This is a genomic window from Subsaximicrobium wynnwilliamsii (assembly GCF_007997225.1).
Lineage (GTDB): Bacteria > Bacteroidota > Bacteroidia > Flavobacteriales > Flavobacteriaceae > Psychroserpens > Psychroserpens wynnwilliamsii.
Window position 1 is genome coordinate 57,672 of the sequence record NZ_VORM01000016.1, and the last position, 54,668, is coordinate 112,339.

At 39.7% G+C, this 54,668-nt stretch carries 47 protein-coding genes and 1 tRNA gene (1 of these 48 only partly in view); 16 read left to right on the forward strand and 32 right to left on the reverse strand.

Annotated features, from left to right (window positions below):
- The 9 genes from ruvB to ESY88_RS13585 all read right to left on the reverse strand — a co-directional run.
- A protein-coding gene (gene ruvB / locus ESY88_RS13545) for a Holliday junction branch migration DNA helicase RuvB (protein WP_147087291.1) crosses the window boundary here: on the reverse strand, window positions 1-667 show its 5' portion. The gene continues 356 nt to the left of window position 1, outside the view; 667 of the gene's 1,023 nt are visible here — the first part of the coding sequence; the start codon lies at window positions 665-667; its stop codon lies beyond the left edge, outside the window.
- A gap of 326 nt (window positions 668-993) precedes the next feature.
- The gene (locus tag ESY88_RS13550) at window positions 994-2,787 is read right to left on the reverse strand and encodes a cytochrome c oxidase subunit I (RefSeq protein WP_147087290.1); all 1,794 of its coding nucleotides are present in this window, start codon (window positions 2,785-2,787) and stop codon (window positions 994-996) included.
- 29 nt (window positions 2,788-2,816) lie between these two features.
- The gene (locus ESY88_RS13555; RefSeq protein ID WP_147087289.1) at window positions 2,817-3,887 is read right to left on the reverse strand and encodes a cytochrome c oxidase subunit II; all 1,071 of its coding nucleotides are present in this window, start codon (window positions 3,885-3,887) and stop codon (window positions 2,817-2,819) included.
- Between the two features lie 27 nt (window positions 3,888-3,914).
- Window positions 3,915-5,315, reverse strand: a complete 1,401-nt coding sequence (locus tag ESY88_RS13560) for a quinol:cytochrome C oxidoreductase (RefSeq protein ID WP_147087288.1) — start codon at window positions 5,313-5,315, stop codon at window positions 3,915-3,917.
- Between the two features lie 22 nt (window positions 5,316-5,337).
- Window positions 5,338-5,970, reverse strand: coding sequence for a c-type cytochrome (locus ESY88_RS13565; protein ID WP_147087287.1), 633 nt, complete (start codon window positions 5,968-5,970; stop codon window positions 5,338-5,340).
- 9 nt (window positions 5,971-5,979) lie between these two features.
- Window positions 5,980-6,510, reverse strand: coding sequence for a DUF3341 domain-containing protein (locus tag ESY88_RS13570; RefSeq protein ID WP_147087286.1), 531 nt, complete (start codon window positions 6,508-6,510; stop codon window positions 5,980-5,982).
- A gap of 8 nt (window positions 6,511-6,518) precedes the next feature.
- A complete protein-coding gene (gene nrfD / locus ESY88_RS13575) occupies window positions 6,519-8,249 on the reverse strand; it encodes an NrfD/PsrC family molybdoenzyme membrane anchor subunit (protein ID WP_147087285.1) in 1,731 nt (576 codons plus the stop codon).
- Between the two features lie 29 nt (window positions 8,250-8,278).
- Entirely contained in the window at window positions 8,279-11,473 is a 3,195-nt protein-coding gene (locus tag ESY88_RS13580; RefSeq protein WP_147087284.1) for a TAT-variant-translocated molybdopterin oxidoreductase, read from the reverse strand.
- Between the two features lie 116 nt (window positions 11,474-11,589).
- Window positions 11,590-12,897, reverse strand: a complete 1,308-nt coding sequence (locus ESY88_RS13585; protein ID WP_147087283.1) for a c-type cytochrome — start codon at window positions 12,895-12,897, stop codon at window positions 11,590-11,592.
- 243 nt (window positions 12,898-13,140) lie between these two features.
- On the opposite strand from ESY88_RS13585, the gene ESY88_RS13590 reads away from it, so the two are divergent.
- Both ESY88_RS13590 and ESY88_RS21100 read left to right on the forward strand, forming a co-directional pair.
- Complete coding sequence (locus tag ESY88_RS13590) at window positions 13,141-13,521, forward strand: SPOR domain-containing protein (RefSeq protein WP_147087282.1); 381 nt, start codon at window positions 13,141-13,143, stop codon at window positions 13,519-13,521.
- Complete coding sequence (locus ESY88_RS21100) at window positions 13,499-13,639, forward strand: hypothetical protein (protein WP_189702606.1); 141 nt, start codon at window positions 13,499-13,501, stop codon at window positions 13,637-13,639. The genes ESY88_RS13590 and ESY88_RS21100 overlap by 23 nt, the downstream gene beginning before the upstream one ends.
- 117 nt (window positions 13,640-13,756) lie before the next feature.
- Here ESY88_RS21100 and infB read toward each other — a convergent pair whose 3' ends face one another.
- The 3 genes from infB to rimP all read right to left on the reverse strand — a co-directional run bounded on the left by infB (window position 13,757) and on the right by rimP (window position 18,384).
- On the reverse strand, window positions 13,757-16,612 hold the full coding sequence (gene infB, locus ESY88_RS13595; protein ID WP_147129044.1) for a translation initiation factor IF-2: 2,856 nt from the start codon (window positions 16,610-16,612) through the stop codon (window positions 13,757-13,759).
- A 62-nt stretch (window positions 16,613-16,674) separates the two neighbouring features.
- A complete protein-coding gene (gene nusA / locus ESY88_RS13600; protein WP_147087280.1) occupies window positions 16,675-17,907 on the reverse strand; it encodes a transcription termination factor NusA in 1,233 nt (410 codons plus the stop codon).
- A gap of 12 nt (window positions 17,908-17,919) precedes the next feature.
- Window positions 17,920-18,384, reverse strand: coding sequence for a ribosome assembly cofactor RimP (rimP, locus tag ESY88_RS13605; RefSeq protein ID WP_147087279.1), 465 nt, complete (start codon window positions 18,382-18,384; stop codon window positions 17,920-17,922).
- 150 nt (window positions 18,385-18,534) lie between these two features.
- Here rimP and ESY88_RS13610 point away from each other — a divergent pair, with 150 nt between their 5' ends.
- Window positions 18,535-19,359, forward strand: a complete 825-nt coding sequence (locus ESY88_RS13610; protein WP_147087278.1) for a universal stress protein — start codon at window positions 18,535-18,537, stop codon at window positions 19,357-19,359.
- 89 nt (window positions 19,360-19,448) lie between these two features.
- Here the strand turns inward: ESY88_RS13610 and ESY88_RS13615 are convergent.
- Window positions 19,449-19,521 (reverse strand) — tRNA-Gln (locus tag ESY88_RS13615).
- Between the two features lie 172 nt (window positions 19,522-19,693).
- Between ESY88_RS13615 and ESY88_RS13620 the strand changes: the two genes are divergently transcribed.
- Entirely contained in the window at window positions 19,694-23,023 is a 3,330-nt protein-coding gene (locus ESY88_RS13620; protein ID WP_147087277.1) for a glycosyltransferase family 117 protein, read from the forward strand.
- Between the two features lie 4 nt (window positions 23,024-23,027).
- A complete protein-coding gene (locus ESY88_RS13625) occupies window positions 23,028-23,813 on the forward strand; it encodes a polysaccharide deacetylase family protein (protein WP_147087276.1) in 786 nt (261 codons plus the stop codon).
- A 157-nt stretch (window positions 23,814-23,970) separates the two neighbouring features.
- On the opposite strand, the gene ESY88_RS13630 is transcribed toward ESY88_RS13625, so the two are convergent.
- The 3 genes from ESY88_RS13630 to ESY88_RS13640 form a co-directional block, all read right to left on the reverse strand.
- Window positions 23,971-24,267 carry a thioredoxin family protein gene (locus ESY88_RS13630; protein WP_147087275.1) on the reverse strand — a complete coding sequence of 99 codons (297 nt, stop codon included), beginning with the start codon at window positions 24,265-24,267 and terminating at the stop codon, window positions 23,971-23,973.
- A 150-nt stretch (window positions 24,268-24,417) separates the two neighbouring features.
- Window positions 24,418-25,647, reverse strand: a complete 1,230-nt coding sequence (locus ESY88_RS13635) for a metallophosphoesterase (protein WP_147087274.1) — start codon at window positions 25,645-25,647, stop codon at window positions 24,418-24,420.
- Between the two features lie 215 nt (window positions 25,648-25,862).
- On the reverse strand, window positions 25,863-27,275 hold the full coding sequence (locus ESY88_RS13640; RefSeq protein ID WP_147087273.1) for an aldehyde dehydrogenase family protein: 1,413 nt from the start codon (window positions 27,273-27,275) through the stop codon (window positions 25,863-25,865).
- 185 nt (window positions 27,276-27,460) lie between these two features.
- Here ESY88_RS13640 and ESY88_RS13645 point away from each other — a divergent pair, with 185 nt between their 5' ends.
- The gene (locus tag ESY88_RS13645; protein WP_147087272.1) at window positions 27,461-27,733 is read left to right on the forward strand and encodes a hypothetical protein; all 273 of its coding nucleotides are present in this window, start codon (window positions 27,461-27,463) and stop codon (window positions 27,731-27,733) included.
- A 576-nt stretch (window positions 27,734-28,309) separates the two neighbouring features.
- Here ESY88_RS13645 and cphA read toward each other — a convergent pair.
- The gene (gene cphA, locus ESY88_RS13650; protein WP_147087271.1) at window positions 28,310-30,943 is read right to left on the reverse strand and encodes a cyanophycin synthetase; all 2,634 of its coding nucleotides are present in this window, start codon (window positions 30,941-30,943) and stop codon (window positions 28,310-28,312) included.
- A gap of 110 nt (window positions 30,944-31,053) precedes the next feature.
- Here cphA and ESY88_RS13655 point away from each other — a divergent pair, with 110 nt between their 5' ends.
- On the forward strand, window positions 31,054-31,926 hold the full coding sequence (locus tag ESY88_RS13655; RefSeq protein ID WP_147087270.1) for a cyanophycinase: 873 nt from the start codon (window positions 31,054-31,056) through the stop codon (window positions 31,924-31,926).
- Between the two features lie 145 nt (window positions 31,927-32,071).
- Here the strand turns inward: ESY88_RS13655 and ESY88_RS13660 are convergent, their stop codons facing one another.
- The 4 genes from ESY88_RS13660 to ESY88_RS21105 form a co-directional block, all read right to left on the reverse strand.
- Window positions 32,072-33,004: an isoaspartyl peptidase/L-asparaginase family protein gene (locus tag ESY88_RS13660; protein ID WP_147087269.1), complete on the reverse strand. Its 933-nt coding sequence runs from the start codon at window positions 33,002-33,004 to the stop codon at window positions 32,072-32,074.
- Window positions 33,005-33,020: 16 nt separating this feature from the next.
- Window positions 33,021-33,449: a HepT-like ribonuclease domain-containing protein gene (locus ESY88_RS13665; RefSeq protein ID WP_223270829.1), complete on the reverse strand. Its 429-nt coding sequence runs from the start codon at window positions 33,447-33,449 to the stop codon at window positions 33,021-33,023.
- Entirely contained in the window at window positions 33,442-33,732 is a 291-nt protein-coding gene (locus ESY88_RS13670) for a nucleotidyltransferase family protein (RefSeq protein WP_147087268.1), read from the reverse strand. Before ESY88_RS13670 ends, ESY88_RS13665 begins: the two co-directional genes overlap by 8 nt.
- Window positions 33,733-33,821: 89 nt before the next feature.
- Window positions 33,822-33,962, reverse strand: coding sequence for a hypothetical protein (locus tag ESY88_RS21105; RefSeq protein ID WP_189702607.1), 141 nt, complete (start codon window positions 33,960-33,962; stop codon window positions 33,822-33,824).
- Between the two features lie 444 nt (window positions 33,963-34,406).
- On the opposite strand from ESY88_RS21105, the gene polA reads away from it, so the two are divergent.
- The 6 genes from polA (at window position 34,407) to ESY88_RS13700 (ending at window position 41,859) form a co-directional block, all read left to right on the forward strand.
- Complete coding sequence (gene polA / locus ESY88_RS13675) at window positions 34,407-37,244, forward strand: DNA polymerase I (RefSeq protein ID WP_147087267.1); 2,838 nt, start codon at window positions 34,407-34,409, stop codon at window positions 37,242-37,244.
- A 557-nt stretch (window positions 37,245-37,801) separates the two neighbouring features.
- Window positions 37,802-38,353 (forward strand): protein adenylyltransferase Fic, encoded by a 552-nt coding sequence (gene fic, locus ESY88_RS13680; RefSeq protein ID WP_147087266.1) that lies wholly within the window; start codon window positions 37,802-37,804, stop codon window positions 38,351-38,353.
- Between the two features lie 337 nt (window positions 38,354-38,690).
- Entirely contained in the window at window positions 38,691-39,020 is a 330-nt protein-coding gene (locus tag ESY88_RS13685) for a type II toxin-antitoxin system RelE/ParE family toxin (protein ID WP_147087265.1), read from the forward strand.
- A complete protein-coding gene (locus ESY88_RS13690) occupies window positions 39,017-39,325 on the forward strand; it encodes a helix-turn-helix domain-containing protein (RefSeq protein ID WP_147087264.1) in 309 nt (102 codons plus the stop codon). Before ESY88_RS13685 ends, ESY88_RS13690 begins: the two co-directional genes overlap by 4 nt.
- 628 nt (window positions 39,326-39,953) lie before the next feature.
- Entirely contained in the window at window positions 39,954-40,865 is a 912-nt protein-coding gene (locus ESY88_RS13695; protein ID WP_147087263.1) for an NAD(P)-dependent oxidoreductase, read from the forward strand.
- 229 nt (window positions 40,866-41,094) lie between these two features.
- Complete coding sequence (locus ESY88_RS13700) at window positions 41,095-41,859, forward strand: Eco47II family restriction endonuclease (protein ID WP_147087262.1); 765 nt, start codon at window positions 41,095-41,097, stop codon at window positions 41,857-41,859.
- On the opposite strand, the gene dcm is transcribed toward ESY88_RS13700, so the two are convergent.
- Window positions 41,832-43,076 carry a DNA (cytosine-5-)-methyltransferase gene (dcm, locus tag ESY88_RS13705; protein ID WP_147087261.1) on the reverse strand — a complete coding sequence of 415 codons (1,245 nt, stop codon included), beginning with the start codon at window positions 43,074-43,076 and terminating at the stop codon, window positions 41,832-41,834. The genes ESY88_RS13700 and dcm overlap by 28 nt on opposite strands.
- Window positions 43,077-43,573: 497 nt before the next feature.
- Between dcm and ESY88_RS13710 the strand changes: the two genes are divergently transcribed.
- On the forward strand, window positions 43,574-45,019 hold the full coding sequence (locus ESY88_RS13710) for an MltF family protein (RefSeq protein WP_147087260.1): 1,446 nt from the start codon (window positions 43,574-43,576) through the stop codon (window positions 45,017-45,019).
- Window positions 45,020-45,508: 489 nt separating this feature from the next.
- On the opposite strand, the gene ESY88_RS13715 is transcribed toward ESY88_RS13710, so the two are convergent.
- Complete coding sequence (locus tag ESY88_RS13715; protein WP_147087259.1) at window positions 45,509-46,486, reverse strand: polyprenyl synthetase family protein; 978 nt, start codon at window positions 46,484-46,486, stop codon at window positions 45,509-45,511.
- Between the two features lie 141 nt (window positions 46,487-46,627).
- Here ESY88_RS13715 and ESY88_RS13720 point away from each other — a divergent pair, with 141 nt between their 5' ends.
- Together ESY88_RS13720 and ESY88_RS13725 are read left to right on the forward strand one after the other, a co-directional pair.
- Window positions 46,628-47,767 (forward strand): T9SS type A sorting domain-containing protein, encoded by a 1,140-nt coding sequence (locus tag ESY88_RS13720; protein WP_147087258.1) that lies wholly within the window; start codon window positions 46,628-46,630, stop codon window positions 47,765-47,767.
- A 309-nt stretch (window positions 47,768-48,076) separates the two neighbouring features.
- Window positions 48,077-48,298, forward strand: a complete 222-nt coding sequence (locus tag ESY88_RS13725; protein WP_147087257.1) for a hypothetical protein — start codon at window positions 48,077-48,079, stop codon at window positions 48,296-48,298.
- Between the two features lie 101 nt (window positions 48,299-48,399).
- Here the strand turns inward: ESY88_RS13725 and ESY88_RS13730 are convergent, their stop codons facing one another.
- From ESY88_RS13730 to ESY88_RS13770, 9 genes are all read right to left on the reverse strand, one after another.
- Complete coding sequence (locus ESY88_RS13730; RefSeq protein ID WP_147087256.1) at window positions 48,400-48,864, reverse strand: hypothetical protein; 465 nt, start codon at window positions 48,862-48,864, stop codon at window positions 48,400-48,402.
- A gap of 165 nt (window positions 48,865-49,029) precedes the next feature.
- A complete protein-coding gene (locus ESY88_RS13735) occupies window positions 49,030-49,533 on the reverse strand; it encodes a DUF3575 domain-containing protein (RefSeq protein ID WP_147087255.1) in 504 nt (167 codons plus the stop codon).
- A gap of 294 nt (window positions 49,534-49,827) precedes the next feature.
- Window positions 49,828-50,235, reverse strand: coding sequence for a hypothetical protein (locus ESY88_RS13740; RefSeq protein WP_147087254.1), 408 nt, complete (start codon window positions 50,233-50,235; stop codon window positions 49,828-49,830).
- 352 nt (window positions 50,236-50,587) lie between these two features.
- Window positions 50,588-51,283 carry a CPBP family intramembrane glutamic endopeptidase gene (locus tag ESY88_RS13745; protein WP_147087253.1) on the reverse strand — a complete coding sequence of 232 codons (696 nt, stop codon included), beginning with the start codon at window positions 51,281-51,283 and terminating at the stop codon, window positions 50,588-50,590.
- Window positions 51,284-51,368: 85 nt separating this feature from the next.
- On the reverse strand, window positions 51,369-51,941 hold the full coding sequence (locus ESY88_RS13750) for a Crp/Fnr family transcriptional regulator (RefSeq protein WP_147087252.1): 573 nt from the start codon (window positions 51,939-51,941) through the stop codon (window positions 51,369-51,371).
- 155 nt (window positions 51,942-52,096) lie between these two features.
- Window positions 52,097-52,429, reverse strand: a complete 333-nt coding sequence (locus ESY88_RS13755; protein ID WP_003446047.1) for a helix-turn-helix domain-containing protein — start codon at window positions 52,427-52,429, stop codon at window positions 52,097-52,099.
- 10 nt (window positions 52,430-52,439) lie between these two features.
- Complete coding sequence (locus ESY88_RS13760) at window positions 52,440-52,772, reverse strand: type II toxin-antitoxin system RelE/ParE family toxin (RefSeq protein ID WP_147087251.1); 333 nt, start codon at window positions 52,770-52,772, stop codon at window positions 52,440-52,442.
- A gap of 221 nt (window positions 52,773-52,993) precedes the next feature.
- Entirely contained in the window at window positions 52,994-53,857 is an 864-nt protein-coding gene (locus ESY88_RS13765) for an acyl-CoA thioester hydrolase/BAAT C-terminal domain-containing protein (protein ID WP_147087250.1), read from the reverse strand.
- Window positions 53,858-53,927: 70 nt separating this feature from the next.
- Window positions 53,928-54,509 (reverse strand): Crp/Fnr family transcriptional regulator, encoded by a 582-nt coding sequence (locus tag ESY88_RS13770; RefSeq protein WP_147087249.1) that lies wholly within the window; start codon window positions 54,507-54,509, stop codon window positions 53,928-53,930.
- Window positions 54,510-54,668 lie beyond the last annotated feature (159 nt).

Genomic DNA, 54,668 nt, shown 5'->3' on the forward strand with positions numbered 1-54,668 from the left:
CAATTCTTGGCGTTCCACGACTTCTTCCGGCGATTTCCACAGCAGCTTCCATAGAAATGGGCACATTCAAAATAGATGCGCTTCGTTCTACAATCGTGGTCAACAATTCGGTATTGTAATATTGGAGTCGGCTTTGGATACCGAAACGTGCTCGCATGGGCGCGGTCAATAAACCAGAACGCGTGGTTGCACCTACCAATGTGAAGGGATTGAGATTGATTTGCACCGTTCTGGCATTGGGTCCAGATTCAATCATGATATCGATCTTATAATCTTCCATGGCAGAATAGAGGTATTCTTCCACAATAGGGCTCAACCGATGGATCTCATCAATAAACAACACATCACGTTCATCCAAATTGGTCAATAGGCCAGCAAGGTCGCCCGGTTTATCCAAAACAGGGCCAGAAGTGACTTTGATGCCCACATTCAATTCACTGGCCAAGATATGTGCCAAGGTGGTTTTACCAAGGCCTGGAGGCCCATGAAACAAGGTGTGGTCTAAAGCTTCGTTACGACCATTGGCCGCTTGCACAAAAATTTGCAAGTTTTCCAATATTTGGGCTTGACCTGTAAAATCGTCAAAGGACAAGGGTCGTAACTTTTTCTCTACTTCCAGCTCTTCTGGTGTGAAATTTTCGTCTGTGGGGTCTAGGTTTTCGTTCATCTTTAGTTCCCGCGAACGCGGGAATCTGTTTATTTTTAGTTCAAATCCATATTCGAATCTGGGTATTTCAATACTAATCTTGTGAAATTTGTTTGTTGGCTATTTTAATCACCAATGGCTTTCCATTGCTAACGCAATGCCTTCCGAAGAAAAAACCGAAACAATAACCAGTCGATTATGTCTTTCAAATATACAAAGAGTTAGTCAAGCATGTTTAATAAAAAAAGACCTTTTCAAAGCAAAGCTTTATCAAAAGGTCTTTTAGAATAGTATGATTTCTCGAAAACGATCCAGAAACTTCGGAACCGTTTCGTTTTACCGGGCTGTTAATGTTGCAGCTCTTCCTCGCCCTCTTTGAGCGGCACATTTTGCGGCACAAAATCTTCATCGTGACCAGGCTTAGAGTAATCGTAAGACCATCTGTATACGTGAGGTATTGCGCCAGGCCAGTTCCCATGAATATGCTCCACTGGGGTTGTCCACTCTAGCGTATTTGATCTCCAAGGATTTTGAACCGCCTTCTCACCAATAAACATACTGGCGAAGAAATTGTAAAGATATACCAATTGGAATGCCCCGCCAACCAACGCAAATACTGTAATCACAACGTTAGTGTTTTGCAAATCATCAAACAGTGGAAAGTTGGTATTGGTGTAATAACGTCTAGGCAAACCTGCCATACCTATGAAGTGCATTGGAAAAAACACCCCATACGCGCAAATAGCTGTTACCCAAAAGTGCAAATACCCCATGTTTTTATTAAGCATGCGTCCCCACATTTTTGGAAACCAATGATATATTCCCGCAAACATACCATATAGGGCAGAAATACCCATTACCAAGTGAAAGTGAGCAATTACGAAATACGTATCATGCACGTTGATATCCAGAGCACTATCTCCTAAAATGATTCCTGTAAGCCCACCCGTAATAAAGGTCGAAACAAAACCAATGGCGAATAGCATGGCTGGATTCAATTGCAGATTCCCTCTCCAGAGCGTCGTGATCCAGTTGAAGGCTTTTACTGCGGAAGGGATTGCAATCAACAATGTCGTAAAGGTAAATACCGAACCTAAGAATGGATTCATCCCTGAAACGAACATGTGGTGACCCCAAACAATGGTTGATAAAAACGCAATTGCCAATATAGACATGACCATGGCACGATACCCAAAAATTGGCTTACGGGCATTGGTAGATATTATTTCTGAAACCAATCCCATCGCTGGCAGGATCACAATATATACTTCGGGATGACCGAGGAACCAAAACAAGTGCTCAAACAATACTGGAGAACCACCTTGATAATGCAACACCTCCCCCTGAAGGAATATATCTGACAAGAAAAACGAGGTGCCAAAACTTCTATCCATGATTAACAGCAATGCTGCAGAAAGTAATACAGGAAAAGACACCACTCCAATAATTGCGGTTACAAAGAACGCCCAGATGGTCAAAGGCAGTCTCGTCATAGACATGCCTTTAGTACGCAAATTAATGACAGTTACAATATAATTTAATGACCCCATCAATGAGGAGGCGATAAAGATTCCCATAGAAACCAACCATAAAGTCATTCCTAAACCAGAACCACCTTGAGCCATTGGCAGTGCACTTAATGGTGGATAAATCGTCCAACCGGCAGCTGCAGGTCCTGCTTCTACAAAAAGCGACCCTATCATGATAACACTACTAAGAAAAAATAACCAATAGGAAACCATGTTTAGAAATCCAGAGGCCATATCACGAGCACCAATTTGCAAAGGGATTAATAGGTTACTAAACGTACCACTTAAACCGGCAGTCAATACAAAAAAGACCATAAGCGTACCATGAATGGTCGCCAGAGCCAAATAAATATCGGCATCCATAACACCATCTGGTGCCCATTTGCCCAAGAGTGCCTCAAAAAGCACATTAGGCTCCTCTGGCCATGCTAATTGCATACGCATCATCATGGACATCAAAACACCAATGACACCCATAATAGTCCCTGTGATAAGGTACTGTTTGGCAATCATTTTGTGATCTTGACTAAATATGTATTTAGTTATAAAAGTCTCCTTATGATGATGATGTGCTTGATCGTCGTGAGCTTCAATATCTGCGTGTGCTGACATAATCTATTTTCTTGTTTTAAAATCTTTTTTTAATCTTGTTTAATCAGTGAATCTTTGAACAATTTCTGCTCATTTATCCAAGCATCATATTCTTCTTGTGTTTCCACAATGATTTTCATTTGCATGTTATAGTGCGATTTACCGCAAATCTTATTACATAACAACAGATAGTCAAATTGATAGAATAACTCTTGCCCTCTCGCTTCAACCGCTTCACTATTTTCCTGTCTCAATGCATTGATATTGTTGACCTTTTCAACGATTGCTGGCCGTTGACGCATGTCTTCAGTAGTCACGGTAGGTGTAAAGCCAAATTGCGTAATCATACCAGGAACACAGTTCATTTGTGCTCTAAAGTGCGGCATGTATGCAGAGTGCAATACATCTTGGGATCTCATTTTAAAAAGAACTGGTTTACCCACAGGTAAGTGTAGCACGGTAGTGATGATATCATCTTGTGCATTTGGATCGGATTCATCCAAACCAAGAATATTCGCCTTATCTATGTCAATCAATCTTACATCGGCTAAGCCCAATACATTGTCATTGCCTGCGTATCTCGCTTTCCAGTTGAATTGCTGCGCATAAAGCTCCACGATCAAAGGATCATCGCTCTGGTCAATATTCATAATGCTCGTCCATGTAAATAATCCATAGATGATCAAACCTGACAATACAATTACGGGAATGAAAGTCCAAATAGCTTCCAAGGTATTATTATCGGCATAATAAAGCGCCGTACGTCCTTTTTCTCCTCTGTATTTGAAGGTGAAGTAGTATAATAAAAACTGGGTAACGGTTTGCACGATAAAGATGATTACCATCGAGATGATCATCAAGTTGTCAATTTCACTGCCATGTTCTGAAGCGGCGTTAGACATCAATGGCAAATCACCAATGTACCAAAAGCACAATATGGTTGTGATATAAATGAAAGCCAAAAAGCCCAGCATTAGATACCCGTTTATTTTGTTGTCGTTATCAGTTGCGACTTGGGTGGAATCTGCAGACCCTATCTGGGCCAAGTCAAATATCTTGACCATTTGCCAAATTGCAACTGCAACGAAAAGTACTATTATAATTGTTAAAAAAGCTGTCATTGTCGTTAGTCTTCTTTATGTATTTTATTAATAATGAAAATGTTCACTTTCTTTGATGAATGGATTGCGCTTAGCCATTAATGGCGCTTTAGTCAAAGCGGTAAATACCACTAAGAGAAACACACCTCCCAAAAGTAACATTGAACTTATTTCTGGGATACCAATATACCATTGGTCCCCAACTGTTGCCGGCATGATCATGTTGAACACATCGATATAATGACCTACTAAAATCACAATACCTGCCATCATGATAAACCAAGGCAATCGCTTAAAATCGCTGTTCATCAAAATCAATAACGGGAATACGAAATTAAGCACCACCATACCTAGGAATAAGAACTGATAATCTTCAAATCGCGTCACAAAATAAGTGACCTCCTCAGGTATGTTGGAGTACCATATCAACATGAATTGAGAGAACCATAAGTACGCCCAAAAGATACTGAAACCAAACATAAACTTGGCCAAATCGTGCAAATGGCTATCATTAACCAAAGGTAAATGCCCTATTGATTTGAGATAGATCGTTACCATGGCTATAACTGTTATCGCGGAAACCATCATTCCGGCCAAAACGTACCATCCAAAAAGAGTACTAAACCAGTGTGGGTCTACACTCATGATCCAATCCCAAGACACAATGGATTCTGTATATAAAAAGAATACTAAAAATCCTGCAGAAATACGGAAGGTCTTTTTAAAGTTTTTGTTATCATTTGCTTCATCTTGGGCAATTGAGAATTTCCTAGCAAAATGTCTATATAAAAACCATCCTGTCAAGAAGATCAAGCCTCTTATTGCAAACCAGCCTATATTTAGATAACTCGATTTATTTCGAATCAGTAAATCCTCTTTGACCACCTCGGGATCCATCCATATAAAAATATTGTAATGTCCAATTGTGCCTGATAAAATAGCAATGGCCAGCACAATCAATCCACCCGGAAGCATGTAAGCGGTAATACCTTCCATAACTCTTAGCAATAATGGAGACCAACCAGCCTGTGCGGCATATTGTATTGCATAAAAGGCAAGCGCTCCCAATGCTATTGTGAAAAAGAATAAAGCCGCAACGTAAATTGCAGACCAAGGGCGGTTTGCTATTAGATGCTGTACATGCTCAGCATGCTCGTCATTAACATGTGCATCAGTACCAACGTGTTCAATATTTGCGCTAGCAGGATCCTCTAGTGCGCCAATAGCATTAGCCTCATGTGCATTGTCGGAATGGTCTTCAACACCAGCGACTACATGAGCCTTGGTATCTACAGCATCTTCACCATGGCCAGCGTGCTCTGCAGCTAGCATTTCCTTTACATCATCCAAAGATTTATGAGATGTCATAAAACCGTAAACAACGCCAATAAGACCTAAAATCATTAGGACGAAAGCAACTGTTCTTAATTTACCTGAAATTGTATACATATCTATTTAATCTTTATCTATCTTATTTGGCTACGGAGTCTGTCGCTTTTTCAGTTTCAGCATTTACAGCTGAATCCTCTTTTGTATCCTTAGAACTTCCCTCTAGTTCAGCTTTCAACTGCATGACATAATCGGTCACTAACCAGCGTTCTTTTTCATCAATTTGATTTTTGTAGGACCCCATGGCATTTTTCCCGTAATAAATCACGTGATATACGCTACCTTCTGTAATGGCTCGGCCTACATCGTCAAAGCTTGGCACCCCAAGAATTTTTTCACGTTCCACTAAAATACCTTTCCCATTACCCTTTTTACCGTGGCAAATGCCACAGTAAATATCATAAAGTTGTCCGCCTTCGGACCCCTCCAATTCTTTAGGATCTAAAGGGTTTTCAAGGTTGGCCTTCGCTTCTAGATATCCATCATAATCACCAGCTATTCCTAATGGCAAGTGACCACCTCTGGGGATAGTTCCTTCTGCAGGCTCTTGAGCTTCCATGTTGTTATCAAAGACATCAGCTTCCTGATAGGCCTCATAACCAACCGACTCATACATATTGGGCATGTATTGATAATTACGAGAGCTTTTGCTGTTACAAGCAACCACACTCACAAAAATCATTACTACCGTTATTAGTTTAATTAAGCTCTTCATTTGTATCGTTTAATGCGCTTTATTAATTAAATTGATTTCCACAGCTCCGGTTTCTCTTAACAAATCAGTCAATTCCTTTTCATTGTTGTTTACCGAAATTTCCATTAAAAAATGGTCATCGGTTGTTCTAGGGTCTGGATTTTCTGCCTTTTTGAATGGCCACAATCTACTGCGTAAATAGAAGGTAATTACCATTAAGTGCGCCGCAAAAAACACGGTTAACTCAAACATGATAGGCACAAAAGCCGGCATGTTTTCAATAAAGCTAAAACTGGGTTTACCACCAATGTCTTGTGGCCAATCTTCAATCATGATGTAATTCATCATCCAAATCGATACCGCTAAACCTACACATCCATAGAGGAAGGAGGTAATTGCGATTCTAGTTGGCGCCAATCCCATGGCTTTATCCAAACCATGAACAGGAAAGGGGGTAAAGATCTCTTCGATATGGTGATGCGCTGAGCTCACCTTTTTAACGGCGGCCATTAAGACGTCATCATCTGTATAAATAGCGTGAATTACTTTTGAAGCTTCCATTTACTATTCTAGTTTATTAATTTTTTAGCTTGTCCGGACCAATCATCACGCTCTGCTTTTCCAGGGAAAGCACCTGTGATTTCATCCAACAAGTCATATTCTCGTTTTGTCATTTTACTCACTTGAGCATAGCTATAAATGCCAATGCTGTTAAGTGTTTCTTCCATCTTTGGATCTATGCCATTGATCACTGTGAGATCATCTGCCGTCTGGATTTCTGCATCAAATACACCAACGCCGATTAAGAGATTCTTTAATTGTTCCTTTTTATCTTGGCTTGGGACTGCATCGTGATGATCGTCACTTAACCTTAAGACTGATGTTCTTGAATCTGCTCCAGTGCCTACCAAGCTCTCTCCATTCTCTCTTAAACGCTTGTAACGCTCGCCAGAAGATTTCAAGATTGTTTTCACTTCGGCTTGTGCTATCACGGGGAATGTTCTTGCATACAACAAAAATAACACAAAAAAGAATCCTATAGTCCCTATGAATATTCCAATATCCACAAAAGTTGGGGAGAACATTGTCCATGAGGACGGTAAATAATCTCTGTGCAATGAGGTCACAATAATTACAAAACGTTCAAACCACATTCCCACATTCACCACGATGGATATAAAGAAAGAAAACATAATACTTGTTCTCAATTTCTTGAACCACATAAACTGTGGCGATAACACATTACAAGACATCATTAATAAATAAGCCCACCAGTAAGGCCCAGTTGCTCTATTCAAAAAGGCATACTGCTCATATTCCACACCAGAATACCAAGCTATAAATAATTCGGTAATGTAAGCCACACCAACAATAGAACCCGTTAACATGATGACGATGTTCATCAATTCAATATGCTGTACAGTAATATAATCTTCAAGGCTAGATACTTTTCTCATGATGATCAAAAGCGTGTTTACCATTGCAAAACCTGAGAAAATCGCACCTGCAACGAAGTAAGGTGGAAAAATAGTGGTATGCCAACCTGGAATTACAGAGGTTGCAAAGTCAAAAGATACAATAGTATGCACCGAAAGAACCAAAGGCGTTGCCAAACCTGCCAGCACCAAGGATACTTCCTCAAAACGTTGCCAGTCTTTTGCACGACCAGACCATCCAAAACTCAATAAAGAGTATATTTTTTTCTGAAAAGGTTTTACCGCACGATCGCGAATCATCGCAAAATCGGGGAGCAAACCTGTCCACCAGAATACTAGAGATACCGATAAATACGTTGAGATCGCAAACACATCCCAAAGCAAGGGTGAGTTGAAGTTGACCCAAAGTGAACCAAATTGATTAGGAATTGGTAACACCCAATATGCCAACCAAGGACGACCCATGTGAATTATAGGAAACAAACCAGCTTGAATAACAGAGAAAATAGTCATTGCCTCTGCCGAGCGGTTAATTGCCATTCTCCATTTTTGACGGAAAAGCAAAAGTACTGCAGAAATCAAAGTTCCTGCATGACCAATACCTACCCACCAAACGAAATTGGTAATGTCCCAAGCCCAACCTACGGTCTTGTTCAATCCCCATACTCCGATACCTGTGGATACCGTATAGATAATACACCCAATTCCCCAAAGGAACGCGACCAATGCAATTGAAAACACAATCCACCAAGATTTGTTTGCCTTGCCTTCAACAGGCCTAGCCACATCTATCGATACATCGTGATATGATTTTTCTCCTGTAACTAAGGGTCTTCTAATAGGTGCTTCGTAATGAGACGCCATAATCTATTATAATTGTTTCTTATTAATGTTTATGCTTCTGTTGTATTTCTTACTTTCACATGGTACTGCACATTCGGCTTGGTACCTACATGCTCCAATAAGTGATACATACGATCATCTTCTTTTAGTTTTGCAACTACACTTTCCTCATCGTTGATGTCTCCAAACTTAATCGCACCACTGCTACAAGCTGCAGAACAAGCTGTGTGGAACTCACCGTCTTCAATAACGCGACCATCGCGCTTAGCATCTAAAATGGTCTTCTGTGTCATTTGAATGCACATGGAGCATTTCTCCATCACACCACGAGAACGAACGGTAACATCTGGATTCAATACCATACGCCCTAAATCATCATTCATGTGGTAATCAAACTCGTCATTCTTATTATATAAAAACCAGTTGAAACGTCTAACCTTATAAGGGCAGTTGTTACCACAGTAACGCGTCCCCACACAACGGTTGTAAACCATTTGATTTTGACCTTGGCGACCATGTACAGTTGCTGCCACAGGACACACCGTTTCACAAGGTGCATGATTACAATGTTGACACATCACTGGTTGAAATGCCACTTGCGGGTTATCTGCCGCATGTTCCATTTCATCGTATGCATCGATGATTGATAAACCTTTGGTATCTTCCTTCTTGGTGACATCTTCAGTAAAGGTATCTTCCGAAGAATAATATCTGTCAATACGCAACCAGTGCATATCCCGGCTTCTTCTTATTTCCTCCTTGCCTACTACAGGCACGTTGTTTTCAGCATGGCAAGCGATCACACATGCGCCACAACCTGTACAGGCATTTAAATCTATCGCCAAATTGAAATGATGCCCCATAGAACGATCAAACTCATCCCAAAGATCCACTTTTGGCGAAGTCACTGGTGTTTCCTCGTGATTTAAGGACACCATAGCCATAGGATTCCAATACTGTCTCTCCCTTGTATTAAAGATTTCTAGTGTGGTATCCTTAATGATATCTCCTCGCCCCATCAATGTATTCTGCAACTGTACACAAGCAAACTCATGTATTCCTGCTTCTTTTTTGATGCTTACGTTTTGAGTTGTATTAAAGTCTTGGTATAAGGGGTAAGCGTTTACACCAGTTTTCATTTCATCTTTTAAGCCTGCTGTTCTACCATATCCAAACGAAAGACCAAGCGATCCCTTTGCTTGCCCTGGTTGAATGATCACAGGTATGTTTTTCACAGTAATCCCATTAACGGTAAGCTCTGCATAGTTTCCGTTGAGACCTCCAGTGGCATCGTTTGAGTGTTCAAAACCCAGCTTCTCAGCATCTGCTCTAGAAACCGTCACATAGTTATCCCAAGAAGTTCTGGTAATTGGATCTGGAAACTCTTGTAACCATGGGTTATTGGCTTGTTGACCGTCTCCCATACCTACTTTAGTGTATAAAGACAACTCCATACCCTCAGCTTTTGCAGAAGACACTAGGTCTCTTGCTGCACTGCCAATGGTTCCTATTGACATACCGTTTGCAGTTTCATTCGTGGCTTGATCCTCATCGCTAATTCCAACACCAACCACGGTGCTGTCGTTTTCATCTTTAAGATCAGTACCACTGATTTCGTTGGTTTGAGTGGATGCACTTCCCGGACTTGCACCCATAAATCCAGGCACATAGACACCGTCTTGAAGCGCCTTATTAAAAGAGTTGCCACCTAAAATACCACCATCCCAATTGGTCTTGATGTATTCACGGAAGCTCATATCACTTCCATTCCATAACAATAACGCTTGTTGAAATTGTCGCGTATCAAACAACGGTCTAATGGTTGGTTGCATTAAACTGAAGTGTCCTTTTTTAAGCTCAACATCTCCCCAAGATTCTAAGTAATGAGGTGCTGCTGCGATATATTGTGCTGCCAAGGCAGACTCATCTGCTTTCTGAGAGAAAGCGATGGATAATTCTGTTTTTTTAAGTCCTTCAGCAAAGTCTAGTGCATTTGGAAGCGTGTATAAAGGGTTTACACCACTCATAATGATCCCGCCAACTTTACCAGCCAGCATATCGGTCACCAATTGGCTTACTGCTTTATTACTTCCCTGTCTTGTCAAGATCGGGGTCGAAGGATCAAAAGCCTTACTACTTAAAGCACTGTTGATTGCCAAGGCCAAAGTTTGAGCATTTACATCGTTGATCCCAGTGGCCAAAACACCATTGCTTCCCGCCTTTTTCAAAGCTGAAGCCGCCTTTTGAACCGCTTGATCGATATTTTCAGGCAAATCTGTAGCCGCTGAGCCACCTGTAATTAAACTGTATAATCGCGCCAGTACTTGCTTTTGCTGACTAGGTGTGACAGGCACACGTTTATCTGCGTTTGCACCAGTGAGAGACATATTGGATTCAAATTGGATATGACGAGACATTCTGCCATTTTTAGGCACGCGACCTTTCGCATAACCTGCATCAAAGCCACCACCTTGCCAATCACCAAGAAAATCGGCCCCAACTGAAACTATGGTCATAGCCTTTTCAAAATCGTAAGTTGCCAATCCTCTGGTACCATATTTTGCTTCAAAAGCATCCAGTGCGGCAGATTCTGAAACAGCATCGTAAACGACGTGACGCACATTGCCATATTTGGATTGAAATTCAGCAATCAACTTTGAAGTTGACGGACTCGCAAAAGTCTGTGTCAACAAAACGATGTCCTTACCAGAATTCTTAATGCTTGATAAAGCTACGTTGGTTTCTGCATCAAAAGTCTCCCAAGTTATAGGAGCGCCATCTTTCATCGCAGACTTTACGCGCATGTTATCGTACAAGTCCAAAACAGAAGCATTAACTCTTGCATTTGCACTGCCTTGGGTTTTAGCCAAGGTATTATTTTCAATTTTAATAGGTCGACCTTCACGGGTCTTGATCAAAATACTGGCAAAATCAAAACCGTTTGCGATAGTGGTTGCATAATAATTGGCAACCCCAGGAATGATTTCCTCAGGCTGAACCACATAGGGAATGGATTTAACCACAGGGCCTTCACATGCCGCAAGTGATGCAGCTGCGGTACTAAAACCCACGTACTTTAGAAAGTCACGACGCGTAGTTGAAGAAGACTCCAATGATTTTTTGTTACCCAAAAATTCTTCGGTAGGAATCTCACTTACAAACTCATTCTGTTTAAGCGTCTCAACAATAGAGCTGTTTTCGTTTAGCTCTTCAACACTTTTCCAGTATTTCTTGTTTGATGACATATGATATAATTGAATTACTTCTTGTTAAAATTTTCATTTAGACCAGCGCAATGCCAATCTGCTTATTGTTTTGCAACACCGTTTCCCATTTTGATGGGAATCACTAAAACCAGATATTAGTAGTGACACTTGCCGCATTCTAAACCTCCCATTTGTGCAACAGTTAGCTTATCAACACCATATTTCTTAGACAATTCTTCGTGTATTTTCGTGTAGTACTCATTGCCTTCGGTCTTAACCTCAGTCTCTCTGTGGCAATTGATACACCAGCCCATAGTTAACGGCGAATATTGGTACATGATCTCCATTTCTTGCACCGGCCCATGACATTCCTGACATTGGATACCTCCTACCGCAACATGCTGCGAGTGGTTAAAATATGCAAAATCTGGCAAGTTATGGATACGAATCCATTTTACCGGCTGTGTTTCCCCAGTATAACTTTGATCCTCCTCATCCCAACCTACAGCTTTGTAAAGTTTTTGGATTTCTGCATTATAGTCGACACCATACTCCTCAATACCCATTTGTTGAGTTTCCTCAGCAACTTGATAGATGGATTTATGACAGTTCATACACACGTTTAAAGAAGGGATCCCAGAGTGCTTGCTCACACGTGCAGAGGAATGGCAATACTTACAATCTATTGCATTTTCACCGGCATGAATTCTATGCGAGTAATGAATTGGCTGTATAGGTTCATATCCTTGGTCAATGCCTATTTGCATGAAAAATCCATACACAAAGTACGCACTAGTTAACAAAAGTATAATAACCGAAACCAAAACTAAAAATTGATTTTGAACGAAAGCTTTCCAGATTGGGAAGCCCTTTTTCTTTTCAGCAGCCTCAACCGTTAAACCTTTAGCATCTGCAAAACGGTTTAAAGTTTTCCTTACCAAGACCAAAGAAATAGCCAATAGCGCAAATAATAATGCCAAGGCACCAAGAATTAACCTGTTTGAAGTTCCGCCACCTTCAGTAGTGCCAGTTGTAGCAACCTCCCCATCAACGTCTGCAGTCTTTTCTTCCTTCGGCTGTGCGGTATATGCTAAAATATCATCAATATCCGAATCAGAAAACTGCGGGTAAGCAGTCATCGCAACACCGTTATACTCCTCATAAATCTGGTTAGCATAATCGTCGCCAGATTTTATAAGACCACTACTGTTACGAATCCATTTGTAGAGCCAATCTCTCCCCAAACCCTGTTCCTCTTGCAACCTGGACGCAACGTTTCTTAACGCTGGCCCCGTCATTTTTCTATCCAATTGATGACAAGCAGCGCAATTGGTATTGTACAATGATTTTCCTTTTTCAGGATCACCATCTTGGGCGTACAATGATGTGGAGAACGTAAGTAAAATAATTAACCCTAAGTTGAGGAACTTGGAAGCTAATTTTCGGTAAATTACTTGTATCATATTGTTTGTAGGATTATCTTCTAAACTTTGGTACGGTTTTTTTCATTTATCATGGCTAAAAACCTTCTGAAAACTCTGGCAAAAATAACACTTAAAGTCGATTTTGAAAATGTTAGAGAAGCGTTAATTGCTAATTTATAAGGATTCTAAATAATAAAAAACCCCGCTTTCAGTTTAATAGTAGTGCTTAAAAACACCGCTCTAAAAAAAAATGATTTTCTTTGTAAAAAATAAAAATACAGCATGATTTATAACAAATTTAAAATAAGCCTTTTGGCGCTAACTTTTTTCGCTTTTCTGGGTAACGCATTGGCTCAACAAGGAAATGTAACGGTTGATCAACATAGTGATATCACCAAATTGCTGGAATATAAAAAGGATGTTAAAACCGTAAACCTTTATAAGATCCAGTTGGATTTTGGGTCTAGAGCCGAAGCCGAGTCCTTAAAAATCGAATTTCAAAATGAATTTAGTGAATGGCCTGCTGAAATGGTTTATGAAACACCAAATTACAAGGTATGGGTGGGCAATTTCAGCACCAGATTAGAAGCGGATATCGCGCTCCAGAAAATCAAGAAATCCTTTACTAAAGCCATGGTTTTTGAGCCGAAGAAAGAGAAGTGAGTTGGAGGCACGAAGGCTGAAGACTGAAGACTGGAGACCGCAGACCGAAGACCGAAGACCGAAGACCGAAGACCGGAGACCGGAGACCGAAGACCGAAGACCGAAGACTAAAGACTGAATACTGAAGACTAAAGACTAAAGACTAAAGACCGGAGACTATAAATCAAAAAAAGCGATTCCCACTAAAGGAATCGCTTTTTTTATGCACTTTATACTCGTTGCTTTTCAAGCCGTTTTATTTCAACTTCTTCTTGACTTCCACTTCTTGGAAAGCTTCGATGGTATCATCAATCTCGATATCATTGTAGTTTTTCAACTGGATACCACAATCGTATCCTTTTGCGACTTCCTTGGCATCATCCTTAAATCGTTTTAAGGACGTTAGCAACCCTGTATGGATTACCACACCATCCCTAATCAATCGGATACCTGAGTTTCTATAGATTTTACCGCTCAATACCATACAACCAGCAATGGTTCCTACTTTGGAGATCTTAAAGGTCTCTCTAATTTCTGCAGTACCAGTGATTTCCTCTTTGACTTCTGGGGACAACATGCCTTCCATCGCATCCTTAAGGTCGTTGATGGCATCGTAGATGATGGAATACATTCTTATATCGATTGCTTCCTTATCTGCAATTTGACGTGCATTACCCATTGGTCTAACATTAAACCCTATAATAATTGCGTCAGACGCTGTTGCCAGCAAGACATCACTTTCAGTAATGGCTCCTACCCCTTTATGGATGATGTTAACCTGTATTTCTTCCGTAGATAATTTCTGGAACGAATCGGTCAATGCTTCTACAGAACCATCCACATCCCCTTTAAGGATGATATTCAATTCCTGGAAATCACCTAGTGCGATACGACGTCCAATTTCATCTAAAGTAATATGACGTTGGGTTCTTACCGTTTGCTCACGTTGCAATTGCATACGTTTCGCGGCTATTTGCTTGGCTTCACGCTCATCGGCAAAGACGTTGAACTTATCACCTGCCTGTGGTGCACCGTCGAGCCCTAAAATGGACACTGGTGTTGAAGGGCCTGCAGTTTTGACCTCTTTTCCACGTTCATCCTGCATGGCTCTTACTTTACCACTGTTTTTACCAGCTAAAACGTAATCACCTACTTTAAGGGTTCCTGCCTGCACCAAAATGGTAGACACGTAACCTCGTCCTTTATCTAAATAAGCTTCAACAACAGTTCCTGAAGCCATTTTATCTGGATTTGCCTTCAGCTCTAAAATTTCAGCTTCCAACACTACTTTTTCCAACAATTCTTTAATACCAGTTCCATTCTTGGCTGAAATATCATGAGACTGGATCTTACCGCCCCAATCTTCAACCAAAAGGTTCATTTGTGCCAAACCTTCTTTTACTTTTTCAGGGTTTGCACCTGGCTTGTCAATCTTATTGATTGCAAAAATTATAGGCACACTCGCCGCTTGCGCGTGGGCGATGGCCTCTTTCGTCTGTGGCATGATGGAATCATCTGCCGCAATTACAATTATTGCCAAATCGTTAACTTGAGCTCCACGAGCACGCATCGCTGTAAATGCTTCGTGACCTGGTGTATCTAGAAATGCCATTTTTTGACCATTATCCAAAGTGACACCATAAGCACCTATGTGCTGTGTGATCCCACCCGACTCACCTGCGATCACATTTTCCTTACGAATATAATCCAGTAGAGAGGTTTTACCGTGATCTACGTGACCCATGACCGTAACAATAGGCGCACGTGGTTTCAAATCTTCAGGATTGTCTAAAATAACCTTCACTGAATCTTCCAAATCTGAAGTGACAAAGTCCACTTCATAACCAAATTCATCTGCTACAACCGACAAGGTCTCTGCATCCAAACGTTGGTTCATTGTGACCATCATCCCAAGAGACATACAGGCCGAGATAATTTCGGTTACCGAAACGTCCATCATCGTCGCCACTTCGCTAGCTGTTACAAATTCTGTAACTTTAAGTATTTTGCTTTCTGCCGCGTCTGCAATGTCCTTCTCAGTCTGTTCTCTATGTTGATCTCTTTTTTCTCTTCTATATTTGGCACCTTTACCTTTAGAGGATTTTCCTTGAAGTTTCTCTAAGGTTTCGCGTACTTGTTTTTGTACATCTGCCTCACTTGGATCTTCTTTTACGCCAGTGCTGCGTTTGATAGGGTTTCTTCCTTTATAACCACCTCTTGGAGCAGCTTTTGCTGGACGACTATCCGTCCCAGCTGGCCCTTTACTGATGCGACGACGTTTTTTCTTATCGGCATCGCCAACTTTCTTATCGTCTTTTTTCTTCTTAGGTTTTTTGAATTGGGACAGATCAATTTTCTCTCCTGCAATCTTAGGACCGCTTAGCTTTTTGTAATTGGTAATGAGCGTATCGTCTGAAGCGCTTTCGGTTGAACCCGCTTCTGGCTCTTTCTTAACTTCAAATTTTGGTGTGACCTTTTCTGTATCAGGTTTTTCAGCAATGGCTTTTTCAGGTGCTTTCTCAGTATCTGAAACTTCTTCCTTAGCCGATTCCTTTTTATCTTCGGCAACTGGGGCCTCGCTAACTTGTTTCTCTTCTTTTGGTTTTTCTTTTGGCTTTTCAGGAGCAATTTCAGCCTCTTTGACAGGGGCTTCGGCTGTTTCTTCGGCTACCTTTTTAGCTGGCTCTTTTGCCGGCTCTTTAGCTGGCTCTTTTTCTGTTTCTTTTGGAGGCGCTATTTCTTCCTTCTTGACTTTAAGGGTATCGCCATCCAAATTGATCTTGCCAACTTGTTTTGGTCCGCTCAATTCAGCTTTTGCCCTAACGACTTCTTTTTGTTTGGCCTCCCGCTCTGCTTTCTCCTCAATTTCTCGCTCACGTTGCACGCGCAACTCTTCTTTTTCCTTAAGCTTAGCCTCACTCACTTCTTGGGATTCTGCCCTTTTGTTGGCATCCGTTTGAAATTCGTTGGAAAGAACCGCGTAAACTTCCTCTGAGATTTTCGTATTCGGTTTCTTTTCTATCTCAACACCCTTGGATTCCAAAAAATCCACCGCGCGATCAATAGAAATGTTGAGTTCCCGTAATACTTTATTTAATCTTGTTTGAGCCATAAATTGCCTTAATATACTTATTTTCCTTTATTCCAATTAACACTATCCTGAAAAAAACGTGCTTATTCCTCAAATTCCTCTTTAAGGATACGCATCACGTCCTTAATAGTTTCTTCCTCAAGGTCTGTACGCTTAACAAGATCTTCAATCTCTTGCTCCAAGACACTTTTTGCTGTATCTAGGCCAGCCTTTTTAAATTCTTCAATGACCCAATCCTCTATTTCATCTGAGAATTCTTTCAATTCAACATCTTCCTCTGCACCTTCTCTAAACACATCAATTTCATAACCTGTTAGTTTGCCAGCCAATCTAATATTATGACCGCCTCTACCAATGGCCTTAGAAACTTCCTCTGGTTTTAACACCACCTCAGCACGTTTGGTTTCTTCATTTATTTTGACCGAGGTTACCCTTGCCGGGCTCAATGCTCTGGTAATAAATAGTTGCAGGTTGTTGGTATAGTTGATCACGTCAATATTCTCATTACCCAACTCACGAACAATCCCGTGAATTCTAGAACCTTTCATACCCACACAGGCACCTACAGGATCAATTCTATCATCATAAGAATCAACTGCCACTTTTGCTTTCTCTCCAGGAATTCTCACCACGTGCTTGATGGTAATTAGGCCATCAAAGACTTCTGGGATTTCCTGCTCAAATAATTTTTCCAAGAACACTGGCGAAGTTCTAGACATAATAATTGAAGGCTTATTGCCTTTAAGTTCTACGCTCTCGATAATACCGCGCACATTTTCACCTTTTCTGAAAAAATCTGAAGGGATTTGTCGATCCTTCGGAAGAATGATTTCATTGCCTTCGTCATCGAGTAAAATAATCGCTCTGTGGCGAATGTGATGTACTTCGGCTGAATATATCTCGCCTTCAAGTTCTTTGAAATGCTTGTATATATTAGTATTATCGTGCTCATGGATTTTAGAGATCAAATTTTGCCTCAAAGCTAAGATCGAGCGTCGGCCTAAATCGATAAGCTTTACTTCTTCCGCTACATCTTCACCAACCTCAAAATCAGGTTCGATCTTTTGTGCTTCGCTCAAGGATATTTCTTGGTTAGGCTCTTCCACTTCATCATCTGCCACTACGATTCTATTTCTCCAAATTTCTAAATCGCCCTTATCTGGGTTAATAATGATGTCAAAGTTATCGTCATCTCCATACTTCTTTTTCAAAGCATTTCTCAACACATCTTCCAAAATCGCCATTAGCGTGACACGATCTATTAATTTATCGTCTTTAAATTCTGAAAACGAATCAATTAACGCAATATTTTCCATAATTATTATGAATTAAAATTTTATTACAACTTGAGCTTTAGAGATGGTACCATAGACCACTTCTGCTCGTTTATTAACAGTGACCTTTCCTTTCCCTACCGGTTTGGGCTCTCTAGATTTCCACGACAAAATGATGTGATCGTCTGTAGCCTCATCTAAAGTACCTTCAATGGTTTCTCCGTCTTTGGTTTGAACACTCAATGTTCTACCTATATTCTTCTTGTATTGTCTTTGATTGCTTAACGGCGCAGTTGCACCTGCTGATAAGACTTCTAAGGAAAAATCGGTTTCCTCCCTATCCAAATTATTTTCAATTGCCCTACTAATAAACATGCAATCCTCAACTAAAACGCCATTATCGCCATCAATAATGACCTTAATGGTATTATCACTAAGCACATCAAAATCAATGAGGAACAAATCTGGTCTTTGCTCCAATCCTTCTTCTAGTAAGCGTTTTACGGTATCTTTGAACATTCTCTGTATAAAAAGAGCGGACTTTCCGTCCGCTCATTATTCTTTTCTTCAAACAACGCTGCAAATATACAACATTTTTATTGACTTTAGCAAACGTCCGTATTTCGATTTTTATTATTAACTTTAAGACTATCAATCAACACAGTAACCATGAAAAAGATCCTTGTCCCAACAGACTTCTCCAAAGAGGCAGAAAACGCCCTGAAAGTTGCCTCTCATATAGCCAGAAAAAATAATAGCGAAATCTATTTACTGCATTTACTCGAAATACCGCTTACCAATGTTGACGCGATTAACGCCAACGCAGATGTGCCAGAGGTCATGTTTTTTATGAAAATGGCCCATAGAAAGTTCAAGGAAATCTTAGCGAGTGAATTTCTTGAGGGATTAACCGTAAATGAAGTTGTAAAGCCAGACGTGAGTTTTAGCAGCATTGCAGAGATCGCCAAAGAACAAGACATAGATCTAATCGTTATGGGCTCACACGGCTCCAGTGGCTTTGAAGAAGTGTTTATAGGCTCAAATGCCGAGAAAGTGGTTCGCAGTTCACATGTACCTGTGTTAGTCATTAAAAATGAGCATGAGGATTTTAGCGTTGAAGATATCGTGTTTGCTTCAGATTTTAAAAAGGACAATAAAGAAACATACCGCCAAGCCACTGAGTTCGCCATGAGTTTTGGAGCACAAATTCATTTGCTCATGGTCAATACGCCCGGTAATTTCACAACTACCACAAAAGCCAAAGAACGTATCGATGAATTTATCAAGGACTATAGCTTTAGAAATTATACCATAACCGTGTACAATGATGATTCTGTGGAAAAAGGCATCCTCAATTTCGCGAAAGATATCGATGCCGACTTAATAGGCATTAGCACCCATGGCCGACAAGGGATTGCACACTTTTTCAATGGAAGCATTAGCGAGGATTTGGTAAACCACGCCAAAAGACCCGTGATAACGTTTAAAATTTGAAGCTAAAAGTAGAAGTCGGGAGCACGGAGTTTGAACTTTGAACCTTCAGAAATAAAAAAAGTCCTCCTAAATTTAGGAAGACTTTTTTGTTGGCCCACTAGGTCTCGAACCTAGACTCTTTGGTACCAAAAACCAACGTGTTACCAGTTACACCATAGGCCAAAATAACACTTTTAAAAACTTTCGTCTTTCTTAAGCGCGTGCAAATTTAGTACAAACTTTTATCTGTACAAATAATTTTAGCAAAAAAATCAAAATTCGTAAGCTTAACTTAAAAATCGTAGCGTTTTATATATTTATTAGTAAATTCGCCCGCATTTAATAGACTTTTTTTATGACACATTCCAATTTCAAGAAATGGAATACCATTACCGGCTGGTTTGCTTTTGCTGTGGCTCTTCTCACTTTTGCTTTAACCATAGAACCAACGGTTAGTTTTTGGGATGCTGGAGAATATATCTTGACCTCTGCCAAATTGCAGGTTGGTCATCCCCCCGGAGCACCGCTTTTTCAAATGTTAGGTGCGTTTTTCTCGCTCTTTACTTTTGGAAACAATAGTTATATTGGGATGATGCTCAATATGATGAGTGCTGTGGCCAGCGCATTCACGATTCTTTTTATGTTTTGGAGCATTTCTATATTATTGCGAAAAATGACCAAACATGTTGGAGAGGCTTTAACAACCAGTACCTCCATCGCTATAATAGGCAGTGCTTTGGTAGGCAGTTTGGCCTTTACTTTTACAGATTCTTTTTGGTTCAATGCCGTTGAGACTGAAGTCTATGCCATGGCCACTTTAATCATGGCAATACTTTTTTATCTGGGGTTGCGCTGGGAACAAGATATGTTTAAGCCTAGAGGTCACCGATGGCTCATCTTAATTGCATTTGTGATTGGCTTATCCTTTGGAGTACATTTTATGGGGCTTTTGACCATTCCCGCGCTCGGACTCCTATACTTCTTTAAAAATTATGAAAAAGTCACGGCTAAGAATTTCATCATAGCCAACGTGGTAGCAGCTGCCATCTTGCTTTTCATATTTAAATTATTATTGCCAAATGCACTTCTTCTGTTTAGTGCTTCCGAGATATTCTTCGTAAACAGCGTTGGGCTTCCGTTCAATTCTGGCTCTATCATCGCTGGTCTTGCAATAATAACGGCTTTTTATTTCGGCTTAAAATATACCCGAGACAAAGGCTACAAGTATGCCAACACCCTAACACTCTGCCTTATTTTTATCTTTATAGGTTTTTCCTCATGGATCATGCTACCCATACGTGCCAATGCAGATACCGTAATCAATGAGAATAATCCATCAAGTGCCAGAGAGCTTCTAGCGTATTACAATTTGGAGCAATATCCTGAGACGCATTTGTTCTACGGCCCTTTGTTCACTGATCAATATGCTGGTTTAGATAAAAACAATCCTTATAAAGATGCCAAACCAAAATACGAAAAGGATGAGGAACAAGGCAAATACGTGATCGTGAACGATTATAAAAACGCCGAGCAAAATTATAATTCTGAGCACGCACAGATCTTACCAAGAATGTGGAGTGGCGAACATGCCGAAAATTACATGATGTTTACTGGTTTACTGGATTTTAAAATCAAGCCAGAGTATCAAATGGACAATCGTGTGCGACAATTGGTAAACGACTTTAAAAGAGATGTTGCCCAAGGAAAATTAGATTATGCAGATTACCACAGTTTTTTAAAACAATTTGGTCGCGATTTCTTGGTGATTGAGAAACCATCTCTTGGCGATAATCTCTATTACATGTTGGATTATCAATTGGGCTACATGTACTGGCGCTATTTTATGTGGAATTTTACCGGTCGTCAAGATGATATTCAAGGTAAATACGACGATTTGCATGGCAATTGGATTAGCGGCATTGATTTTATAGACAATTGGCATTTGGGCATGTCACAGGACAACCTGCCCAGTGATGTGAAAAACAATAAGGCGAGAAACACGTATTACTTCTTACCTTTAATTCTGGGAGTTATAGGCTTTCTATTCTTAATGAGTCGCGATCCCAAACTCTTTTGGGTTATGCTGGTGTTCTTTTTATTCACAGGGCTAGCCATTCAATTTTACACCAATGTACGGCCGTTTGAGCCAAGGGAACGGGACTATTCGGTAGTGGGCTCTTTTTATGTATTTGCCATGTGGATTGGTTTTGGCGTATTCGCTATTTTTAATTTTCTGCGGAAGTATGCCAACTCCAAATTTCTTGCACCTGCCATAACCATCATCTGCCTAGCCCTTGTGCCCGGCATTTTAGCCGCCAATAATTGGGACGATCATGACCGGTCAGACCGCTATACCGCGCAGGCCATGGCTCGCATGTATTTAGAATCCTGCGCACCAAACGCGATTTTGTTCAGTATTGGCGACAATGACACTTTCCCATTGTGGTACCTTCAGGAAATTGAAGGGGTAAGAACCGATGTTCGCGTGGTCAACACCAGCCTTTTCCAAACCGATTGGTACATTGACCAAATGAAGCGCAAAGCCTACGAGAGCGACCCTATCCCATCACAACTTACACATGCACAATACCAATATGGTACACGTGATTACATCATAAGCCAAGAGATCACGAAAGATACTTTTTTGATAAAGGACTTTATTGACTTTATCTCCAACGATGATCCCAAATACAAATTGAAATATGCGCTTGAAGCCAGGGGCGAAGATACCTCGGTATATCCCGATCATCTCTTGAAATCCAATTACATGCCAACCACGAGTGTGCGCATTCCTGTTGACAAACAAAATGTGTTGGACAACAATATCGTGAAGGAAGCTGATGCCGATAAGATTGTGCCTTATATCGACATAAAAATCACAGGTAGTGCCCTATATAAAAATCGCCTGTTGATGTTGGATATTATCGCCAATAACGATTGGAAACGTCCGATTTATTTTACCGGTGGTGCTTTTGGAGAAGATGATTATATCTGGATGAAGGATTATTTGCAGCTCGATGGCCTAGTTTACAAGCTCGTCCCAATAAGAACTCCTGTCAACCGCGCCAATCCCTTTGATATGGGACGCGTGGACACCGATTTGATGTACAAGCAAGTCATGGCTTGGGATTGGGGCAATAGCGGTAGCGATAACATTTACCACGACGTTGAAACCCGTAAAAATGGCATCACCTATAGAGGCAACCTCGCCAGATTGATGGAAGCGCTCATCAATGAGGATCGACTGGAAAAGGCAGAAGATATTGCAGATTTGGCCATGGAAAATTTACCGGTGGATAAGTTCGGTTTTTACACCTTGCTCGAGCCTTACATTAGCGGTTATTACGAAGTAGGCAATAAAGAAAAAGCCCGTAAACTATATAGAGAGGTCTCTAAAAAATATCAAGAGAGTTTGACCTATTGGAGCGGATTGAGCATCAAGAATCAAACGCGCTATTTGGATGAAATCGTTACCGATATTGAACGCTACCGTAGTTTGGTTGATCTCTTGGTACTCTATCAAGATGAATCTTTTGCGATGGAAGAAACTGAAAAATTCAACAATTATCTCAAACTTTTCAAACACTTTACCGAGGGCGATAAGGAAGACGTAGAGCCCGTAATTGACGAGCGTGATTTGCAGAAGGATTCCACAAACGCCGATACGCTTTTTAAAATCGAATGACGCCTTGAAGTTAATTCCCGTTAAAACACCTTGGCTCTTCAGGAAAATATTTCCAAATTATGTTTGGAATGTTAAGACTGATGAAAAGATCATCTACCTTACTTTTGATGATGGCCCAACGCCCGAAGTGACCGATTTCGTCTTGGACACCTTAAATGCGCATCAAGCCAAAGCCACGTTTTTCTGTATTGGCAATAATGTTGAAAAACATCCCAAGCTCTTCCAGCGTATTTTGGCGGAAGGCCACCGCGTTGGAAACCACACCCAAAATCACACCAAAGGTTGGGAAACCACTACGGCAGCTTATTTGCAAGATGTCGCAGCAGCGGAAGGGATTATCCAAGATTCAAAATTTAAAGTTCAAGGTTTAGGGTTCGAAGTTCAGGATTCAGGATTCAATACCGAAATTTCGAGGCAAAACTCGAAAGCCAAGAACACATCAAAAGTCTCCTTAGAGGATTTGGGGGACAATCAACAATCGTCAATTGACAATCTTCAATCATCAATCCCAAAGCTTTTCCGCCCACCCTACGGACTTATAAAGCCTGCACAAAGCAAACAACTCATGCAACTGGCTTATAAAATCGTCATGTGGGATGTGATCTCATTTGATTGGGAGCAAGAACTTTCCGAAGAAAAATGTCTTCAGAATGTCATTTCCAATACAGAATCTGGGAGTATCATCGTTTTTCACGATAGTATTAAGGCATCAAAAAATATGATGTATGCGCTGCCAAGGATGTTGGCATATTTTAGCGAAAAAGGGTTTCGATTTGAAAGCTTGAAATAAGAATCAATACCGTGCCTAACGGCTGGCTGGCGCTGCGCTTCTAGCACAGTGAACAAAGACTTGAATGTTGCCGCCTCACAAAAATTTTACTTTTAGTCTTTCGGCTATTCTCTATATCCTATTCTCTTTTTTCTATCTTCTAAATAAACGCCCTCAACTAAAGGTATTCCTGCACAATGGCAATAAGCGTGTTGGCGTCTTGCTCACCGCTATGTCGCCATTTCATTTCGCCATTTTTGTAGATAATGAGTGTTGGCAAGCCTTTAACACGAAGTGCTTCTGCCAATTCCTTGTTTTTATCAACGTCAATCTTGATTACTTTGGCTTTATCGCCGAGCGCAGCAGCAACATCGCGCATTACGGGATGCATGGCCGTGGATTGCTCATTCCACTCGGTAAAAAAATCTAAAAGTACAGGAATATCAACATCTATAAGTTCCCCAAATTTTGACATACGTTTAAAATTTTTAAATCAACTCTCGCGCTTAAAACCAAAATCTATTTTTGCCAATGCTTCAAATAATGGGCTTTAGCGGGTTCAGGTTGATCTATTTATAAATTAAAAATAAGCATTTTCCGCATCAAAACGGACATTTCCTTTACATTAGGCTTCTTTTGTGCCTTTTTTTAGGGTGATCACGCTCACTTCTGGCCAGATGCCTACGCGTCCTGGATAGCCTAAATAGCCAAAACCTCGGTTCACGTTGATGTATTGTCCCAACTCTTTATAAATACCTGCCCATTGTTTGTAACGCCATTTTATAGGACTCCATTTGATCCAACCGGGAATCTCAATCCCAAATTGCATCCCGTGGGTATGGCCACTCAAAGTAAGGTGGAAATGATAATCATCTGGCAAAACTTCTTCCTCCCAATGGCTGGGATCATGCGTCATTAAAATTTTAAAATCATTGGATGCCACATTCTCCTTGGTCTTTTGGAGATCGCCTGCTTTTTTGAATCCGCCCTTGCCCCAATTCTCAACACCCATAATGGCGATGCGTTGCCCATCTCTTTCTATAAACCGACTTTCATTGAGTAATATATCAAAGCCCAAATCTTTTTGGAGCTGCACCAAATCGGCAATATTTTGGGCTTTGGCTGCTGGCGAAGGCCAATCGATATAATCGCCATAATCATGATTGCCCAAAACAGAATAGACGCCATCTGGAGCCTTGAGTTGACTAAACATATCCACCCAGGGCAACATTTCAGTCGTTTTATTGTTGACCATATCGCCGGTAAATAAAATGACATCACTTTTTTGCGCTTTGATCAAATCGACGCCATACTGTATTTTTTTATGGTTGTCAAAGCTCCCCGAATGGATGTCACTAATTTGCGTGATGCGATACCCATCAAAAGCTTCGGGCAAATCCTCAAAGTGAAGTGTGTAATCCAAAACCCGAAAGCGGTATTTCCCTTTATACATGCCGTAGAGCAGCCCCGCAAAGGGAATAGCCGCAAGCCCCAATGCGAGCCCGCTAATAAATTTCCGCCTGGATGGTAAGTGAAAGCCTTCCTCACTGGTCACTCGTTTTTCAAAAATGCCGATGGCAGCCCTAATAATATCTTCTCCCAATAGAAAAGGCACTAAAATAAGATTGAGAGCCATAAATGCCAATAAAAAGCCGAAGGCATAGGACTTGGCAGGATTCAAAACGCGACCTTCAGATCCTATAGAAAACTGATAGATAAAATTACCAACAACAACTAATGAAATGCCTAGGAACAGATAGTGAATCCAAGTAACTTTGGTTAGGGTTTTAATGGCCTGAAATCCATAAATCGAAAGCAGTATATAAATCGAAACGAAAAGAATCCAGCGTAACATAGGGGGAATTTATCCAAAGATAATCGATTTTAAAAAAGCATAAAACATTTCAAAACGCATTTAACGCTACCTTAAGATTTAGTACTTTTTCCCAACTGCCTAAATCACAGCAATTAAAGAATGAACTTTAAAAACCCAAAGGTTCAAGGTGGCTTCTTATAAAGGATAAATCGAGTTATCCCTAATGGTATTAAACCGAAAACCACTTCCTTCCCTCAAAACCATTTAATGGTTAAATCCACCAACTTCTGTTTGAAATTCGTGTAAGGTGGTAGCAACAAATCCACTGCGCCTAATGTGTGTTGCTTTAAAACCGCCCGTTGATTGATAAACTCCAAAAAGCCAAAATAGCCATGAGATTTGCCAATACCACTGTTATTGCTACCGCCAAAAGGCAAGTTATGATTTAAATATTGCAGCAGGTTATGATTGATGCAAGTGCCGCCTGCTCTGGTATTGTTGATAATATAATTGGTGTTTTGCTTGTTTTTACTGAAGATGTAAAGCGCCAAAGGTTTTTCTTTTTGGTTGATATAATGTACCGCCTCCTTAATATTGACATAGGTCTTGACGGGCAAAATAGGTCCGAAAATCTCATTTTGCATGAGCTTGCTGTCATCGCCTGGATTTAAAACCAACGTTGGCGCGATAAAATTGTCTTTTTCATCGGAAGCTCCGCCACGGAAGATTTCGGTCTGGTTCGCTTGGGCATCGTCTATATAAGATTGTAAGCGCTTGAAATGTTTTTGATTCACGATTCTACTGAAGGATTCCGATTTTGAAATATCCTCCCCATACCATTCTTTGATTTGCTTTTTAAAGCTCGTAACAAATGCATCCTTTACCGATGCGTTGACAAACACATAATCTGGCGCAATACAAGTTTGACCCGCGTTGACAAATTTTCCGAAGCAAATTCTCTGAACCGCTTTATCAATGTTGGAACTATCGTCCACAATCACTGGCGACTTCCCTCCCAACTCCAAAGTAACCGACGAGAGGTTTTTGCTGGCCGCTTCCATCACAATTTTCCCTACTTGTGGCGAACCTGTAAAAAAGATGTGATTGAACGGAAGTTTCAGCAATTGGGTGGATACTTCAACTTCGCCCTCCACCAATGCCACTTCATGTTCATCAAAGACCCTATTCACAATTTTCGCCATAATTGCCGAAGCATTTGGAGTCATCTCACTGGGCTTAATAATCACGGTGTTGCCCGCTGCAATGGCAGAGACCAGAGGCCCAAAGGTAAGGTTGATGGGGAAATTCCATGGGGAAATGATCAAGCAGACGCCCTTTGGCTCATTCTTGATCCAGGACGAACTGCCCAACAAGGCCATAGGTGTCTCGACCTTTTGCTTTTTGAGCCAAGATTTAAGATGCTTGCTCACAAACTTGATCTCATCCACTATGGGATAGATTTCAGTTAAATCCACTTCCAAACTTGGTTTCTTGAAATCCTTATACAAGGCATCTCTTATCTCTTGTTTATACGTGTGCTCAACTGCCTTCCGCAGCGCTTTCAACTTTGTAATGCGCTGCTTATAAGTGGCATTGCCAATCAAGAATTGGTGCTGCTCTTGGGATTTAAAAAGCTCGATGAACGGGTTATCTGAAAAATCTGTCATTTCAACTGTTAGGTTTTTATTGGTCTACGCGCCATTTATGTGTAGTTCGTCGATGTTTTTTACGAAGCCTTTCGGGTCAGCCAAAATTTCATCGGTTTAACTAATATATTCATTTTAAGCTAGAATGATGTGTTTCTTTGGACTGAGTTTAAAATTAGAATTTAAACGAAATCGATTAAACTATCATGAAAAAAGCTATCTTAATATTCGCCTTAATAACTTTCCCTCTTTTCGCAATTGGTCAAAACGAAACCGTATCCAATGTAGATATAAACTCCGTAGAAACCATGCTCGAAAAAACGATCGATCTTAAGGAGACCAAAAAAGAAGCGACATCGGATTCTGCATTAAAAAATCAAGTGATTTATATCAACCGCAAAAAAAGTGCTGATATCATAAGCATCAAAGCGTATAGAAAGAGCTTACAAATAAAAGTAAAGACCGTAAAACTTTGCTAAACTGAAATTATAGCCTAATAAGAAATCCGAAAACAAATTGTTTTCGGATTTTTTTTATGCTGCATGATTCTGAATGAACTACCCCGATGCAAGCATACGAGGTATCAAATTCCAAAAAAACAAATCCCAAATTCTAAAAAAAAGGTAAAACGATGCAAGCATCTGGGAATTAAACCCTTTGAGATTAAATATGGAATTTTAGGAACGAATAACGTTTATGAGGTTCAGTTTAATACTTGTAAAACCTTGTTCGATTGCTATTTTGAAATGTATCAAAGGACCGATGTTGGTGTTTTCCACCAACATCTTTTCATCTGTTGCAAAGCCATTTTGATTCGACCCGTCTTCCTTCCCCTGTTTGGATCGGAGTTTCAAGGTTTACCTTGAACTCACTCGAACGGGATTGTAGGTAAAAATATGAACAATGGCAGCGATCATTCACTCAAAACTTCAGTTTCCATAAAAAAACCTGCCAGGTTTTAACACCTTGCAGGTTGGATGCTCATGAACTTAAGGGTTAATATTATCTTGTTGAGCTTTTAAATCTCCCTATTTCAATAATTCGCTTTGTCCTTTTTAATTAAACTTCAATTCCCCTCGAGATTCGAGCTCCTTGAATTCCTTGACCAAGTCCAAGGCATCTGGGATCACGTCGCTGCAAAGAATGATCAATGAGCCTTTGACCGCATTTTTTACAGCGTAGGTAATCGCTTCCTTTTCGGAAGGTATGATGGTTGTTTTCTTATTGGGATCTTTCATTTTTATACCATCGTGAAGCATTTTGATGAGCTCCTCTTCTGTTTTTCCGCGTAAGCGCTTGTCTTGGCGAATGATGATCTCATCAAACATTTCCGCAGCAATACTGCCCATCTCGTTATTATCTTCAACACGTCTATCGCCAATGCCTGCTATGATGCCCACTTTGACCGTGGCCTCCAATTCTTTGGTGAATTCGTGCAAGGCACGCATGCCCGATGGGTTGTGCGCATAGTCCAGCAAGATCGAGAAATCCTTAAACTTGAACATGTTCAAGCGTCCTGGAGTTTGTGAGGCGGAAGGGATAAAGGTTTCCAACCCTGCTTTCATATCTTCTATACTGATGCCTTGCACGTGTGCCGCCAAGATGGCTGCAAGTACATTTTGAATCATGAACTTGGCTTTTCCGCCGTAAGTCAATGGAATGTTTTCTGCATTCATGATACGCATTTTCCACTCACCCCTACAAATGGTCACAAAACCGTGCTCATAGATTGCGGTAACCCCGTTTAAGCGTTGCATGGCTTTAATTCTGGGATTATTCTCATCCATGGAAAATAAAGCGACGTGACAGTTGACGCTTCTTCGCATATCGTAAACCAAATCGTCATCGGCATTTAAAATCGCATAGCCACCTGGTCTTACGGTTTCTGGCACGACGCCTTTCACTCTTGCCAATTGGTCGATGGTGTGAATGCCCTTCAATCCCAAATGGTCGGCAGAGACATTGGTCACAATGGCCACATCACAGTGCTTGAAACCCAGGCCTGCGCGAAGCAGTCCGCCACGGGCACACTCCAAGACCGCAAAATTCACGGTGGGATCCTTAAGCACAAATTCCGCACTGGTAGGCCCAGTACAATCGCCACTCATCAATAATCGGTTTTGTATGTAAACGCCATCGCTGGTGGTATAACCCACGCGATACCCATTCATTTTCGCTATATGTGCCACCAAACGCGAGGTTGTTGTTTTCCCATTGGTGCCCGTAATGGCAATGATGGGAATGCAACCGGTATCGCCATGTTTTGGGAATAGCTTGTCAATCACAGGCGCTGCCACATTACGAGGTAAGCCTGTGGTTGGTGCCAAATGCATCCGGAAACCTGGCCCTGCATTGACTTCCAGCACTGCTCCTCCCGTATCGGAGAGTGGTTGTGAAATATCACTTGTCATGATATCGATGCCGCAAATGTCAAGATCAATAATTTTTGAAATACGCTCTGCCATCGATACATTTGCCGGATGAATGATATCGGTGATGTCTTCCGCAGTGCCGCCTGTACTTAGATTGGCGGTGTCTTTCAAAACAAGACGTTCGCCCTTGGGCACAACCGACTCTAAATCATAGCCTGCATCTTTGATAATGGTCAATGTCAAGTCGTTTACGGTAATTTTTGTGAGCACATTTTCATGGCCATAACCACGTCTAGGGTCTTTGTTGACCTCATCTATTAATTCCTGTACGGTAGAATTTCCATTACCGATCACATGGGCAGGCGTGCGTTTGGCACCGGCAACCAATTTATGGTTGATGACCAGCAAGCGATAATCGGCACCGGTAATGAATTTCTCCACAATCACTGCCCTTGAGATCGCTCTGGCAGCATGAAACGCCACCAAAGCGTCTTCATAATTTTTTACATCTACGGAAATACCTCGCCCATGATTGCCATCAATGGGCTTGATCACTAGCGGGAAACCCACGTATTTACAGGCATCCTCTAAACTACTTTCTTTACGGATGATATCGCCTTTGGGCACTTCCACCTCAGCATGCTCCAAAAGGTATTTGGTATCTTCCTTATCACAAGCCAATTCCACACCAATACTACTGGTTTCACTGGTAACGGTTGCTTGAATACGCTTTTGATTCGCACCATAGCCCAATTGGCAAAGTGAATATTTATTCAATCGAATCCAGGGAATGCCGCGCGCTTCGGCTTCTGCCACGATGGAACCTGTACTCGGCCCCAAACGGTCGGCTTCTCTCAACTCCCTCATTTTCTGAAGGTCTGGTTCCAGATCATAATCTTCAGCAGCAATCAAAGCTTCGCATATTGCTACGGAAGCATATGCAGCGTGGCGACCAACGGATTCTTCCATATAGGCAAAAACCACGTTATAAACCCCTTCTTCCCCGTAACCTCTAGTCCTTCCGAAACCCACATCCATCCCGGCAAGGGTCTGGATTTCTAAAGCGATATGCTCGATAACGTGTCCCATCCATGTGCCATCCTTAACGCGTTCAAAAAAGCCGCCAGGCGAACCTACCGAGCAGCGGTGTGAATACATGGTTGGGAACATGGTGGTAAGACGCTCATAAAAACCATCGATTTTATCGGATGGTTTCTGCTCCATATCTTCAAGATCCAATACCATCACTATTAATTTATGTCGTCTAACAGACCAATAATTTGGCCCTCGCATGGCATTGATTTCCCGTATATTCATGTGTTTGTCTTTTGTGGATTAATCGTGATTAGTGCTAAATATATAATTTTTTCGACGAAATAAGTTTATTTTTGCAGATCGATTTTTTACAAATAGTTTAAATACAATCCATGCTTAGCGCAACCCATAAACCTAATAAAGGAACATTGATACCCATTGGCGGCAACGAAGATAAAGGTCTTGCTGAAGACGACTCTCATGTTTTAGATTACGTCAAGGAAGGCATCCTGGCCCACGTGGTTAGGGAAAGTGGTGGGCCAGACGCCAAAATCTTAGTGGTACCGGCGGCATCGAGCATTCCTGTGGAGGTGGGCGAGAATTATTTAAGCGCTTTTGGCACTTTGGGCTGTAAAAATGTTACGGTTATGCAAACCAAAAATAAGTTGGAAACCGATACACCCGAGCATCTCGAGTTACTGAAACAGGCCGATTGTGTCATGTTCTCTGGTGGCGATCAAACGAAAATCAGTAAAAAGATCAAGGATACCAAATTCCATGAGTTGCTCTTGGAAAAATACCATAACGAACAGTTTGTCATTGCTGGCACCAGTGCTGGCGCGATGGCGATGGCCAATGAAATGATCGCTGGTGGTAGCGCCAAGGAAGCTTTTATCAAAGGCGCGGTGCGTATGTATAAAGGACTGGCACTGATTCCTGAACTCATCATTGACACACATTTTATCCAGCGCGGTCGCTTCGGTAGAATCACGGAAGCCGTGGCTCAATTTCCGCAGTTGGTGGGATTGGGTTTAGCGGAAGACACCGGTCTCATCATCAAAAACAACCGTTTTGAAGTTATTGGCTCCGGAATGGTCATTGTTTTTGACGGAAGACGTCTCATTCATAACAATCACGCCATTTTAGACCCAGGCACACCATTGTCTATAACCGGTTTGCGAACGCACATCCTTTCCAATGGCGACCGTTTTAATATCAAGAACAAAAAAGTGGAGGTGTTGCCTATGGAGGCCTCGTTTATCTAAACAATTTCGGGTTTCGGGTTCAGTATTCAAGGTTATTGGAAAGAAATTCCAAAAATAAAATTCCAAACGTAACCTTCAAGGTTTAAGATTTCGAGTTCAAGTTCATCTTCAAGTTCAAGTTCAAATTCATCTTCAGTTTCTCAGCTTACTTATAAATCGCAACCATCTCTACTCCTTTGGAAGTCTTACTAGCACGGTACATACCTTCGGTATTGAAGGGCATTGCGATGTTGCCTTGGGCATCAATGGCTATGAGTCCGCCATCGCCACCCAGTTCTAGAATGCGTTTGTGAATGACTTCTTCGGAAGCTTCTTGAATACTTAAATTCTTATGTTCCATCAAACAAGCCACATCATAAGCGACAACGCCACGAATAAAAAATTCGCCGCTTCCGGTACAACTGATGGCGCAGGTTTTGTTATTGGCGTAATTACCTACACCAATCATTGGGCTATCGCCAATGCGTCCCCACTTCTTATTGGTCATGCCTCCGGTGGAGGTTGCTGCAGCGATGTTTCCATTTTGGTCACAGGCGACTGCCCCAACGGTTCCAAATTTTCCGTCTTTTTTGACGCTATGGTCTAGTTGAAATCCTTCCGTGTCTTTAATGCCTTGCCACTGTTGGTAACGCACTTCATCATAAAAATAATCTGGACTTAAAATATCATAACCATTACTTTTCGCAAATTGCATGGCACCGTCCCCAGCCAAAAAAACGTGATAACTATTATCCATCACATCTCTCGCTAAAGCCACGGGGTTCTTAATGCCTGTGACCAAAGACACGGCTCCTGCTTTACGCGTTTTCCCGTCCATAATGGCGGCATCCATTTCGTGCGTGCCTTCAGCGGCAAACACAGCGCCTTTTCCTGCATTAAAAAGCGGGGTGTCTTCCAATAATTTTACGGCCGTTTCAACAGCATCCAATGCCGTGCCGCCTTGTTCTAAAACTTTATAGCCTTCATTTCGGGCATGCTCCAAGGCCAACTTATATTCATTTTCAAGTTCTGGCGTCATTAGGCCTTTGATCAAGGTTCCTGCGCCTCCGTGGATGGCTATTGCAAAATTAGTGTTCATTTATATTTGTCTTTTTTTATTTGGATAAGTCTTTAATATCATCAATCAATGGAGTGATATTATCTTGAATGATTGTCCACATAATTTCATGGTCAATTCCAAAATAGTCGTGAATAATCCGATGCCTTAAACCGGTCATTCTTGTCCATTCTACATGTGGGTTTGAAGTTTTAAAATCAGCGGAAATTCTATTGGAAGCTTCGCCGATGATTTCGAAGTTTCGGGCTACGGCGTCTCGTACCATTTCTTGCTTAAGAAATTCGTCAAAAATCAATAACCTTGGGGCAAGCCCACGAGTATGAATTGAAAGATGTTCTTTGGATTTCGAGGCAAGCCTCGGGGAATAAAACCCTCTGGAGGGATTCAAGTTGGCTGTATATCTTTGAATCTTTTCAGCACTTTCGAGCATATCCAATAACAACAATTTGTTATCCCTGTTAGACATAAATCAAATCGTCTTCTATGGATTGCAAATATCTTTTTTGAATACCATTTTTTGAAACTAAATCCATTTTCATATCCATCAGTTTTTCAAGCTCGTTTGCAAGGTCGATGAATCGAATACCGATGTCATCATTGAACTCAACAATCACATCCAAATCGCTATGGTCAGTTTCCTCATTTCTTGCAAATGAGCCGAAAATGGCCATGGACTCTATTGGATACTTTGAAAACAATTTGCTTTTATGGGCTTCCAAGGTTGTCTTTATATCTTTCAACGATTTCATAATGCAAAATTAGTCAAAATTTTACCAAAATTTTCAATTTAGCAAGGCATACCAAATCTGAAATCGCACAGCGAAGTTTCAGAAGTAAATCAAAATATATTTTGTGGTTTTATAGTCTTCATAAAAACACCAACAATGGCCAAGTTGGGATTCAAGACCACTGCGCTACTAGAATCAAGAACCAAGATTAAATCCTCAGAATTTTTAGACACCTTCTTGTTAGCGATCATTCACTACCAAAGTTTCGGATTTCAAAACCTAAAACCTTAGATAACTCCCAGATTGGGAATAAACCCATCGTCACAAATGAGAATGCTCCAAGTTTCAGTCGTCAAAGATACGTTTTGATTTTAAGCTTTAAGCCGATGCTGGTGTTTTCCACCAACATCTTCCTATTTTACTCGAAGCATGGTTACAAGTTCACATCGCTGCCCATTAACCCATTTTATTCCGTACAAATTGGGGTTAACAGTTGTCAAATCAACAACAAGTCCTGCAGATGAAATCATACCTCTCTCGCTCATTTAGTGTCTCACTCTGCTGAAATTGTTGGTGGAAAACACCAACAATGGCATTAGGTTAAAATTCCTCGCGCTCACAAAGCGTCGCGGGTTAAAACCCAAAAGATAATGATAAGTTTTTCGTAGCTTTGAGCTTCTTTCAAAACAGATTCAATGTCAGACCAAAAACGCTTATTTCTTGTCGATGCCTATGCACTCATTTTCCGTGGGTATTATGCTTTCATAAAAAACCCGAGAATCAATTCCAAAGGCGAGGACACCTCTGCCATTATGGGGTTTATGAACTCCCTTTTAGACGTCATCAAACGCGAGCGCCCAGACCATTTGGCGGTTTGCTTTGATAAAGGCGGAAGCGCAGATCGGGTAGAAATGTACGAGGCTTACAAGGCCAATCGCGACGAAACACCTGAAGGCATTCGCAGCGCCATCCCACATATTTACAATATTCTAAAGGCCATGCACATCCCTATTATGGTCAAGGAAGGTTTTGAGGCCGACGATGTGATTGGCACATTGTCCCGTCAGGCGGAAAAAGAAGGCTACAAAACCTACATGGTCACTCCCGATAAGGATTTTGCCCAATTGGTAACTGAAAACGTATTCATGTACCGCCCAAAATCTTTCGGTGGCGGTTATGAAACTTGGGGCATTGCCGAAGTACAGAAAAAATTTGAAGTGGAACGTGCTGAGCAAGTTATCGATTTACTCGGAATGATGGGCGATGCCAGTGATAACATTCCTGGATTGCCAGGGGTGGGCGAGAAAACCGCCAAAAAATTCATCAAGCAATTTGGCAGCATGGAAGCGCTTTTGGCAAATACCGATCAGCTAAAAGGCAAGATGAAGGAAAAAATAGAGGCCAATAAAGAATTGGGCATACTCTCCAAGGAATTGGCAAAAATCATGCTCGATGTACCGGTCACTTTTAATGCGGAAGACTTTGAAATGTCGGAGCCTGATGTTGAAAAAGTAACGGCCATTTTTCAGGAATTGGAATTTAGACGCTTGACAGATAATTTTATCAAGACGTTTTCAGTGAAAGCCGATTCATCTGCAAGTTCAACTTCGATTTCGACTTCAACTTCAACTTCAAGCGGAAGCGACAATGCTGGAGCAGGGCAATTCAGTTTGTTTGGAGCAGAGGACAATTCCGCGGAAGCGACATCAAACAACGAACGCCAAAACGTAAACACACACTCGCATTTCTACCAAAGCGTGGCACCTGGCATGGCCACAACATTATTTTTGCAGAACTTGATGAAACAGACTTCGGTATGTTTTGACACCGAAACCACCGGTCTCGATGCCATCACTGCCGAATTGGTAGGCATCGCATTTTCCTGGGAAGCGGGGAAAGGATTTTATCTTCCGTTTCCTGAGAAAAAAGAAGATGCACAGGCGCTCATCGAAACCTTAAGGCCCTTTTTTGAACATGAAGCCATCGAGAAAATTGGTCAGAATTTAAAATACGACATCAAAGTACTGGCTAAATACAACATTGAAGTCAAAGGCAAGCTCTTTGACACGATGTTGGCGCACTACCTCATCAACCCAGACATGCGCCATAATATGGATATTTTGGCCGAAACTTATCTCAATTACACACCAATTTCCATTACCGAGCTCATTGGCAAGAAAGGTAAAAATCAAATGTCGATGCGTGATGTGCCTTTGGAAAAACAAACCGAATACGCGGTTGAGGATGCCGATATTACCCTGCAACTCAAGACCCATTTTGAAAAGGAACTCGGCGATGCCAATACCCAGAAATTGTTTGATGAGATTGAAATCCCGCTCTTGCGCGTCTTGGCAGCGATGGAATTGGAAGGCATCAATTTGGACGAAAAGTTTCTAAATTCACTGTCCAAAAAACTAGATACAGACATCATCAATCTTGAAAAAAGCATTTATGAAGACGCCGAGGAAGAATTCAACATCGCCTCGCCAAAACAGTTGGGCGAGATTCTGTTTGATAAAATGAAGCTGGTGGCCAAGCCCAAAAAAACCAAAACCGGACAATACAGTACTGCGGAAGATGTGCTGAGCTACTTGGCCAAAGACCACGCCATCATCCAGAAAGTGCTGGAATACCGCGGACTTTCAAAATTAAAGAGCACCTACATTGATGCTTTACCCTTGCAGGTAGAGGCTTCCACAGGGCGCATCCATACCGATTACATGCAAACCGTTGCTGCGACCGGGCGTTTGAGTAGTAACAATCCGAATTTGCAGAATATTCCCATCCGTACCGAACGTGGCCGCCAAGTGCGAAAAGCGTTTGTGCCCAGAGATGAGAATTACACCCTGCTGGCGGCCGATTATTCGCAGATTGAACTGCGCATCATCGCCGCCCTTAGTGAAGAAGACACCATGATCGATGCCTTTAAGAATGGCGAGGATATCCATGCTTCAACAGCTTCCAAAGTGTTTGGGGTGGCTTTAGACGACGTGACCCGCGAACAACGAAGCAATGCCAAAACCGTGAATTTCGGGATTATCTATGGCGTTTCAGCCTTTGGCTTGAGCAACCAGACCGATTTATCCCGTGCCGAAGCCAAGGAATTGATCGACACCTATTATGAGACCTATCCGAAACTGAAAGCCTACATGGGCAAACAAGTCGATTTCGCCCGAGATAAGGGTTACGTGCAAACCGTTTTGGGACGCAGGCGTTATTTAAAAGACATCAACTCCAGAAACGCCGTGGTTAGAGGCGCTGCGGAACGAAATGCCGTGAATGCCCCCATTCAAGGCAGCGCTGCCGACATCATCAAAATTGCGATGATCAACATCTATAAAAAACTACAGGACGGAAACTTCAAAACCAAAATGCTCTTGCAAGTGCATGATGAATTGGTCTTTGACGTCTATACACCCGAATTGGAAGCCATGAAAACCATGATCAAGACCGAAATGGAAAACGCCTATAAACTTGATGTGCCATTAGATGTTGAGCTTGGGGTTGGGAAGGATTGGCTGGAGGCGCATTAAGGGAAAAAGACCTAAGACCGCTGCGCTTTAAGACATAAGAGCCAAGACTTGATTGTGACTAATTGATAAACAGTTGTTCTTTTAATCTAATAAGCACCAATTGTCATAAAAAGGAATTAAGATAGCCGGGCATTTAGAAAAAATAACATACTTGCCAGCAGGCGGGGACTCCATTGAACAAAGTGATTAGTTCGATAACAATAAGTTTCAATTCAAGTAATTCAAACTAAGCCCCGATGGTCTAAAGTACCGTAGATTTTAAACAGCCTGAAATTCTGTTTAATTCGTGAAATAGATAGTATTTCATTTGAGTTTATATTCTCAAGAAACGCCCAAAATTGGTGTAAATTCGTGTAATTCGTGGCAAAACTTTATAATCCAAAGTGATTGGAGGAAAGCGAAATTTAATATCACATCGCTTACACTCCATTTAAAAATCAAAAAAAACTTCTCATAACGATATGAAAATTTTTCTTTAGCTTATTTTTATTTTTGTATAGAGATTTTTGAGTTGAGCATAAAATAATTAAACAGTTAAATTCAATTGTTAAGTTGGCATGAAAAATATAGATAAAAAAAGCCTCGAAAAAGCGTACCGTTTATTTGAAACAGCTGACATTGATTCCATAGAAGTTGGCACCTACAAAGGTTTACAAGACATCCACAGCTATTTGTTTAAAAATCTGTTAGACTTTGCTGGACAAACGCGCACAAAGAATATATCGAAAGGCGGTTTTAGGTTTGCCAACGCATTGTATCTCAATGAGATCATATTAAAAATCGAGACAATGCCCGAAACAACATTCGATGCCATCATTTCAAAATATGTAGAGATGAATATAGCCCACCCATTTATGGAAGGAAATGGACGCACCATGCGTATTTGGCTGGATATGATTTTGAAAAACAGATTGAAAAAAGTAGTCAACTGGCAATTTGTAGATAAAGCACTCTATTTACAGGCCATGGAAAGAAGCCCCATCAATGAACTGGAAATAAGAACAATATTATCCGAAAATTTAAGCGAAGACATTAATAATCGCGAGCTTATTTTTAAGGGCATCGAACAGTCTTATTATTATGAAGGTTATGAAAAAGATGATGATTGAGAGCTAAATATTATAACACATAATTATAATCTATATTTGGGGAGCAACCAAAGGGCGATCACTCTGTTGCGAGTTCTCACTCCCGCGATATATATTGAGTTCGCAATGGGCCTGCCTGACGGTAGATAGGCTTTCCAATGCTATCCCTAACGCGGGTTTTGGATTTTAAAGAATGATTTCGATATTATTAAAACAAATTGGAAGTCATTATAAATTGTTCAAAGCAAAAATACAATTTATCAAATTCCCTTGTGGTTATGAATTAAAATTTGAACTCTATACTCCTTAACCAAAAACAAAAGTAGTCTCATTGGACTACTTTTTGTATATTTGGGCAATGAATAAAAAGAGGGAACTTTATTTCTTTAAAGACTATTTCGAAGATTTTTACGAAAACCAAACTGATAAAGTAAAAAAGAAAATCATTTGGACTTTAAAGGTCATCGAGGAAATTGACCGAATTCCCGAAATCTATTTAAAACATCTAAAAAACACAACCGGACTTTATGAAATAAGAGTCCAAGTTGGAAATAACATTTTTAGAATTTTCTGCTTTTTCAATTTTGATAATATAGTAGTTGCAGGTCATGGATTTCAAAAGAAAACCCAAAAGACACCTAAACAACAAATCGAACGAGCCGAACAGATAAAAAAAAGAATATTATGAAAGCAAAAAATAAAAATCTAAAAAGTCTTGACCAATTCGTCGATGAAAAAATCGGTAAAAAAGGAACAGTAAAAAGAGAAGAATTCGAAACAGAATATGATGCTTTTAAACTCGGCGTTTTAATTCAACAAGCAAGAGAAGACAAAGGACTTACACAAGAACAATTAGCCGAATTAGCTGGCACCAACAAATCCTATATCTCAAAGTTGGAACGGAATTTAAAAGACATCCGATTCTCCACATTACAGCGGATTATCAACGATGGTTTAGGAGGACATCTTGATATATCCATTAGACTTGATTAGTAAAGTATAAAATTTAATTATGGGATTGGGATGAAAACCATGATCAAGACCGAAATGGAATCTGCTTACACCTTGTCCGTACCTTTGGATGTGGATTTGGGTGTTGGGAAGGATTGGTTGGAGGCGCATTAAGGGGAAAAGACCTAAGACCGCTGCGCTTTAAGACATAAGAGCCAAGACTTGATTGTGACTAATTGATAAACAGTTGTTCTTTTAATCTAATAAGCACCAATTGTCATAAAAAGGAATTAAGATAGCCGGGCATTTAGAAAAAATAACATACTTGCCAGCAGGCGGGGACTTCATTGAACAAAGTGATTAGTTCGATAACAATAAGTTTCAATTCAAGTAATTCAAACTAAGCCCCGATGGTCTAAAGTACCGTAGATTTTTAACAGCCTGAAATTGTTTTTAATTCGTGAAATAGATAGTATCCCAATTGAGTTAATATTCTCAAGAAACGCCCAAAATTGGTGTAAATTCGTGTAATTCGTGGCAAAACTTTATAATCCAAAGTGATTGGAGGAAAGCGAAATTTAATATCACATCGCTTACACTCCATTTAAAAATCAAAAAAGACACTCAAAAGCCATTGGCAGGCTTTTAAATTTAAAATAAGCTCGAAAAAATGTTTAAGAAACTCGTAGGTATAGACCCTTTGGATTTAATTTCAACGGCAAACAAAAAATTGGAGTCATTTACCGAAGCATTGACATTACATGAGGACCAGCCTTTGAACGCAGAGGAAATCGTGAAACGTATTGGCGATGCCGATGGCGTACTCGTAAGTCACCGCAGCCAATTGGGACGTGACATTTTAGAACAATGCCCAAACCTCAAGTACATTGGGATGTGCTGCTCGCTGTATTCGCCAGAAAGTGCGAATGTGGACATCCACTATGCCAATTCCCAAGGCATTAGCGTAAAAGGAGTGCACGATTATGACAACGAGGGCGTTGTGGAATACGTAGTTAGTGAGTTGATTCGCTGTTTACACGGGTTTGGACACCGGGAAGACGGCAGCGACAGGCAAACCTGGAGTGAGGTCCCCAGGGAAATCACAGGGATTAGGGCAGGGATCATAGGTCTGGGAGAAACTGGTGGCATGATCGCCGATGCACTGCATCTTTTTGGAGCCGAAATTTCCTATTTCGCCCGAAGTGAAAAGCAAGATGCCAAAACCAAAGGCTATACGTATTTACCATTGAAGGAATTGCTCTCTAAAAACGAGGTGATCATTACCTGTTTGAACAAAAACACCATCCTCCTGCACGAGGAAGAATTTAGAGCCATGGGCAACAGAACCATTCTCTTTAACACGGGCTTGTCCCCAGCCTGGGACCCCAAACCTTTTGAACATTGGTTACACGGCGACAATTTGGTGTTTTGCGACAGTCTTGGTGCTTTGGGAGGTGAGCGTTTTTTAAAGTACACCAACATCCACTGCCTGCAAGTTTCTACCGGAAGAACAAAACAGGCGCTTGAGCGTTTGAGTGAAAAGGTATTGGCAAACTTAACTGCGTTTGCTGAAGAACAATAGGCGATATAACAGTTGGCTCTAATTGCCGCAACCTACGATGGCTGAAGCCTATGTTCTGAGGCAAGGACATTGGAGGTTTTTTGGGTTTGAAATGTTGAGGGTTTACGGCAATGAGATACGAAACCTTTGAATTGTGTTTTGAGACTTCCACAGATTAAAAAAGATTAGAAATTCCTCAATTAAGAATATAATTTTTACATTTAATGGATTTGCAAATCCAATCCAATTTATGGCCAACAAATACCTCTCTTATATATCTGATGAGCATTTTTTATCTTGTATTGAAAACCTTCATAAATCCTATCTAAAGGCGAAAGCGAATGTGAGTAAAAAGAAATTCTACTCCAATAAAATTGATACTATCAAGCTGACCTTTGATGCGAAATTCAATGAGCTTGATGAGGAGACTTTGATAAAAACGGAAATCAATAGGCAAATTGATAAGTCCATTAATAATTCGATCGGGACTTTTCATGAGCAAATTTTGGGAGGAATTGAAGGTTTTGAAATCGGAAAAATGAGTGGTTTTGACATTAAAGCTACGGATGACACCTTATTTGCAGATATGAAGAATAAACACAATACCATGAACAGTAGTTCGGCAGAGAGTTTATTTCAAAAATTAGCAACCTTTGCGGACACTTATAAAATGGCAAATTGTTATTGGGTACAAATCCTTGCAAAAAACAGTTTCAATGAAAAGTGGTATGGCGATATCAACGGCAAAGAATACAGTCATTCTAGAGTCTATAAAATTTCAGGAGATGAATTCTACAAATTATTAACTGGAAAAAGCGATGCCTTTTTAGAGCTTTACACGGCATTGCCAATAGCAATTGACGATTATTTGAGACATTACAAACCAACTGACACTCTAAAAAATTCAGCTCTAGAAGAAATTAAGGCTAGTTCAGGATTACCAAAAAGACGAATTTTAGATGAAATCACTTTTGAGAATTACAGCTACTATTTAGGTTTTGATTCACTCAAATAATACGCATTCAAAAATTTAATTATAGAATATCCAATCTCTTTTCCTAGGTTACAAGGCACCGCGTTTCCAATCTGTTTATATTGTTGCGAAACAGAACCCATAAATTTCCATTCATCAGGAAAGGTTTGAATTCTCGCATACTCACGAACGGTAAAAGGTCTGGTTTCCTCAGGGTGGCATCGTTCAGTTTGCTTTTGTGCAGGGCTGCAAGTTAGGGTCAAACTTGGCTCATCCCAACCAATACGTCTTGCCATTCCTGTTTTTCCGCCGCCCAAATAAAAACTTTTGCCCATATATTCCTTTTGCAGGTCTAACGGAAGATCCCGCCAATAGCCTTTTGGCGGAATCAAATCTAACACAGCCTTCTTATGTTCTGGATATGTGGAACCTTCAGATTTAGGAACGTCTGAATCATAGAGCTTTCCTTTTTTCAAGGCATCTGATAGATTATAAATGGATTGATAAGCCTGTGGATATTCATATTTAAGATCGATGTCTTTTCTAACACCAACCACAATCAATCGTTCACGTTTCTGTGGCACCTTATAATTTACTGCTTTTAAAACTTTCACAGGAACAACGTTGTAACCTATTTCATCTAAAATAGAAATCATCCCTCTTAAGGTGTCTCCTTTTTCGTGGGACAACAAACCCTTTACATTTTCACCAATACAAATTGGCGGATTCACTTCCTGCACAGCGCGGGCAAATTCATAGAACAAAGTGCCCCGAGCATCTTCCAAACCTAATTTTTTTCCTGCGTAACTAAAGGCTTGGCAGGGGAACCCTCCGGTAACGATATCAACTTTACCATTAAATTTTTCGAAATTGTAATTTTTAATGTCGCCTTCAAGCACATTCCAATGTGGCCGATTTTCTCTCAAGGTTTGGCAAGCCCATTTATCAATTTCATTTAATGCAGCACAAGTAATGCCCGCTTTTTCGAGACCGATTGCCAAGCCTCCCGCACCTGCAAATAATTCGAGTACTTTAAACTCTTTAATCGGATTTTCAGAATTATCGGTTTCATCCTCTATATTGTCAAATAGCGGTTTTATGAGAGAATCGATTTCTTCTTTCTTATAAAGACGGTATTCACTTATAGGCTCACGAAGCGCAGTGAGCTTTCCGTCTCGATCCCATCTTCGTAAAGTTTCTTTACTTTTTCCCAATATTTCCGCAGCTTCGGAAAGCGAATAATGTTCTTTTATAACCATGTTACACAACCTTATACATTGGTTACAAATTTAGGAAAGAATTTTTGTAAAAGCATTCTATTTTTCCGAATAAATATAAAAAATTATTCTGCTTCAAGTGTATCTAATATATAGCACCTGCTACCTCCTTTCCTTTTCCTCTCAATCACAGAGACTTCTGTGTTCAAATTTCAATGAGTATCACACCTCCCTCCCAAATCAAGAATTTCAACGAGTCTCTTCATAAATAATTCAGCAAAAAAAATCACAGCCTATCAATCCAACTCCAAGCTAAATACCCAAAAAACCACTTCCAACCCCCAAAACAATCTAAACTCTTTTTCAATAGTTATCACAGTTCTATTTTAGACACAAATCGATCAATTATCTTGCTTCCCAACCAAGAAACCTACCATAGTTTTAATGCGTTTAAGCACGCACTATAACTCGCTTTCTGAACCACCTCCAAACCAGTCCGGATTTTTTTTAGTATATTAAAGCATACTAAACGCCAGCCTATGAAATCATTCTACCTACTTTTCAAAACTTATTATGTCTTGTTTTTTCTCGGTCTTTTTTTGATGAGTTGCCAACAAACCCAAGAGGAGCCTACCACAACTGAAACCCCTAAAATCAAACGGGATCTTGCAGCGATTAAAAAAGATGGAACGCTTAAGGCGCTAACCGTTTACAGCGGTACGAGTTATTTTTTATACAAAGGCCAAGCCATGGGTTACGAGTTTGAAATGCTTGAGCGATTTGCCGAACACTTGGATCTTGAGCTCGAAATCATTGTGGTCAAAGATCTTGATGAACTCATGAGCAAATTGAATAATGGCGAAGGCGATATTTTGGCACACGGCCTTACAATAACCTCAAATCGTAAAGCATCGGTGGCTTTTACAAATTATCTGTACTTGACTAAACAAGTGTTGGTGCAAAAAAAACCAGATAACTGGCGCCGCATGCATTGGAAGAAGCTCGAAAACGCCTTGGTTCATGATGCGATAGAATTACTGCAAGACACCGTATCCATTCGCAAAGGCTCTTCTTATAGTGAGCGCATTGCCAACCTGAGCGATGAGCTTGGAGGCAGTATTGCTGTTGAATATCTGTCTGGAGAATTAGCTACAGATGAAATCATCAAGCAAGTTGCTGAAGGCAACATCAAATACACCATTGCAGATAATAACATCGCTAAGATCATGGCCTCTTATTACCCTATTTTAGATGTTGAGGTGCCGGTAAGCTTTTCCCAACGCATTGCTTGGGCAACCCGAAAAAATTCGCCCGAACTTCTTAAAGCAACCAACCAATGGCTAGACAGCTTTAAAGGCAAACTGGATTACAATGTGATCTATAACAAATACTTCAACAATACACGGGATTTTAGAAGACGTACCAAAAGTGAATTCTACAGTTTGAACAATGATGAAATTAGTCCCTATGATGATCTTATTCAAAAACATGCCGAAAGAATCAATTGGGATTGGCGTCTCGTTGCCTCTTTGATTTATCAGGAATCGCGATTTGATCCCAACAATAGTTCATGGGCCAATGCCCAGGGCTTGATGCAATTGATGCCTAAAACCGCAGAAGAATTGGGAGTTGTAGATAGAAACGACCCAAAACAGAGTGTAAGGGGCGGTACGACCTATCTCAAAAAAATCTGGAATGATTTTGAGAACATCACAGATTCCATTCAACGCACAAAATTCACAATGGCCTCCTACAATTGCGGACTTTATCACGTAAGGGATGCGCAAAAACTCGCTATTGAGAGAGGTTTGGATGCTACCGTTTGGGATGATAATGTGGAAGAGATGATTGTAGCTTTGAGCCTTCCAAAAAATTATAACAATCCGCTTATCAAATACGGCTACGTGAGAGGCATGGAACCGTATAATTATGTGAACCAAATCTTTGAGCGCTATGCACACTACACCCAATTCATCGCAAAATAACTGCTTTTATTCGTTCTGAATCCTACATTTCAATTGGCATAGAATGCCTGGCCGATTTCAAATCAAATCATCATTTCCTGCGGAAGGCATTTGGTTCTTCCGCTCGAACACCTATTTGACCGACCATTTTTAGGCAAGTACAGAGGTTGAAAATTCCAAAAAAAGATTCCAAATTCCAATTGTGAGATTTCGATAATAATTCTTAAGAACTACATTTCTATTTACTTACGTTTAATAAGAAAATTTCTTCGCTTAATTTCTAATTAAACTCACACCTCCCTCCCGCGTTAAGGATTGCAACGAAAATCCTTTTTGGCGAGGCACGAGCAAACAGACCTGCCTACCAGCAGCCTGGCGCCCAATTGAGTCTTATAAAAACTAATACACTGTGAACTGCATCGAGGTAAAAACAGAAGTCGCAAATACCAAAAAAACAAATTCCAAATTCCAACATCGAGTTTGGGAATAAATTCAAAAAAAAGACACCCCCTACTTCTTCCGCTCGATCACATAATTGACCATGAGCTCCAAGGCAGATCTAAATTCTGAAGCTGGGTAGGTTCGCAGCAACTCTAAGGCTTCGGCTTGAAATCGCTTCATGGTATTGACCGCGTAATCGAGTCCGCCATTGGCTTTTACGAAAGTAATGACTTCCTTGACCCGTTTTTTATCCCTATTATGGTTCTTTACGGAATTGATGATCCAAGATTTCTCCTTTTTCGTGCAGTTGTTGAGCACGTGGATTAGCGGTAGGGTCATTTTTTGTTCCTTGATGTCGATGCCTGTGGGCTTGCCGATGGCTTCAGTACCATAATCGAAAAGGTCGTCTTTGATTTGAAAGGCCATGCCTATCAATTCGCCAAACTTGCGCATGGTTTCCACATCGGGGGCGTTTGGTTTTACGGAAGCTGCGCCTAAACTACAACAAGCGGCAATGAGCGTGGCTGTTTTTTGGCGGATGATGTCGTAATAAATGGCTTCGGTAATGTCTAGCTGACGCGCTTTCTCGATTTGTAGCAGTTCACCTTCGCTCATCTCGCGAACGGCCACGGAGATGATTTTCAGCAAATCAAAATCATTGTTATCAATGGAGAGTAACAAGCCTTTAGAAAGCAGGTAATCGCCAATGAGCACGGCAATCTTGTTTTTCCAAAGCGCGTTGATGGAGAAAAAACCACGCCTGCGGTTGCTATCGTCCACCACATCGTCGTGTACCAAGGTGGCGGTATGAATGAGCTCAATCACGGCAGCACCGCGATAGGTGCGCTCGCTCACTTGGCCATTGTCTACCATTTTAGCGACCAGAAAAACGAACATGGGTCGCATTTGCTTCCCCTTCCGGTTGACGATATAATGAGTAATACGGTTTAATAAAGCCACCTTGCTGGACATGGCGAGCTGGAACTTTTGCTCAAATAGTTCCATTTCGTAAGCAATGGGTTGCTTTATCTGTTCAGTAATCTTCAATGTTTTGCTTTAAAAATAGGTTTTGTAAAATTACACATTATGAAATTGAGAATCGTGTAATACAGATGTTAAAATAGGATGAATTCTTTTGCGATATTTTATATTTCGTATATTGATGCTTATTAACTAAAACTTTTCAACATGAAAAAAATTACATTTTTATTTACAATGGTAATTGCTACAAGTTCGATATTTGGGCAAGTTTTATCAGAAGATTTTGAATCTGGATTAGCTGTACCATCAGGCTGGACAGTTGAAGATGTCGCCATGAATACGCCTCCCGAAATTTGGACAATAGAAACTGGTGGAGAAGCCGGCGGCTTTACAGCTGGCAACACCGCGGTTTATGATAATGGAGGTGATGGTAATTATGCAACGTTTGATAGTGATGGCTATGGAAATAACGGTACAGCGGAAGAGTCTACTTTAACTAGTCCTGTATTTGATTGTTCTTCGTTATCATCGGTTACTTTAAGTTTTGCTACCGTTTATAACGGAAATTTTGGTGGCCAAGGTGTAATTGAGGTTTACAATGGAACCGCATGGGTTAATTTGATAACTTACGCAACCGAAGCGGGCGGAGCACCAAGTACAACGTTAACAGGTATTCAAATCTTAGATGTACCTCAACTAGTTGGAGTTAGTAACGCTCAAATACGTTTTGTATGGACAGGAAATTGGTCCATTTCTTGGACTATTGATAACATTTCTGTATTTGAATGTACAGAAACAGAAAGCCCATCCACTGTTAGTGCGCCAAGCCCTGCTGATGGAGCGGAAGATGTTTCAATTAGTGCTGTTAATAATGGTTTAACTTTTAGCTGGACAGAAGGTTCGGTTACTAGTGCGAGTTTTACCTTGAACTTCGGAACCGCAAATCCTCCTGCCCAATCCTTTGAAGGCTTTAGTAACGGCGGAACTATTACGGGTCTTCAAGAAAATACACAATATTTTTGGTCCGTAGACCCAGTTAATTGCTTTGGCACAACCACTGGAACTGTCTATAGCTTTACTACTGGTACTGTACTCTCTGTTGACAAAAAAGAAGTCACTCAATTCACTGTCTTCCCTAATCCTGTGAACGATAAAGTTGAAATTATTACCAAAGCGAACATCGATCACATCATAGTTACCAATCAATTGGGTCAACAAATGATGTCGGTAAACGCAAGTGCGCTCAATGGCAATATGCTTGACATGTCTTCGTTGACTGCAGGTATGTATTTTATTTCGGTTTCATCTGAAAATAAAACAGAAACGATCAAAATAATTAAACGCTAAGAATGCACTGTAATACATTTTAAAATAAACCACTTTGGTTTCTGATAAAATACGCGGTGTTTAGAAGGTCTTCACATTAGGGACATTCTGAGGCACAAGAAACAAGCGATTGTTGAATGGAGGGGACTCCTTTCAGCAATCGCTTTTTTAGTTTCAGCATTCACACACCAATTGATTGATTCATACAGATCACATAAACTATGGATCAAATAATGTCTTATGATTTTGAGATTTATGGTTTATCTACCAAAGACTTGTAGTTAAAAAAGGTTGAGGTTTAGGTAATCATTAGGGTTCGCATTTCACCAATTGAAATTCACATTCCAAAACGAAAATAAGACAACACATACGTGGAAATCGATTTCTGAAAAGCAAGTTGAAACTTTACCTTTGTTGGTGTTTATGAACGATAAATTCAAGAAATCCTTTGACTGCCTGCATCCCGAAAAGAAATCTGGAGCAAGCATGGCCTTTACCCCTACACTGTATATTAGCTACAAGGTTTGGTGTATGAGCTGTGACGTGGGTTAGTCACAGACGATTCCAATCGGGCGCCTACTATTGTAAAATCGGCAGGATTTCACAAAGAGGCGAAAACAAGCTGTAGCTTAAACCCGGCTTGGACAAGGTTATTATTCGATTTCTATATTCAAAACAGCCTTTTTCAATTTAAAATTGTCAGCTTTTATCAATTCAATTCCTATTATACTTTCAGACGAAATATTCTGCTTCTTATTTTCAATTAAGTATCCGTTAACATAAACATCATTTGTCTCATTTAGTCCAAAAAAGATATTTAACTCCTTTTGCGATTTGAGTTCAAATTCGTGCTTGATAGTTGCTATGATAAGTCCTGCGCTTTTTTTGTTCTCGATAAACAGGAAGGTAGCACTTAATTTTCTGTCTTTGTAAATAGTAAGTGCTGAAATATTGTCGGAAGACACTTTATCTAATAAATCAATACTTCCAATTATAGTATCATTTATTATTACAATTGGCTTTTCAGCTTTCATTATGCTCATTTCAGAATTTTGATTTTGAGCGTAAGTTGAGAGTCCTATAGCTAGAATTAAAAACGACATTACTATTGATTTCATTCAGGTCTTTTTTGCGGCATGACTGCTAAGGTGTTTGTAGAAAGTTCGTTGCATTGGTTAAGCAACTAATTTAGTACATGGAAACCGAATAAAAAATCCGCGTGGATTTTCGTGAGTAGGCTATAACCAAGCAATTAATTATACACGGCAACAGTGCATTACTTCTTAGAAACGATATCCAATACTTATGCCAGCTCTACCGCTAATGGTTTCAAATTCGTCATTAAATATATTTATTCCAGGACTAAAATTTGCCTGGATAATAATACCTTTTTTCGAAATCCATTTATAACCAATTCCTAGACCTGCTAGAAGATTAGTATTTATATCTCTTTGAGAATTATTTGAAGGATATCTTGTATTATGTAACATACCAAATCCCTCAAAAAATATTCCGCTTGCATATTTCTTTCCGAGATAATACCTATAGAAACCAGTAATTCCACTTCCATAATCATAAGAAAAAGCCTGACCTGAATCGTCAAATGTCGTAAATAAAGATAATCCGACTGAGGATTTAGAATTTATTGTTCGTTCAAATTCAACTTCTATAGTTCCTAAAGAAGCTGATAAAGTATTTAATTTAATTTCAGAGAAGTTGTTTTCAATTTCTTGTGCGTTTACAAAAACACAGATTAATAAAGTTAAAGATGTGATTAGTTTTTTCATTTCTGTTTGTCTTAGATTATTAATTATTTTTTTTAGCAATTGGCTACCTTATGTAAATAACTGACTTTTAAATTTTTGAACACAGTTTTTTCTGGCATTGTTGCTAACGTGTTTGAGTATAATTAGTTGCGCCTGCTTGTCGGCAGACAGGTGGTTAAGCAACTAAATTAGCAAATAAATCACAGATCTGCCAGCCGGCAGGCAGGTAGAATATTCCGCAGGAATGTTCGTAAGTCGGCAGTGACCAAAGCAATTAATTATACAGTACTTTGTTAGGTGCAGTTTTTATTTCCGTTAGTAATAATTCTTATATTTTAAGTCAAATCTACCATCTCTTATTTCGATTACATTGCCTTCTGAATCGACACAGTCAAACCAAAATGTTCCAGATAGAATTTGTTCTTCTTCATCTAATTTTATTATATTTAGTTCTCCAGCTGTTTGTGTTGTTGTATTATAATTAAATACAGGCTGATAACCAGTTCCGTCATCATTCCAAACAATATCTCCAACAAAACCATAATTGGCATTTAAGACACCATTTTCGTTATTTCCGAAAGTATATACTCCTTCTTCAAGAGGTATGTCAGATAAAATTCGTTCAATTCTAATTGATTTGTTCAAGACTTCATTGTCTGCAAAAATTGAAAACCAATAACCGTTTGGTGCGTCCAAATCGATAAAAACATACTGTGAAGTCAATTCGGGAACTGGGTCATTTAAATTAAATCCACTTTCTCTAGGTAAATAATTTATACCGTCAATAGTACATCCGAATGTATTTTTTCATTCAAATGACAATTCAGGTAATGGTGAGCTAGTTCCGTCGTCATCATTTGAGCAACTACATAATAATATTGCAAATAATAAAATTAATTTCTTCATAGACTTTCTCGATTTTCATAAATTAATGCTAACGGTCTTGGTTAAGGCAAGTAGCATGGAGTAGGGACACGAACTTGTCGGCTTAGTTGTTTGTTACTTGGTGTCTAAAATAGGACTTTTCACTCGAATACCCGCTATTTGCGCTTAACCGATGTTGTATAGCGTTTTTTTATCTCATTAATTCAAGAATTGCCATCATAGCAGATAAATTTATTGCCAAATGAAGTATAATGGAGGGTAATAACCTCTTGCTGAAAAGAAACACCAATCCAAACATAATACCTCCTCCAAAATAAAATATAAAACTTCCGGAATAAGCGTTAATTCCATGAATTCCAATGAATATAAGAGCAGCAATTATTAATGCTAGCCATTTATTTAATCCAATTTTTTCAAGTTGGTTAATAGCAAATCCTCTATAAACTATTTCCTCACAAAGACCTGTGGAAAGGACAAGGAAAAGAAAAAACAGTCTGTGAGGTGTTGTTTTTGGGATTAAACCAGAGAGATTTCCAAAACGGGAATTGTCCAGTTCCACATTGCTAAGCATAACTTCTATGCCCACTACTAAAAGAAATGCAATTAAAAAGTAACCTCCCACTAGAAGTAAAGTTCCTTTTCTTGATAATTTGTACCCAATGTCAGCAAGTGTTTTACCTTCACTTTTTAAGAATCGCATAATGACAAAGACAGAAGTCCAATGAAGAATAATTATACCACCCCAAAAGGGTATATAGTAATCTAAATTCTTATTTGCAAAAAGTTCTTTTGCTATATAAGTCTCCCCAAATAGCATATATAATATTGGAAAGACTATTAAGATCGAAAGTGTCTTCCAAACGCTAGTTTTCTTTTCTTGTTCCATTAATTTATTTTAATATGGTAGTATCTTTTGTTTAATTCTGTAAGGATAGGGTAAAGAAATGAAATAAAAGTTATCATTTGGTAAGTCAAGGAAATGCTTTTATAATTCTACTCAGGCTTTGTGGTGTAATTCCCAAATAGGAGGAGATGTATTTTTTGGGTGTCCTTTCTAATAGTTTTGGAACTTGAATCTTTAATTGCTGTAATCTTTCAAAAGCTGTTTTAGTAAGGAGGTCGATTTGCTGTTGTTGTTTGGAAATAAAGGCAAAATCAGCCATTATTCTTGTGATTTTTTCCCCTCTTTTTGACTCTGCTAACATATTTTGAAAATTATGATACGAGAATTGGAGCAATTCGGAATCCTCAATCATGATAGTTTCTAAAGGGGATGGTTGTTGAGTCATATAGGACATATAGTCTCCAAAAAAATCAAACTCGTAGGCTAAGTCTACACATTTATAATTGTTCTTATTCCAAAGGTGAATGCTCCCACTGCCTGACAATATCAAATTGAAATGTTTCTCAATATCATGGGGTCTTTTGAGGATTTCTCCTTTATGACAATGGATTAACTTACCTAAAGATGCAAATTTCTCCCAATTTTCAAGTGATTCTTGAAAGTATGGATCAAATGCCTCTTTTATTTTGTGTATTTTCATATTATAGGAATGCTCTACAACGTTGATGTGTATGAGCCGTTGCGTGTCTCACACACCAGCCATTAAAAGTACAAAACTGCGCTGGAAAATTCCCAAGAATTTTCCAGATTAGCACAGACCCAGCAATGGCTTATACACGGTGTTGCCAGTAGTGCTTATGCTACTTTAAATTCCGATTCGTTCATTTCCACGCTAAATCGGACATTGGCTTTTAATGCTTTGAATACTTTTAAAATCGTTTCGATAGTTACATTTTTAGTGTTTCTTTCCAATTTCGAGATTTGCGATTTCTGAACTCCGATTAACTCCCCGAGTTGTTCTTGCGTTAAATTCCGTTCTTTTCTAACAGATTTAATCATATCGCCGAGTACTTCCATACGCAATTCAAATTCGTATTTGTCTCGTTCTACGGTTCCAATCTTTCCGATATCCTTGTCCTTCATTTGGTCAAGTGTCATCATTTTCATTTTTTTATTTTTTGTTACCATAACTTTAAGTTTATTCGTCAAAATATTCAGCTCTTATTTTCAATGCTTTCTCAATTTCCGATTTTGGAACTTTACTTACTTTTTTAACCATTCCGTGTGTCGATAACACAAGCGTTTCGGTTTTGTCTGTTTTGTCCCAAAAGGCAAAGAGTCTGTATTGAATTCCTTTGTAAAGTGTTCTAAATTCCCAAATGTCGTCTGTCAGTTTCTTAAACAGTTTTGGGTCATTTTCGAGTTTCGCTTTATCCAAATTGTAATAGATTTTGTTTTTTGCTTTAGCATCCAATTTGGACATAAAGTCAATAGCTTGTTCAAGAAAAACTACCTCAAATTTTGGTTTCATTTAGTCTATTTGTCCTTTTTAAAAGACAAATATAAATCAAAAAGTTGAATTATATGGAAACTTACGAATTTTCTTTGCATTACTGGCAACGGTTAGTATATGAAAAGTAGGCGATTACGAAGCACGAAACTTTCGGTTAAGCACAAATTTTGATAAGAGCCAAAAGTCTTGGATTTATTACTATCTCGCCTATTTTTTATATACTTTGTTAGCCACTGGCTTTATTCCGCTGGTAAATGTTTTTCTAAAAATTCATAAATTAAATCAAAATGTTTCAATGGCTCTGTATGTCCACCGTGTAAAACTATATGCTCGTTAAAATATTTAAAATTATTTTTTTTTAGCCTTTCGATTATTTTGTTCGACATAGATGTTGCAGGCCATTGGTCATCATTTTTACCTGACAATAACAAAATTGGACCGTTTATATTCTCGACCTCAATTTCAGCATTTTTTACTGCCTTTTCATCTTCAAGCATCATATTAAAAGCTGTAAAATGGTCTCCTTTCAATGCTGGTGTAATGGTTTTTAATGGCGCAGGAACGTAGGGAACTTCAATGCCTTTGTAAGTCCAAGAAGAAGTATTTGCAGACCAAGTAATTGCAGGAAAACTGACATTTGATGTAGACATTGCAATGACTGCCTTGTACTGATTGAATCTGCTTGCTAAATTTAGAATTAATTCGCCTCCTTTAGAACCTCCAATGAGCGCTATTTTTGATTCATCAATTTTATTGTTTTTTGCAATGTTCATTATGGTATCCGAAATAGCATCTAATGAAATTCTGTCGAGACTTTGTGGTGTTCCGTTTAAATTGAAATAACCAATTGCCAAAACAGCATACCCTTTTTGAATTAAACTATCCCTTTTGCCTTTCATATAGTTTCTACTCCAATCATTTCCACCACCTCCACCACCAAAAGCTACAATCAAAGGTTGGTTGGTAGAATTGCCTAAATATAATTTAGTTTCAACAACCCCGTTTTCTTTAGGAAGTGATGGTACATAAGTAAAAATATAGATAATTCCTGTAATTAGAATTAGGGCGATTAATAGTAAGATTTTTTTTGTTCTTTTTTTCATAATAGATTAAAATTAGGATGGTAAAGTTAGAAAGTTCGATTATGAATAAATTTGACCTATATCAAATAATTTATTTTTCTGCCCGAATTCTGCTCAAAGTTTCTTGTGTTATCCCTAAATAGGAAGCAACCATTCCCAATGGGATACGATGATAAATGTCGGAATATGTTTTTCTAAAATGGTCATATTTTTCTTTTGCAGTCGTAAATCGCATAGAAATTATTCGTTCCATAAAATGTCCAAATACGCTACCCATTGATAAACGAGCATATCGCTCCATTTCTGGGAAATTGTCGAAAAGGTAAACAAGGTCGTTTACATTTATAAAATAGGCCTGGGTACTTTCGATTGCATCAATGTAATAGATGTCTTTTTTCCTTAGTATAAAACTTTTGGGCGAGTTTACCCATTCGTTTATTCCACTAAAATATTCGCTGATTTCTTTTCCGTCTTTTAAAAAATAGGTTCTTAAAATACCTTTATTTATGAAATAACTTTTCGTGCATATATGGTTTGCATCCAAAACAAGTTCTCCTTTTTTGAATTCTATTGGTTTAATTCGTTGTGAGAGTTCAGATTTTAGTTTTTCTGATAGTTCAATGAACTTTTCAAAATGTTCAAATATATTTTCAGTTTTTTCGATAATGTTCAATTTTTGTACGGTTGTTTTTTCAGCTTGTGGCTAACGTGTTTGAGTATGATTAGTTGCGGGTCTCAAGCGCTAATTTAGTAAATAAAATCGGAACTCCATGACTTCGAAATTATCGCAAAAAAGCATTGACCCAAGCAATTAATTATACGCGATGTTGTG

Coding starts and splice junctions, on each gene's coding strand:
- ESY88_RS13730 (WP_147087256.1), bottom strand. CDS start 48,864: ATGAAATCAATAGTAATGTCGTTTTTAATTCTAGCTATAGGACTCTCA.
- ESY88_RS13755 (WP_003446047.1), bottom strand. CDS start 52,429: ATGGTAACAAAAAATAAAAAAATGAAAATGATGACACTTGACCAAATG.
- ESY88_RS13720 (WP_147087258.1), top strand. CDS start 46,628: ATGAAAAAAATTACATTTTTATTTACAATGGTAATTGCTACAAGTTCG.
- ESY88_RS13620 (WP_147087277.1), top strand. CDS start 19,694: ATGACACATTCCAATTTCAAGAAATGGAATACCATTACCGGCTGGTTT.
- ESY88_RS13610 (WP_147087278.1), top strand. CDS start 18,535: ATGAAAAAGATCCTTGTCCCAACAGACTTCTCCAAAGAGGCAGAAAAC.
- ESY88_RS13590 (WP_147087282.1), top strand. CDS start 13,141: ATGATTTATAACAAATTTAAAATAAGCCTTTTGGCGCTAACTTTTTTC.
- dcm (WP_147087261.1), bottom strand. CDS start 43,076: ATGGTTATAAAAGAACATTATTCGCTTTCCGAAGCTGCGGAAATATTG.
- ESY88_RS13710 (WP_147087260.1), top strand. CDS start 43,574: ATGAAATCATTCTACCTACTTTTCAAAACTTATTATGTCTTGTTTTTT.
- ESY88_RS13640 (WP_147087273.1), bottom strand. CDS start 27,275: ATGACAGATTTTTCAGATAACCCGTTCATCGAGCTTTTTAAATCCCAA.
- ESY88_RS13665 (WP_223270829.1), bottom strand. CDS start 33,449: ATGTCTAACAGGGATAACAAATTGTTGTTATTGGATATGCTCGAAAGT.
- ESY88_RS13750 (WP_147087252.1), bottom strand. CDS start 51,941: ATGAAAATACACAAAATAAAAGAGGCATTTGATCCATACTTTCAAGAA.
- polA (WP_147087267.1), top strand. CDS start 34,407: ATGTCAGACCAAAAACGCTTATTTCTTGTCGATGCCTATGCACTCATT.
- ESY88_RS21105 (WP_189702607.1), bottom strand. CDS start 33,962: ATGATCGCTAACAAGAAGGTGTCTAAAAATTCTGAGGATTTAATCTTG.
- ESY88_RS13655 (WP_147087270.1), top strand. CDS start 31,054: ATGCTTAGCGCAACCCATAAACCTAATAAAGGAACATTGATACCCATT.
- ESY88_RS13760 (WP_147087251.1), bottom strand. CDS start 52,772: ATGAAACCAAAATTTGAGGTAGTTTTTCTTGAACAAGCTATTGACTTT.
- ESY88_RS13645 (WP_147087272.1), top strand. CDS start 27,461: ATGAAAAAAGCTATCTTAATATTCGCCTTAATAACTTTCCCTCTTTTC.
- infB (WP_147129044.1), bottom strand. CDS start 16,612: ATGGCTCAAACAAGATTAAATAAAGTATTACGGGAACTCAACATTTCT.
- nrfD (WP_147087285.1), bottom strand. CDS start 8,249: ATGGCGTCTCATTACGAAGCACCTATTAGAAGACCCTTAGTTACAGGA.
- ESY88_RS13580 (WP_147087284.1), bottom strand. CDS start 11,473: ATGTCATCAAACAAGAAATACTGGAAAAGTGTTGAAGAGCTAAACGAA.
- cphA (WP_147087271.1), bottom strand. CDS start 30,943: ATGAATATACGGGAAATCAATGCCATGCGAGGGCCAAATTATTGGTCT.
- ESY88_RS13630 (WP_147087275.1), bottom strand. CDS start 24,267: ATGTCAAAATTTGGGGAACTTATAGATGTTGATATTCCTGTACTTTTA.
- ESY88_RS13585 (WP_147087283.1), bottom strand. CDS start 12,897: ATGATACAAGTAATTTACCGAAAATTAGCTTCCAAGTTCCTCAACTTA.
- ESY88_RS13660 (WP_147087269.1), bottom strand. CDS start 33,004: ATGAACACTAATTTTGCAATAGCCATCCACGGAGGCGCAGGAACCTTG.
- fic (WP_147087266.1), top strand. CDS start 37,802: ATGAAAAATATAGATAAAAAAAGCCTCGAAAAAGCGTACCGTTTATTT.
- ESY88_RS13700 (WP_147087262.1), top strand. CDS start 41,095: ATGGCCAACAAATACCTCTCTTATATATCTGATGAGCATTTTTTATCT.
- ESY88_RS13745 (WP_147087253.1), bottom strand. CDS start 51,283: ATGGAACAAGAAAAGAAAACTAGCGTTTGGAAGACACTTTCGATCTTA.
- ESY88_RS13690 (WP_147087264.1), top strand. CDS start 39,017: ATGAAAGCAAAAAATAAAAATCTAAAAAGTCTTGACCAATTCGTCGAT.
- ESY88_RS13670 (WP_147087268.1), bottom strand. CDS start 33,732: ATGAAATCGTTGAAAGATATAAAGACAACCTTGGAAGCCCATAAAAGC.
- ESY88_RS13570 (WP_147087286.1), bottom strand. CDS start 6,510: ATGGAAGCTTCAAAAGTAATTCACGCTATTTATACAGATGATGACGTC.
- ESY88_RS13765 (WP_147087250.1), bottom strand. CDS start 53,857: ATGAAAAAAAGAACAAAAAAAATCTTACTATTAATCGCCCTAATTCTA.
- ESY88_RS13695 (WP_147087263.1), top strand. CDS start 39,954: ATGTTTAAGAAACTCGTAGGTATAGACCCTTTGGATTTAATTTCAACG.
- ESY88_RS13735 (WP_147087255.1), bottom strand. CDS start 49,533: ATGAAAAAACTAATCACATCTTTAACTTTATTAATCTGTGTTTTTGTA.
- ESY88_RS13685 (WP_147087265.1), top strand. CDS start 38,691: ATGAATAAAAAGAGGGAACTTTATTTCTTTAAAGACTATTTCGAAGAT.
- ESY88_RS13555 (WP_147087289.1), bottom strand. CDS start 3,887: ATGACAGCTTTTTTAACAATTATAATAGTACTTTTCGTTGCAGTTGCA.
- ESY88_RS13635 (WP_147087274.1), bottom strand. CDS start 25,647: ATGTTACGCTGGATTCTTTTCGTTTCGATTTATATACTGCTTTCGATT.
- ESY88_RS13550 (WP_147087290.1), bottom strand. CDS start 2,787: ATGTCAGCACACGCAGATATTGAAGCTCACGACGATCAAGCACATCAT.
- ESY88_RS13565 (WP_147087287.1), bottom strand. CDS start 5,970: ATGAAGAGCTTAATTAAACTAATAACGGTAGTAATGATTTTTGTGAGT.
- rimP (WP_147087279.1), bottom strand. CDS start 18,384: ATGTTCAAAGATACCGTAAAACGCTTACTAGAAGAAGGATTGGAGCAA.
- ESY88_RS13560 (WP_147087288.1), bottom strand. CDS start 5,315: ATGTATACAATTTCAGGTAAATTAAGAACAGTTGCTTTCGTCCTAATG.
- nusA (WP_147087280.1), bottom strand. CDS start 17,907: ATGGAAAATATTGCGTTAATTGATTCGTTTTCAGAATTTAAAGACGAT.